The sequence below is a fragment of the Arthrobacter echini genome (assembly GCF_004803505.1).
Classification (GTDB): domain Bacteria; phylum Actinomycetota; class Actinomycetes; order Actinomycetales; family Micrococcaceae; genus Arthrobacter_D; species Arthrobacter_D echini.
The window spans coordinates 56,069-112,936 of sequence record NZ_SSWH01000009.1; the positions used below are offsets into that span (position 1 = coordinate 56,069).

General features: G+C 67.7%; 49 protein-coding genes, 4 tRNA genes and 1 riboswitch (2 of these 54 only partly in view). Of the genes, 23 read left to right on the forward strand and 30 right to left on the reverse strand.

The annotated features are described in order from the left end of the window. Both E8P82_RS10970 and recR read left to right on the forward strand, forming a co-directional pair. Positions 1–861 carry the 3' end of a DNA polymerase III subunit gamma and tau gene (locus tag E8P82_RS10970; RefSeq protein WP_136454869.1) on the forward strand. Its footprint begins 2,433 nt before the window's first position, so only the last 861 of its 3,294 coding nucleotides appear in the window; its start codon lies off the left edge, out of view; the stop codon is at positions 859–861. Between the two features lie 194 nt (positions 862–1,055). Next, positions 1,056–1,652, forward strand: a complete 597-nt coding sequence (gene recR / locus E8P82_RS10975; RefSeq protein WP_136454871.1) for a recombination mediator RecR — start codon at positions 1,056–1,058, stop codon at positions 1,650–1,652. A gap of 40 nt (positions 1,653–1,692) precedes the next feature. Here recR and E8P82_RS10980 read toward each other — a convergent pair whose 3' ends face one another. Together E8P82_RS10980 and E8P82_RS10985 are read right to left on the reverse strand one after the other, a co-directional pair. After that, positions 1,693–2,832 carry an ABC transporter permease gene (locus E8P82_RS10980; protein ID WP_136454873.1) on the reverse strand — a complete coding sequence of 380 codons (1,140 nt, stop codon included), beginning with the start codon at positions 2,830–2,832 and terminating at the stop codon, positions 1,693–1,695. After that, complete coding sequence (locus tag E8P82_RS10985; RefSeq protein ID WP_136454874.1) at positions 2,829–3,761, reverse strand: ABC transporter ATP-binding protein; 933 nt, start codon at positions 3,759–3,761, stop codon at positions 2,829–2,831. Before E8P82_RS10985 ends, E8P82_RS10980 begins: the two co-directional genes overlap by 4 nt. A gap of 204 nt (positions 3,762–3,965) precedes the next feature. On the opposite strand from E8P82_RS10985, the gene E8P82_RS10990 reads away from it, so the two are divergent. Continuing rightward, on the forward strand, positions 3,966–5,255 hold the full coding sequence (locus E8P82_RS10990) for an aspartate kinase (RefSeq protein ID WP_136454876.1): 1,290 nt from the start codon (positions 3,966–3,968) through the stop codon (positions 5,253–5,255). Between the two features lie 413 nt (positions 5,256–5,668). Here E8P82_RS10990 and E8P82_RS15410 read toward each other — a convergent pair whose 3' ends face one another. Next, positions 5,669–8,830 (reverse strand): S8 family peptidase, encoded by a 3,162-nt coding sequence (locus E8P82_RS15410; protein WP_136454878.1) that lies wholly within the window; start codon positions 8,828–8,830, stop codon positions 5,669–5,671. Positions 8,831–9,050: 220 nt separating this feature from the next. Here E8P82_RS15410 and E8P82_RS11000 point away from each other — a divergent pair, with 220 nt between their 5' ends. The 5 genes from E8P82_RS11000 (at position 9,051) to purL (ending at position 14,171) form a co-directional block, all read left to right on the forward strand. Further along, complete coding sequence (locus E8P82_RS11000) at positions 9,051–9,956, forward strand: 3-methyladenine DNA glycosylase (RefSeq protein WP_136454880.1); 906 nt, start codon at positions 9,051–9,053, stop codon at positions 9,954–9,956. Between the two features lie 60 nt (positions 9,957–10,016). Further along, a complete protein-coding gene (locus tag E8P82_RS11005) occupies positions 10,017–10,655 on the forward strand; it encodes an SSI family serine proteinase inhibitor (RefSeq protein ID WP_136454881.1) in 639 nt (212 codons plus the stop codon). Between the two features lie 172 nt (positions 10,656–10,827). Next, positions 10,828–11,088 (forward strand): phosphoribosylformylglycinamidine synthase subunit PurS, encoded by a 261-nt coding sequence (purS, locus tag E8P82_RS11010; protein ID WP_136454883.1) that lies wholly within the window; start codon positions 10,828–10,830, stop codon positions 11,086–11,088. Continuing rightward, positions 11,085–11,882 (forward strand): phosphoribosylformylglycinamidine synthase subunit PurQ, encoded by a 798-nt coding sequence (gene purQ / locus E8P82_RS11015; protein WP_136454885.1) that lies wholly within the window; start codon positions 11,085–11,087, stop codon positions 11,880–11,882. Before purS ends, purQ begins: the two co-directional genes overlap by 4 nt. 15 nt (positions 11,883–11,897) lie before the next feature. Beyond that, positions 11,898–14,171: a phosphoribosylformylglycinamidine synthase subunit PurL gene (gene purL / locus E8P82_RS11020; protein WP_425456026.1), complete on the forward strand. Its 2,274-nt coding sequence runs from the start codon at positions 11,898–11,900 to the stop codon at positions 14,169–14,171. 40 nt (positions 14,172–14,211) lie between these two features. On the opposite strand, the gene E8P82_RS11025 is transcribed toward purL, so the two are convergent. The 4 genes from E8P82_RS11025 to E8P82_RS11040 all read right to left on the reverse strand — a co-directional run bounded on the left by E8P82_RS11025 (position 14,212) and on the right by E8P82_RS11040 (position 17,459). After that, a complete protein-coding gene (locus E8P82_RS11025; protein WP_246021273.1) occupies positions 14,212–15,039 on the reverse strand; it encodes a class F sortase in 828 nt (275 codons plus the stop codon). Positions 15,040–15,149: 110 nt separating this feature from the next. Further along, positions 15,150–16,127, reverse strand: coding sequence for a hypothetical protein (locus E8P82_RS11030; protein ID WP_136454888.1), 978 nt, complete (start codon positions 16,125–16,127; stop codon positions 15,150–15,152). Positions 16,128–16,417: 290 nt separating this feature from the next. After that, positions 16,418–16,981: a DUF1990 domain-containing protein gene (locus tag E8P82_RS11035; RefSeq protein ID WP_136454889.1), complete on the reverse strand. Its 564-nt coding sequence runs from the start codon at positions 16,979–16,981 to the stop codon at positions 16,418–16,420. Between the two features lie 61 nt (positions 16,982–17,042). Beyond that, a complete protein-coding gene (locus E8P82_RS11040; protein WP_136454891.1) occupies positions 17,043–17,459 on the reverse strand; it encodes a CoA-binding protein in 417 nt (138 codons plus the stop codon). 265 nt (positions 17,460–17,724) lie between these two features. Here E8P82_RS11040 and E8P82_RS11045 point away from each other — a divergent pair, with 265 nt between their 5' ends. The 3 genes from E8P82_RS11045 (at position 17,725) to E8P82_RS11055 (ending at position 20,574) form a co-directional block, all read left to right on the forward strand. Beyond that, the gene (locus E8P82_RS11045) at positions 17,725–18,543 is read left to right on the forward strand and encodes an ABC transporter ATP-binding protein (RefSeq protein ID WP_246021274.1); all 819 of its coding nucleotides are present in this window, start codon (positions 17,725–17,727) and stop codon (positions 18,541–18,543) included. Positions 18,544–18,655: 112 nt separating this feature from the next. Then, the gene (locus E8P82_RS11050; RefSeq protein ID WP_136454894.1) at positions 18,656–19,690 is read left to right on the forward strand and encodes an aliphatic sulfonate ABC transporter substrate-binding protein; all 1,035 of its coding nucleotides are present in this window, start codon (positions 18,656–18,658) and stop codon (positions 19,688–19,690) included. Between the two features lie 20 nt (positions 19,691–19,710). Next, positions 19,711–20,574, forward strand: coding sequence for an ABC transporter permease (locus tag E8P82_RS11055; protein WP_425456029.1), 864 nt, complete (start codon positions 19,711–19,713; stop codon positions 20,572–20,574). Positions 20,575–20,661: 87 nt separating this feature from the next. Here E8P82_RS11055 and E8P82_RS11060 read toward each other — a convergent pair whose 3' ends face one another. From E8P82_RS11060 to E8P82_RS11075, 4 genes are all read right to left on the reverse strand, one after another. Continuing rightward, positions 20,662–21,678, reverse strand: coding sequence for a LysM peptidoglycan-binding domain-containing protein (locus E8P82_RS11060; RefSeq protein WP_136454897.1), 1,017 nt, complete (start codon positions 21,676–21,678; stop codon positions 20,662–20,664). Positions 21,679–21,681: 3 nt separating this feature from the next. Beyond that, a riboswitch (cyclic di-AMP (ydaO/yuaA leader) is annotated at positions 21,682–21,862 on the reverse strand. Between the two features lie 327 nt (positions 21,863–22,189). After that, entirely contained in the window at positions 22,190–23,914 is a 1,725-nt protein-coding gene (locus E8P82_RS11065) for a hypothetical protein (RefSeq protein ID WP_136454899.1), read from the reverse strand. After that, positions 23,911–24,465: an RNA polymerase sigma factor gene (locus E8P82_RS11070; RefSeq protein WP_136454901.1), complete on the reverse strand. Its 555-nt coding sequence runs from the start codon at positions 24,463–24,465 to the stop codon at positions 23,911–23,913. The genes E8P82_RS11065 and E8P82_RS11070 overlap by 4 nt, the downstream gene beginning before the upstream one ends. 250 nt (positions 24,466–24,715) lie before the next feature. Next, a complete protein-coding gene (locus E8P82_RS11075; RefSeq protein WP_136454902.1) occupies positions 24,716–25,522 on the reverse strand; it encodes a carbon-nitrogen hydrolase family protein in 807 nt (268 codons plus the stop codon). A gap of 74 nt (positions 25,523–25,596) precedes the next feature. Here E8P82_RS11075 and E8P82_RS11080 point away from each other — a divergent pair, with 74 nt between their 5' ends. Together E8P82_RS11080 and E8P82_RS11085 are read left to right on the forward strand one after the other, a co-directional pair. Continuing rightward, positions 25,597–26,103, forward strand: a complete 507-nt coding sequence (locus E8P82_RS11080; protein ID WP_136454904.1) for a DUF427 domain-containing protein — start codon at positions 25,597–25,599, stop codon at positions 26,101–26,103. A 107-nt stretch (positions 26,104–26,210) separates the two neighbouring features. Then, complete coding sequence (locus E8P82_RS11085; RefSeq protein ID WP_136454906.1) at positions 26,211–26,996, forward strand: SurA N-terminal domain-containing protein; 786 nt, start codon at positions 26,211–26,213, stop codon at positions 26,994–26,996. A gap of 74 nt (positions 26,997–27,070) precedes the next feature. Here E8P82_RS11085 and E8P82_RS11090 read toward each other — a convergent pair whose 3' ends face one another. Next, positions 27,071–28,357 (reverse strand): adenylosuccinate synthase, encoded by a 1,287-nt coding sequence (locus E8P82_RS11090; RefSeq protein WP_136454908.1) that lies wholly within the window; start codon positions 28,355–28,357, stop codon positions 27,071–27,073. 198 nt (positions 28,358–28,555) lie between these two features. Between E8P82_RS11090 and E8P82_RS11095 the strand changes: the two genes are divergently transcribed. Then, a complete protein-coding gene (locus tag E8P82_RS11095; RefSeq protein ID WP_136454909.1) occupies positions 28,556–29,158 on the forward strand; it encodes a hypothetical protein in 603 nt (200 codons plus the stop codon). Between the two features lie 64 nt (positions 29,159–29,222). On the opposite strand, the gene selB is transcribed toward E8P82_RS11095, so the two are convergent. The 3 genes from selB to E8P82_RS11110 form a co-directional block, all read right to left on the reverse strand. Beyond that, the gene (gene selB / locus E8P82_RS11100; protein ID WP_136454911.1) at positions 29,223–31,007 is read right to left on the reverse strand and encodes a selenocysteine-specific translation elongation factor; all 1,785 of its coding nucleotides are present in this window, start codon (positions 31,005–31,007) and stop codon (positions 29,223–29,225) included. 2 nt (positions 31,008–31,009) lie between these two features. Then, a complete protein-coding gene (gene selA, locus E8P82_RS11105) occupies positions 31,010–32,341 on the reverse strand; it encodes an L-seryl-tRNA(Sec) selenium transferase (protein ID WP_136454913.1) in 1,332 nt (443 codons plus the stop codon). Between the two features lie 29 nt (positions 32,342–32,370). Then, a tRNA-Sec gene (locus E8P82_RS11110) sits at positions 32,371–32,465 on the reverse strand. A 42-nt stretch (positions 32,466–32,507) separates the two neighbouring features. On the opposite strand from E8P82_RS11110, the gene selD reads away from it, so the two are divergent. Beyond that, positions 32,508–33,524, forward strand: coding sequence for a selenide, water dikinase SelD (selD, locus tag E8P82_RS11115; protein WP_136454914.1), 1,017 nt, complete (start codon positions 32,508–32,510; stop codon positions 33,522–33,524). A gap of 10 nt (positions 33,525–33,534) precedes the next feature. Here the strand turns inward: selD and nrfD are convergent, their stop codons facing one another. From nrfD to E8P82_RS11145, 5 genes are all read right to left on the reverse strand, one after another. Next, positions 33,535–34,617, reverse strand: coding sequence for an NrfD/PsrC family molybdoenzyme membrane anchor subunit (nrfD, locus tag E8P82_RS11120; RefSeq protein WP_136454916.1), 1,083 nt, complete (start codon positions 34,615–34,617; stop codon positions 33,535–33,537). Further along, positions 34,614–35,609, reverse strand: a complete 996-nt coding sequence (locus tag E8P82_RS11125; protein ID WP_136454917.1) for a 4Fe-4S dicluster domain-containing protein — start codon at positions 35,607–35,609, stop codon at positions 34,614–34,616. Before E8P82_RS11125 ends, nrfD begins: the two co-directional genes overlap by 4 nt. Next, positions 35,610–38,909 (reverse strand): formate dehydrogenase, encoded by a 3,300-nt coding sequence (fdh, locus tag E8P82_RS11130; protein WP_168796554.1) that lies wholly within the window; start codon positions 38,907–38,909, stop codon positions 35,610–35,612. It abuts the gene before it with no gap. A gap of 189 nt (positions 38,910–39,098) precedes the next feature. After that, positions 39,099–39,971, reverse strand: a complete 873-nt coding sequence (locus E8P82_RS11140) for an oxygenase MpaB family protein (protein WP_136454922.1) — start codon at positions 39,969–39,971, stop codon at positions 39,099–39,101. Positions 39,972–39,975: 4 nt separating this feature from the next. Continuing rightward, positions 39,976–42,609 (reverse strand): beta-glucosidase family protein, encoded by a 2,634-nt coding sequence (locus tag E8P82_RS11145; RefSeq protein ID WP_136454924.1) that lies wholly within the window; start codon positions 42,607–42,609, stop codon positions 39,976–39,978. 292 nt (positions 42,610–42,901) lie between these two features. On the opposite strand from E8P82_RS11145, the gene E8P82_RS11150 reads away from it, so the two are divergent. Beyond that, on the forward strand, positions 42,902–44,452 hold the full coding sequence (locus E8P82_RS11150; RefSeq protein ID WP_136454926.1) for a peptidoglycan-binding protein: 1,551 nt from the start codon (positions 42,902–42,904) through the stop codon (positions 44,450–44,452). Positions 44,453–44,498: 46 nt separating this feature from the next. On the opposite strand, the gene E8P82_RS11155 is transcribed toward E8P82_RS11150, so the two are convergent. The 3 genes from E8P82_RS11155 to E8P82_RS11165 all read right to left on the reverse strand — a co-directional run bounded on the left by E8P82_RS11155 (position 44,499) and on the right by E8P82_RS11165 (position 46,669). Further along, positions 44,499–44,915 carry a DUF3151 domain-containing protein gene (locus E8P82_RS11155; protein ID WP_136454927.1) on the reverse strand — a complete coding sequence of 139 codons (417 nt, stop codon included), beginning with the start codon at positions 44,913–44,915 and terminating at the stop codon, positions 44,499–44,501. 3 nt (positions 44,916–44,918) lie between these two features. Beyond that, positions 44,919–45,938, reverse strand: a complete 1,020-nt coding sequence (fbaA, locus tag E8P82_RS11160) for a class II fructose-bisphosphate aldolase (protein ID WP_136454929.1) — start codon at positions 45,936–45,938, stop codon at positions 44,919–44,921. Positions 45,939–46,009: 71 nt separating this feature from the next. Then, positions 46,010–46,669: an RNA methyltransferase gene (locus tag E8P82_RS11165; protein ID WP_136454931.1), complete on the reverse strand. Its 660-nt coding sequence runs from the start codon at positions 46,667–46,669 to the stop codon at positions 46,010–46,012. Between the two features lie 78 nt (positions 46,670–46,747). Between E8P82_RS11165 and E8P82_RS11170 the strand changes: the two genes are divergently transcribed. Then, positions 46,748–47,527: an HAD-IIA family hydrolase gene (locus E8P82_RS11170; protein WP_136454932.1), complete on the forward strand. Its 780-nt coding sequence runs from the start codon at positions 46,748–46,750 to the stop codon at positions 47,525–47,527. Positions 47,528–47,546: 19 nt separating this feature from the next. Here E8P82_RS11170 and E8P82_RS11175 read toward each other — a convergent pair whose 3' ends face one another. Continuing rightward, positions 47,547–48,545 carry an alpha/beta hydrolase gene (locus E8P82_RS11175; RefSeq protein ID WP_136454934.1) on the reverse strand — a complete coding sequence of 333 codons (999 nt, stop codon included), beginning with the start codon at positions 48,543–48,545 and terminating at the stop codon, positions 47,547–47,549. Between the two features lie 28 nt (positions 48,546–48,573). Next, positions 48,574–49,149 carry an orotate phosphoribosyltransferase gene (locus tag E8P82_RS11180; protein ID WP_136454936.1) on the reverse strand — a complete coding sequence of 192 codons (576 nt, stop codon included), beginning with the start codon at positions 49,147–49,149 and terminating at the stop codon, positions 48,574–48,576. A gap of 271 nt (positions 49,150–49,420) precedes the next feature. On the opposite strand from E8P82_RS11180, the gene E8P82_RS11185 reads away from it, so the two are divergent. The 5 genes from E8P82_RS11185 to E8P82_RS11205 all read left to right on the forward strand — a co-directional run bounded on the left by E8P82_RS11185 (position 49,421) and on the right by E8P82_RS11205 (position 54,640). Further along, positions 49,421–50,248: a DUF559 domain-containing protein gene (locus E8P82_RS11185; protein WP_136454938.1), complete on the forward strand. Its 828-nt coding sequence runs from the start codon at positions 49,421–49,423 to the stop codon at positions 50,246–50,248. Positions 50,249–50,511: 263 nt separating this feature from the next. Further along, positions 50,512–51,939 (forward strand): GH1 family beta-glucosidase, encoded by a 1,428-nt coding sequence (locus E8P82_RS11190; RefSeq protein ID WP_136454939.1) that lies wholly within the window; start codon positions 50,512–50,514, stop codon positions 51,937–51,939. Between the two features lie 198 nt (positions 51,940–52,137). Continuing rightward, complete coding sequence (nadE, locus tag E8P82_RS11195; protein ID WP_136454941.1) at positions 52,138–52,965, forward strand: ammonia-dependent NAD(+) synthetase; 828 nt, start codon at positions 52,138–52,140, stop codon at positions 52,963–52,965. A gap of 23 nt (positions 52,966–52,988) precedes the next feature. Beyond that, a complete protein-coding gene (locus E8P82_RS11200) occupies positions 52,989–53,798 on the forward strand; it encodes an exodeoxyribonuclease III (RefSeq protein WP_136454942.1) in 810 nt (269 codons plus the stop codon). Continuing rightward, complete coding sequence (locus E8P82_RS11205; protein ID WP_136454944.1) at positions 53,792–54,640, forward strand: DUF8083 family protein; 849 nt, start codon at positions 53,792–53,794, stop codon at positions 54,638–54,640. Before E8P82_RS11200 ends, E8P82_RS11205 begins: the two co-directional genes overlap by 7 nt. A gap of 31 nt (positions 54,641–54,671) precedes the next feature. Here the strand turns inward: E8P82_RS11205 and E8P82_RS11210 are convergent, their stop codons facing one another. From E8P82_RS11210 to E8P82_RS11225, 4 genes are all read right to left on the reverse strand, one after another. After that, complete coding sequence (locus E8P82_RS11210) at positions 54,672–55,163, reverse strand: hypothetical protein (RefSeq protein WP_136454946.1); 492 nt, start codon at positions 55,161–55,163, stop codon at positions 54,672–54,674. Between the two features lie 224 nt (positions 55,164–55,387). Next, positions 55,388–55,463: transfer RNA gene (locus E8P82_RS11215), tRNA-Phe, on the reverse strand. A 70-nt stretch (positions 55,464–55,533) separates the two neighbouring features. Beyond that, positions 55,534–55,607, reverse strand: a tRNA-Asp gene (locus E8P82_RS11220). A gap of 88 nt (positions 55,608–55,695) precedes the next feature. Beyond that, positions 55,696–55,768, reverse strand: a tRNA-Glu gene (locus E8P82_RS11225). Positions 55,769–55,918: 150 nt separating this feature from the next. Between E8P82_RS11225 and E8P82_RS11230 the strand changes: the two genes are divergently transcribed. After that, on the forward strand, positions 55,919–56,278 hold the full coding sequence (locus E8P82_RS11230) for a metallopeptidase family protein (RefSeq protein WP_136455004.1): 360 nt from the start codon (positions 55,919–55,921) through the stop codon (positions 56,276–56,278). A 7-nt stretch (positions 56,279–56,285) separates the two neighbouring features. Here E8P82_RS11230 and E8P82_RS11235 read toward each other — a convergent pair whose 3' ends face one another. Continuing rightward, positions 56,286–56,868 carry the 3' portion of a universal stress protein gene (locus E8P82_RS11235; RefSeq protein ID WP_246021275.1) on the reverse strand. The gene runs 437 nt beyond the window's last position, so only the last 583 of its 1,020 coding nucleotides appear in the window; its start codon lies beyond the right edge, outside the window; it ends in the stop codon at positions 56,286–56,288.

Genomic DNA, 56,868 nt, shown 5'->3' on the forward strand with positions numbered 1-56,868 from the left:
GACGACGCCGGCGCTGCCGAGGGTGCGCAGCGTCAACAACCACTCCGTCCGGACGTTTCCTCGACGGACGAATCGGCGCAGCGCCGGCAGCCCTCCCCTCCGGGTCCTGCCCCGACGACCGGACCTTCCCACCGCCGGCAGCCCTCCCCTCCTGAACCGGTCGGGCGCGCGAATCAGTCTGCTGACCCGCGCCCCAGGTCTTCCGAGGGCAGCGGGTCTTCCGAGGGCAGCAGCTCGGAGGAGCTCAGAACCCCGTCCTCACAGAGCTCGGATGATGGCCCCCGCGGCGTTGGCGATGCAGGAGCGCGCAAAGCGACAGGATCAGTCGAGCAACCGGTCAGTGCATGGGATCCGACCACGGCCGATGACTCATGGGCGCTCGTCGAGCCCCCCGAGGAGGCCTTCGATCCCGGGGCCGAATGGGGTTCCGTACCGGATGATCCGTTCGAGGGCCGCCCCGGCGCGCCCGGTGGCGAGCGGCGGACCGGGCGTGAAGCGCCAGCCTTGGCACCCGGTGATCAACCGGTGTCCGCGGGCCATGACTCCCGCTCCGTCGTGTGGAGTCCGCCGGTGTCTCCTGCGCCGGAGCGACACGTGTCGAACGGTGCGGCCCAGCAGGAGCGCCCTGGCTCCGTTGGTCATAAACCGGTCAGCCGCTATCAGCAGTTGCTCGACCAGGCCCAGCGCAACGTGGCAGAGGACACGGCCGCGACGGGAAGCGCCGTCGGCCCCCGCTTCGTCGAGGACGAACCCAGCGCCGACGATGAGACCCTCGAGGAGTCCGGATTGGTAGGACGTGCTGCGATCGAGCGGATCCTGAACGGGCGTCTGATCGAGGAGCGGGCGCACGACAACCAGTAGAAACGTATGCTCCATCCCGCCGTCCGACGCTCGTGGCATAACCGCGCCGCTCCGGACCAGCGGTGTCCCCAGCAGGGCGGACAATGGAGGCGGGGCATCATTCACGTAGCTGTTCGTGCGCGGGGCGACCAGGCAGCAGGCCGGGAACCGGCACAGGACCAGGACACCTACACCACCGTAGAAGAGGGAGCACCGTGTACGAAGGCGCAGTCCAGGAGCTGATCGACGAGCTCGGACGCCTGCCAGGGGTGGGGCCGAAGTCTGCCCAGCGCCTCGCATTCCACATCCTCGAGGCGGACGGCGAGGACATGGCCAGGCTCGTCACCGCCATCACCACGGTGAAGGATCGGGTGAAGTTCTGCATCGTCTGCGGCAATGTCGCGGAGCAGGAACGCTGCGCCATCTGCAGGGACCCTCGCCGCGACCCGAGCATGATCTGCGTCGTCGAGGAGTCCAAGGACGTGATCGCCGTCGAACGCACCCGCTCCTTCCGCGGTAGATACCACGTGCTCGGCGGAGCCATCAATCCGATCGCCGGAGTGGGACCGGATCAACTGCGTATCCGCGAACTACTCGCACGCCTCTCGGACGAGCAGGTCCAGGAGATCATCATCGCCACCGATCCCAATCTCGAGGGTGAAGCGACGGCGACCTACCTCGTGCGCATGCTCAAGACCATCGGGATCCCGGTGACCCGACTCGCCTCCGGGCTACCGGTGGGCGGGGACCTCGAATACGCGGACGAGGTGACCCTCGGGCGCGCTTTCGAGGGCCGTCGGGCGATGACGTGACAACCGGCTGGCAGGCGGTCATGCCCGGTACCACCGGACGCTAGGCGATCCGCGTGCCCCTGGCCAGGCGCCTCGCCGGCATGGTGAGCCGGCGTCGCCCGACCAGCAGGAGCACACCGGCGAGGACTACCTGGATGCCGAGCCCCAACGGCCAGATGGGGGTCTGCTGGGAAATCGGCATGAAGGCTGCCTCGGCTTCCTCGCACGTGACGTCCAGGTCCGGTCCTTCCTGCGCAGCACGCACGAGCTGGCTCGCCATCTCCATGACGCCGGGTGAGTAGTAGTTCCCCACGTACCCGAAGGAGTCCGGTTCGTCGTCGAACGTTGAGGGGTCCGGCAGGTCGTACGGCACAGCATCGGCCACCACCACGAAAGGGTTCGCCGCGAGGAGCCAGGCAATGTACTCCGTGTGGACCACCGGTGCCACGTAGGTCTGGGTGGTGCACTCGCGTTCTGCGTCCGGGTCGATCATCCCGTCGTCCTGGAAGGCGGACTGGGGATAGTCGTAGTACGACGTCGTCGTCGTCTCCTCCTCCGTCACCAGCGCACTGCTCAGACCGAAGACGATCAGCGTCCCGACCGTGAGCAGCGCCACCACCATGTAGGTGCTGACGATCGAGAACAGTGGCCTGTCAGCGAGTGCGGAGATGCCGACGCCGATGGCGCAGAGAACTCCGAGCTCGACGGCGAGCATGAGCAGGGAGACGAGGGCTTCGGACACGTCCACTCCGCCGAGGGTCAGGGCCCAGAAGATGAACGGGGCGCTGAGGACGAGGAATGCGAGGGATCCCACCCAGGACGCCAGCCATTTGCCCAGGAGCAGTTGGCCCGGACTCAGGAGTGTCACCTGCAGGATGGCCAGTGTTCCACCGGCACGGTCTCCGTTGACGGCGTTGGCCGAGAGGCCGGGAGCTACGAGCAACCCGAAGAACAGGACGAAACCGACGATGAGATCGAACAGGATCCCGCCCTCGTTGCCCGCAGGGTCGAGCGTCCCGAGCCCGAGCACGAAGATGACACCGATGACGACGAACCAGATACCGAGCATCCAGTACCAGGCCCTGCCTCGCAGGCGCTGCCTCATCTCGAGCGAGAAGACGCTTCGGACCGCCGCCCCGTGGGACAGCCGGGTGGCTGCCCGGACCGGCTGCGGCGTCGATGGTTCGGTCACCGTGCTCATAGTCTGTCCGTATCCAGGCTCATGTAGGTTTCCTCGAGTGCGCCTCCCGCGGGGGCGAAAGCCGTGATGACCACCTCGCCGAGCACCAGCGTGCGCAGGAGCCACGCTGCCTCTGCCGTGCTTCCGAGCTGGATGAGGAACTCCTCGCGTCGGGAATCCCCGCGCGTCTCGAAGCTCACCCCGTAGCTGCCCAGCGCCGCTGCGAGCGCGGACATCGGCTCCGCGCGGACGTAGTAACGCCTGGTCTGGGTTCCGGCCTCGTCGAGGGTCTGATTCTTCACCGACCGCCCACGGTTGACGAACACGGCGCGGTCCGCGATCTCGTCGAGCTCGGAGAGAACATGGCTCGAGACGACGACGGTCTTGCCCTGGGCTGCCAGCGAACGCAGGAGCGACCTCAGTTCCACACGTGACCCCGGGTCCAGGCCCGACGCCGGTTCGTCCAGCAACAGCACCGCCGGGTCGTGGATCAGTGCACGGGCGAGGCTGAGCCGCTGCTGCTGACCCCGCGAGAGGACACGGGCCGGCTGCCGCCCGTACTCGGTGAGACTGACGGCGACGAGCAGCTCCTCCGCACGGGAGGTACGTGCCGCCTCGCTCATCCCGTACAGGGCACCCAGTGTCTTCAGCACCTCGAGTGCCGTCAGTGATTCCCAGACGCCGAGCGTGTCCGGCATCCATCCCACCCGACTGCGGACCTCGGACGGTTGGGCCGCGGGATCGAACCCCGCTACACGGACGGTTCCCTTGTCGGCGGCCAGCAGGCTTGCCAGGATGAGCATCAGGGTGGTCTTACCGGAGCCGTTGGGTCCGATCAGCGCGGTCACTTCTCCGGGCGGAGCCTGGAAATCGACATCGCGGACGGCCTGTACGGAGCCGAAACTCCGTGCAACTCCCTCGACAACGATTCCCCCGTTTTCGTCGGTCATGGTATGAGGGTATGCGATGCCGGCGTTCCTGAACCCTGATCGCCCGCATCATTTTCAGCGGCATGGCCCGTACACAATCCGACGCGAACTTCCGGTGCGTGTCGACGCCGCCGTACACTGGCACGGGCGCCGGACCGGAGCGGCCCCTGCTGTCCGTGGCGGCCGCGAAGGTCCCGCCGTCGTTCCCTATCAGTGAGTCAGTGCATGAGCCTCATAGTCCAGAAGTTCGGTGGGTCCTCGGTCTCCGACGCCGAGGGGATCAAGCGTGTTGCACGGCGCATCGTGGACACGCAGGCCGCCGGTCACGAAGTGGTGGTGGTGGTATCCGCCATGGGTGACAGCACGGACGAGCTCCTCGATCTGGCGGCCCAGGTGGGAACCGAGTCGTCGAGCGGGCGCGAGATGGACATGCTCCTCAGCGCCGGGGAGCGGATCTCGATGGCGTTGCTGGCCATGGCGATCAACGGCGTCGGCGCTTCGGCGCAGTCCTTCACGGGCTCCCAGGCCGGCATGATCACCGATGCCATCCACGGCAAGGCACGCATCATCGCCGTCTCCCCGCACCGGATCCGGACGGCGATAGAGAAGGGCGACGTCGCCATCGTCGCCGGGTTCCAGGGGATGAGCAGGGACAGCAACGACATCACGACCCTCGGTCGCGGCGGGTCCGACACCACCGCCGTGGCCCTTGCTGCGGCGCTCGGAGCCGATGTCTGCGAGATCTACACCGATGTGGACGGCGTCTACACGGCGGACCCGCGCGTGGTCGCCTCCGCACAGAAGATCGACACCATTTCGAGCCAGGAGATGCTCGAGATGGCGGCCTCGGGAGCGAAGATCCTGCATCTGCGCTGTGTCGAGTACGCTCGACGCTTCGGCGTTCCCGTCCATGTCCGCTCCTCCTACTCCCTCAACGAGGGCACCTGGGTTCTTCCGGGGCCGGACGACCAGATCACGATCGACGAGGGAGAACCCTTGGAACAGCCCATCATTTCCGGCGTTGCACACGACCGCTCCGAAGCGAAGGTCACCGTCGTCGGAGTTCCCGACATCCCCGGCAAGGCCGCGGAGATCTTCGGTATCGTCGCGGGCGCCAATACGAACATCGACATGATCGTCCAGAACATCTCGACGCACGGGTCCGGCCGCACCGACATCTCCTTCACCCTGCCCATGATCGACGGGTCCGCCGCTCTTGCCGCTCTGGCTTCGGCACAGGAACGCGTCGGTTTCGAGTCGGTGGACTACGACGAGAGGATCGGCAAGCTCTCTCTCATCGGTGCCGGTATGCGCTCGAACCCCGGGGTCTCCTACCGGTTCTTCCAGGCACTGTCCGACGCCGGGGTGAACGTCGACATGATCTCGACCTCGGAGATCCGCATCTCCGTGGTCACCGAGGCGGAGGCTCTCGACACCGCTGTGCGGGCAGTCCACTCCGCCTTCGAGCTCGACGGCGACGCGCCCGCCGTCGTACACGCCGGCACAGGGCGCTGACCCTGCCCTGACCCGGGCGCATGCGGGGTTGCGCCTCCTGCACCTCTTGCACCGCTCGCACCCAGCTCGATCCCACTCACGGGGCCCCAGCAGTGGGAGCGAGAGCTCAATCCCACCCCCGCAAGCCCACCAGTGGGATCGACGCCGACGCCACGACCGATCCCACGCCCGCAGCCCCAGCAGTGGGAGCGAGAGCCCTATCCCACCGCTCGAGAGCCACCAGGAGGATCGACGCCGACGCCACGACCGGATCCCACGCCCGCAGCCCTAGCAGTGGGATCGACCGAACGCATGCAGCCGAACGCGATACAGCAGGACTCGCAGCGCCGCGGACGCAAGAAGGCCGACGGATCGATGATCCGTCGGCCTTCTCATGCTGCTCAGTGAGCTGGTACTACCGGCTCACTGAGGTGTTACTTGTCGCCGGTCGGGGTGGTCGACTCCCGGGGACCCGTCAGCAGCTTGTCGGCCGGGTTGACGGAGGGAAGCTGGACCGAGGCCTCGCCGCTTCCGTCCACCACGACCGAGACGTAGGTGATTGCCGACGATCCCGCGTAGCTGACGCGGCCCACGTAGGAACCCTCCTCGAGTCCGGTCCAGCTGAGCGTCACCGTTCCCGTCCTGCCGTTGGCCAGCCGAAGCGGATTCGGCGTCAGCTTCGCGTTGTTCTCGTCGCCACCGAGGATCGCCGCATCGATGGTGCCGGTGACCGGCTTGCTGTCGACGCTGGAGTAGAGATTGGCGATGATGCGGTAGTCGCCCGGAGCCGGGTTCTCGAGTGTGATCGTCTCACTGGCGTTCGACGTGGCCACCTGGGTGACGGTACCGGCCGGCGTGACGAGGAACATGTCGAAGTCCGCACTCGGATCATCGGAGAGCACCGAGAACTTCGCCACCGGGGTGCCCTCGGGGACGGTGACGTCCTTGACGGCGTTGGAGGCGTTGTTCCCGTTGACCAGACCACCCGGTACGAGGCTGATGTCGGAGGTGTCGGCCTTCGACAGACCCTCGAGCGTCATCTTGATCGGGGCGTTGGTGCCCGAGGTGACGTCGAAGGTTCCGCTGCCATTGGCACCCTCCGAGGTGAAACCGACCTCGGCGGGGGCGTTGATGGCCTGGGGACGGACGGCCACAGGAGAGGTGACCTTCTTGCCCTGGCCTTCCCAGGTGAGCGAGCCCTTGGCGAACTCACCCGACGCCGCGCCCTGGTTCTCGAAGGAGACCTTGAACGTCCTGCTCTCCCCGGCTGCACTGAAGTTCAGGATCGACGGCGTGACCGTGACCTTCACTCCGGGCACGTTCGAGGTGGCGCGGTAGATGCCGGGCGTCACGGCGGTGACCGTACGGGTCACTTCGGTGCGTCCGGTCAGGTTACCGAGGGCGAAGGACGGCACGTTGGTGTCCTTCGCGGCGACGCCTTCGAGGCCCTCGATCCCGAGGTCGAGCCCGGTGCCCTGGATGAAGCGGAGGTAGTCCTCGGCATCCTGGTCGTAGATCAGACCCGGGCTGAGAACACTTGCCGGGTTGATGTGACCGGCGCCCACGGCCAGGACGTCGGTCTCGACGCCACCGGAGGCGGTCTTCAGCGGGTAGGCCGTGGTCATCATCGCGGACTTGACGGCGGCAGGCGACCAGTTCGGCTTCTGCCCGAGGACCAGGGCACCGAGACCCGCGACGTGCGGCGATGCCATGGAGGTTCCGGACAGGAACCCGAACTGCTCCCCGTCGGAACCGACGGTGGAGACGCCTGCGAGGACGGCGACGCCGGGAGCGGTGATGTCGGGCTTCAGGAGATCGGAGTCGGTGGCCAGCAAAGGACCGCGCGAGGAGAAGCCGGCGATCTGCGGGGTCGGAGGCAGCGGCTTCCCGGTGGTGTCCGTGGGCTTCAGGGCGACCTTGATCGACGGGTTCGCCGCGACCTTCGCCTTGAGCTCGAGGGATTCGGGGGCATTCACATGCACCGTGGGGATTGCATGCACATCGGTGTCCGTCGACGAATCGACCAGGTTCACCAGGATCATGCCGACGCCGCCCGCGCGAGCCACTTCGTCGCTCTTGTCGGTACGGGCGATGACTCCGCGGTCACACACGACGATCTTGCCGGCCACCTTCGCCCTGTCGAGGGTGTTGGGACCGCAGAGATTCGGGTTGGCTGCTCCCGCTGCGGCGACGTTGGCTGCGATGACGACCGGGCTGGCCGGCACGCCGCTGCGCATGATGGACGCGCCGCGGTACTTGGTGCCGTCGGAGAACTCCGCCGTGCCCTGGAGCTCGTAGCTGAACGTGCTGGCGGCGACAGTGGTCATCCACGGACCGCCGTGATTGACGGTGCTCGCGGTCGGGCCCGAGTTGCCGGCCGACGCCGCGACGAAGACGCCTGCGGAGGTCGCGGACAGGAAGGCGAGCGACACCGGGTCCGTCGTCGTCGTCGTGCTGCCCGAGATCGAGTAGTTCAGGACATCCACGCCGTCGAGGATGGCCTGGTTGATCGCGGCGATGGACGCGGAGGAGTAGCAACCGCCGGTATCAGGATTGGTGTCCTCCCAGCAGACCTTGTAGACGGAGATCTTCGCCTCGGGAGCCACGCCCGAGGACTTGCCGAAGCTGCGCCCCGCTGCCCGCTGCTCCACACCGGAGTTGCCGGCGGCGGTGCTCGCCGTGTGCGTGCCGTGATTGTCGATGTCGACCGGGGAGATGACCTCCTCGGGTGCGCGCTCCGCCGGCGGGACGTTGTCGAGGAAGGTGTCGGCGAAGTACCGGGCGGAGACGACCTTCGAGTTGCACAGGCTGCCGTCGAAGTCCTCACCGACCTGGCACTCGCCCTCGAAGGTGGTTCCGTCGCTCTTGAGCATGGCGATCGTGCCGTCCTCCGTGAGGTACGGCTCACCCACCGTCGGCTGCGTGTTGCCCTTGAGCGGCTTGACCTTCTTGCCCGCGAAGAAGGGGTTGTCCGGGGCGTAGCCGGTGTCGATTACGCCGACGACGGTTCCCTTGCCGGCGTTCTTCTTGCCGCCGAACTGGGTCTTCCATGCCCCGTTCTTGCCGTCGAGGCCGAGGAAGTCGATGCTCGAGTAGTCCGGTGCGTTCTCGACGTCGGGTGCCACGAGGAGCACGTCGTCGCTCTTGGCCAGCTGGACCGCCTGACTCGTGCTGAGATCAGCGGCGAAGCCGTTGATCGCCGCCGTGTAGGTGCGGGCGATCTCCACGTTCTCCTCGGCGGCGACGTCCTGCTGCTTCGCCTCGAGGAACTCCGAGTACTGCTGTACGTTCTCGGCTGTGGCGTCGACCTTCTCGCCCTCCTCCGGCTTGGTCGGGGCGATGCCCTCGACGCCGCCCTCGTAGGTGGCGATCGGCTTGTCGACGAGTACGACGATGTACTTGCCGTCGGGGTACTGCGCGGGGTCCAGTTCCTTGGCCGGTGCCTTCTGGGGCGTGACCGAGGTGGACGGAGTGGGCGCTGCGAGTGCAGCAGGTGCCACGGCGGTCGAGGTGACCAGTAGCGGCAGACCCAGAACGATCGCCGTAGCAGCACGCAGCGTGCCGCTGCCCTGCCCGGCTTTTCTCCGTTGTGTCATAAGAAGGTTGTGCCTCTCGTAAATGTGCGGGCCGGCCTGTGCCGTTCCCCCCGATGCCGCGGTCTCCTGGATAGGACCCCCTACCTGTGATGACGCTCACAGACGCCGCAGCGAGGACAAACTTACCCGAGGCAACACACCTTGACCAGACACCTCCGAAAGCAATTTCCAGATTCTTCCGAGGCTCTGTACGGGTGGCCTTGCGGGTGATAATGAGAAAATGCCCGATCACGAGGTCCGCCTGTCCGACGCCGAATGGCAGGACCGGAGGGATCGGCACAGCGAGCGCGTGAATCTTGTCGCTGCTCCGTACCTGGAAAGACGGTCGCGCGGGGCGAAGCATCCGGTGCAGGATTTCCTCTTCACCTACTACAGCCAGAAACCCGGCCAGCTCCTGCGATGGCACCCGGGCGCTGGAGTCGTCCTGCCGCACACTGCAGCGGCGGAGCGCGCCGACTGGAAGTACTACCGGGCGGACGACGACGGCGTCCGGGTCGATTCCCGGCGCTTCGTGCACGAGCGGCGTGAGGCCGTCGATTTCGCCCGGCTGATTCTCTCGCGCACAGCAGCACGCCCGGCGCAGTTCGGCTGCTTCGGACTCCACGAGTGGGCCATGGCGTACCGGTCCGCCGTCAACGGGGTACGCCACGAATATCTCCGGCTGCGCCTGGGGGCGACCGGAACCGACGACGTCGTCGATGGTGCCCGCCTGCGCTGTACCCACTTCGACGCATTCCGCTTCTACGCCCCCGAGGCGGAAGCCCTCAACGAGTACACGCCGACGCGGCAGACCCAGCGCGAGCTGGAACAGCCGGGCTGCCTGCACGCCAACATGGACCTGTACAAATGGGCGTACAAACTCACGCCGCTGCTGGCCAGCGAGCTCGTCATGGACTGCTTCGAGCTCTCCTGGCGCATCCGGGAGATGGACATGCGTGCATCTCCCTACGATCTCAGCGCCTGGGGATACCCGCCCATCAGGATCGAGACCGCCGCCGGCAAGGCCGAGTACGTGCGGCTGCAGCGTGGCTTCGCGGAGGAGTCGCAGCTACTGAGAATGCGCCTGCTCCATGATCTCGAGCAGGCTCTCGCCCCGGTCCGAGCCCGGCGCCGGCACGTGTGGTAGCTCTTGCCCGTTGTCCGGGTACCAGCCGCTAGGCTGGGAGCCCAGTCGAAGGGGACATCCATGACGAGTACCTCCAGGGTCACCGCAGCACCGCGGCCCCGCCGCGCGACGCGTGGTCTCGCGCTTTCGTTCCTCGCCCTGTCCCTCGTGCTCCCGGCGTGCACGCCGGGAGAGCCGACCACCGAACCGACAGAGACGGAGATCTCCGTGCAGCCATCCGCCGGCACCACTGACGAACCCGGAGCATCCGCATCACCGACGACAGGAGCGACCGCAGGCCCGACCCCGGGAGCGAGCACACCACCGACGGCCGGCGGCACCCCGCCGTCGTCCCCTACGGCGTCCGCCTCCGATGGAGCGGACCATGCCCTCCTGACCATCTCCATCAAACAGGACGCCTCCGCCGATCCGGTGCAGTACGTCCTCGAATGCGTCGACGGCGTGCCCGGTCCGGCGTCGACTCTTCCCGGCGCGCAGGCTGCCTGCGCGCGGATCGCCGCGCTCGGGCCGGACTTCTTCACCGCCCGGCCGGACAAGGACATCATCTGCACCCAGCAGTACGCCGGCCCGCAGACTGCCAGCATCACCGGGGACTTCAACGGCACCTCGGTGCTGGCCTCCTTCGCCCTGACGGACGGGTGCGAGATCTCACGCTGGAAGCAGGTCCAGGAACTCCTCGGGGCACCCGGAGCGCAGTAGTTCTCCGACGGGCCGGACCCTGACCGCCCGACCGGGCCCGCATCCGATTCCCGGTAGACTTGGGACGCAGGCTCGCACGGCGCCAGGGCCCACCGGCTTCGGCGCATCAGCGCTCCTGCATCGAGCGCTGGAGATACCCCAGCGCTTGCCGCTCACGCACAGGAGTTGCCGGATGCCCCGGATCGTCGTCGACGTCATGCCCAAGCCCGAGATCCTCGACCCGCAGGGCAAGGCCATAGCAGGGGCACTCCCCCGGATCGGCCTGACCGGGTTCGCCTCGGTGCGCCAGGGCAAGCGGTTCGAACTGTCGGTGGACGGTGAGGTCACCGAGCAGATCCTGGAGCAGGCCCACCAGGCCGCCGCAACGCTGCTGTCCAATCCCGTCATCGAGGACGTCACCCGCGTGGAGGTCATCGAGGAGGACGCGTCGTGACCAGCACGAGCATCGAGACACCGCTGATCGGCGATGTGCAGCCGAGCACCAGCGGCGACGCGGACGGTCCGCTCAGCGAGGTGAGGGTCGGCGTCGTGACGTTCCCCGGATCACTCGACGATCGCGACGCGATGCGCGCGGTCACGCTCGCCGGCGGCAGTGCGGTCCGGCTGTGGCACGGTGACCATGATCTGCAGGACGTGGACGCCGTCATCATCCCGGGTGGCTTCTCCTACGGGGACTACCTGCGCGCCGGCGCCATCTCCAGGTTCGCACCGCTCATGGAGCAGATCACGGCGGCGGCCTCGGGCGGTACGGATGCCCTACCCGTGCTGGGCATCTGCAACGGCTTCCAGGTCCTCACCGAGGCGCACCTGCTGCCCGGCTCCATGATCAAGAACAACCACCTCCATTTCCTCTGCCGCGACCAGCGGCTGCGCGTGGAGAACGCCGACACGCACTGGACCGGCGAGTACTGGGCCGGTGAGGAAGTGGTGATCCCGCTCAAGAACCAGGACGGGCAGTTCGTGGCCGACAACCGGACGCTCGACGAGCTCGAGGGTGAGGGTCGCGTGGTCTTCCGCTACGTCGACGAAAATCCCAACGGTTCGCGCCGCAACATCGCGGGAATCTCGAACACGGCCGGCAACGTCGTAGGCCTGATGCCCCACCCCGAGCACGCGGTGGAGGCCGGCTTCGGCCCCGACTCCTCGGCGCGCGAGGACGTAGGACTCAGGGGCGGTACGGACGGACTCGGTGTCTTCACGTCGGTCCTCAGGAAGCTGGTGGGCTAGATGACGGCAGAGGCGATGGCAAGGAAGTTCAACATCGACTCCGTGGCGAACGCTGCGGCGACACCGGGCCAGGAGCTGCCCTGGGCCGAACTGGGTCTCACGGAGGACGAGTACCGGCGCATCGAGGAGATCCTCGGCCGCCGGCCCACGGGCGCCGAACTCGCCATGTACTCGGTGATGTGGAGCGAGCACTGCTCCTACAAGTCCTCCAAGGTGCACCTGCGCCAGTTCGGGGACAAGGTCACCGACGCCATGAAGAAGCACCTGCTCGTGGGGATCGGCGAGAACGCCGGCGTCGTGGACATCGGTGACGGCTGGGCCGTGACGTTCAAGGTGGAGAGCCACAACCACCCCTCCTTCGTGGAGCCGTACCAGGGCGCCGCGACCGGCGTCGGCGGCATTGTCCGCGACATCATCTCCATGGGCGCCCGCCCGGTGGCGATCATGGACCCGCTGCGCTTCGGCGCGATCGACCACCCCGACACCGCGCGACTGGTCCACGGGATCGTCGCCGGGATCGGCGGCTACGGCAACTCGCTGGGCCTGCCGAACATCGGCGGCGAAGTGGTCTTCGACTCCGTGTACCAGGGCAATCCGCTGGTCAACGCGCTCGCTGTCGGAGTGCTCCGCCACGAGGACATCAGGCTCGCCAATGCCTCCGGGGAGGGCAACAGGGTGGTCCTCTTCGGCGCGCGCACCGGCGGAGACGGGATCGGCGGCGCGTCGGTGCTCGCCTCGGAGTCCTTCGACTCCTCGAAGCCGTCCAAGCGCCCTGCCGTCCAGGTGGGCGATCCGTTCGCCGAGAAGGTGCTCATCGAGTGCTGCCTGGAGCTGTTCAAGGCCTCCGTGGTGGAGGGCATCCAGGACCTCGGTGCGGCAGGCATCTCCTGCGCGACGTCGGAGCTCGCCTCCAACGGCGACGGCGGCATGCACGTGGAACTGACCAATGTGCTGCTGCGGGACCCGTCCCTGACCCCCGGCGAGATCCTGATGTCGGAGTCGCAGGAACGCATGATGGCCGTCGTGACCCCGGAGAACGTCGAGGCATTCGAGACGATCATGGATCGGTGGGCCGTCGAGTACTCCTGGCTGGGCGAGGTCACCGGGACCGGGCGCCTGGTCATCGAGTGGGACGGCGAGACGATCGTGGACGTGGATCCACGCACCGTCGCGCACCACGGTCCGGTGTACGAGCGCCCCTACCACCGCCCCGCGTGGCTCGACGGAGTCCAGGCGGACGCCTTCGACGCCGAGCGGGCGGGTGATCTGCGCGCTGCGGTGCTCGAGCTCATGGCGTCCCCCAACATGTGCTCGAAGGACTGGGTGACCGACCAGTTCGACCGCTACGTGCAGGGCAACACGGCACTGGCCATGCCCGACGACGCCGGCGTCATCCGGGTCGACGAGGAGACCGGTCTCGGCGTCGCGGTCTCCACCGATGCCAATGGCCGCTATTCCTACCTGGACCCCTACGAGGGCGCACGCCTGGCCCTCGCCGAGGCCTACCGCAATGTGGCGACGTCGGGCGCCGAGCCCCTCGCCGTCTCCGACTGCCTGAACTTCGGCTCGCCCGAGGATCCCGAGGTCATGTGGCAGTTCGCGGAGACCGTCCGCGGGCTCGCCGACGCCTGCCAGGAGCTCGGCGTGCCGGTGACCGGTGGGAACGTCTCGCTGTACAACCAGACCGGCGGCGTGGCCGTGCATCCCACACCGGTGGTCGGAGTGCTGGGCGTGTTCGACGACGTCGCACGGCGGACGCCGTCGGGCTGGCGTGAGGACGGTCAGGCCGTCTACCTGCTCGGCACGACGGCGGACGAGCTGGACGGGTCGGAGTGGGCGAACCTGCGCGGGCATCTCGGCGGGCGCCCTCCGGCGCTGGATCTCGCGACGGAGAAGACCCTCGCGGCGATCCTCGTGAACTGCTCACGCGACGGCATGATCGACGCCGCCCACGATCTCTCCGAGGGTGGCCTCGCGGCGGCCCTGAGCGAGATGGCGCTGCGCTTCGGCGTCGGTGCACGGATCGGCCTCGACGAGCTGTGTGAGCGCGATCGGATCGACGCCTTCACCGCCCTGTTCAGCGAGACCCAGAGTCGTGCTGTCGTCGCCGTGCCCCGGTCCGAGGAGGTGCGCTACAACGACATGTGCACCGCGCGGAACTTCCCCACCCTGCGGATCGGCGTGGTGGACACGGAGAACCAGGCGCTCGATGTGCAGGGGTACTTCAACCTGCCGCTGGATCAGCTCCGCGAGGCACACCAGGGAACGCTGCCGAGGCACTTCGGCTGATCACGGGCACCAGTGGGGAATGCGCCCGACAGGCACCTGATCAGCCGGTCTTCGGCAACGCGGTGACCACGACGTTCCTGCCCCAGGGATCCTCCGTGTAGCAGCTGATGAGCACCACGCGGTTGGGTGCGACGGTCCAGATGTCGCTGTCCTTCAGGGTGTTCTTGTCGTGCGTGGTGACGGAATCGACGACGTAGGTCATGGTGCCCGTTGCCGTCGTGAGGACGAACTCCGTCCCCACGAGGGTTTCGTCGCTCAGACGGTTGAAGGGGGCCTCTCTGCCGTCCCAGCTGTGACCGGCGATGTAGGTGGTGTTCACCGAGCCGTCGCCCGGGACGCCGTACGAGGTCAGCCAGTACGCGTCGACGGTGAGCGGCGGGACAAGCTCCTGCGAGGCGAGGTCTGCCTCACTCGGGGTGAGCGGCAGGACTGCCATGTCGATCCCCGCGGCGGGGAAGCTGAACCCGGTGGGTGCGGAGGCCGCCGGGCCGCGGTCCGGTACCGATGTAGCGGACGCGGACGCGGGTACAGGTGCCGTCGTCGGGCTCGCCGCATGCGTGGTCGGTGACGGCGTCGCGGTGACCGAGGGTGCGGACGCAGCCGGCGGGGCTTCCGCTGACTCCAACGGTAGTACCGACGCCGCGAGGGCCACGGCAGCCGCGGCGACGAGGGGTAGTGCCAGCCAACGTCTGCGCGGTGACTTCCCCGAAGACTCTCCCGCAAGTTGCGCCGAGGGCCCGTTCGGCGCCTCGTCGACGGACGCCGGACTGCCGTGACCCGGTTCGGAACCGGTGCCGTCGGACGCTGCGCTGTCGGGGTCCTCGTTGGCGGAGGGGATGGAGGTGCCCCCCGTCGGCTGATCCGGCATGCTCTGCTCCTTCGTCCCTGCGGTGTCCTGACTCGTGTCCTGACTGGGCGCAGTCCGGTCCGGACTTCGCGATCCTTCGATCACGAGTCCGGACCGAGCCTGCGCCGGTGCTAGCGCTGTGCGCGCTCGAGGCGACGCATGCGCGCGGCGGTGGCCACCGGAACCGCGACGCCGACGGCGAGCAGCCCCGCGATGAGCGCGAGCGCCGGGGCAGTGCTCTCCTCGGGCGCAGCGGCGGTCTGGACGTTGAGTCCCCTGTTGGTCGCTACCGGCGCCGGAGCCATCGGGGCAACCGGAGTCGCAGCGGGAACCAGCGCCGGGGCCACGGGAGCCCCGGGCGGCACGACCGGCGCACCCGGCGCCGGGATCACCTCAGGCGTTACGGGAACCGGGACGGGGACGACGACCGGCGGGACCGGGTCCGTGCCGATGGCGCTCGCGTCACAAGCCGCGAGGAACGCCTCGAACAGGCCGAGGAGCTGATCGGCGACGGCCTCATCCACGTTCACCTGCTCGAGGAGACCCTGCACTGCCAAGGCGGCATCTTCCAGCTCCTGCTCGGCGGCGATTACTGCGGGATCGGCGAGGGCCGCATCGACGGCAGCTGCAGCCTCATCAGCGGCTCGCACGGCGCCCGTCTCCTGTTGTTGAGCAGCAGCCAGAACGGCGCGAGCGTCGATGACCCGCTGATCGTTCTCCGGGTCGCCATCGCCATCGCCGTCTTCCTGGTTCGCCAGGTCCACCGCTTCATCGACACCATCCTGTGCCGCAGCAACAGCTTCCTGCGCCTCCTCGGCCACCTGATAGGTGCGCTCTGCCTCTGCGATCAACGCATCGAGACCGAGCGGTGCCACAGCGGCCTCGACCTTCGCGTCGGCGACGGCAACCGCTTCGGTCGCCCGTTCCAGCTGATTCACGAAGTCGGCATTGATCCCGGCTGTGGCCAGCGCCGCATCGAACTGCGTGGACGCCTCCAGACAGGCGGCGTCGCCCGGTGCGGCATGAGCCGGTGGTATGCCGAGGAGCAGTCCTCCGGCCAGAAGGGTAGCCGTCGACCCAGCAGCGACCCACTTCTTAGAAACGATCATTGTTCGCGTCTCCTGAAAACACGTAGTATCCCCCCGAGCCATCCCCGGCGGCGCAGCTGCGGGATCCACGGGGAAGCGGCGACCTCCCGAGGAGGTCGCCGCTGGTGGCTGTGATACCGCTGATCGTGAGACCAAGACCTGTGCACACTCGCTGGACATGCCCTGTGACATCGCTGTACGACTCAACATAGGGCTACCGCCGCACGACGGCAAGAGACACGACACGCCGGCGCCGGTCACAGTTCGGTATCGGACTGAGATGCTGCGCTCGGTGCGACGGAACTCCGTTCTCAGCCGGCAGCGAGGGTCCCGGCAGCTTCCATGTACCGCCCCAGTATGTAGCGCTGACCCAATCGGGTCACGGGAGCGGCGAGCCGGAACAGCGCATTGGCCGGCACGCTGTAGGCCGAACAGCTGAAGAGAACGCGATTGTCAGCAGTCAGTTCCGCGTAGAAGCCCTCCTCGCCCTTGACCGGATGCCCGCGCAGAGTGCCATACCCGAATCCGCCGCGCTGGCCAGGCACCGCCCGGCCTGCGCCGTCGAGCTGTGGATCCCGGGCCCACAGCACGCGGCAGGGTGCCTTGAGCCGCACCGGACCCACACCGAGACCCGAGGTGACCTTCACTCCCGGAGCTGCACGATCGGCATCGGACTGCATGGTCAGACCCGCACCACGGTGCAGCTCCCACGCCAGGATCCCTTCGGTCAGTGCGATGAAAGCCGCCGAGGGATCCTCTGCGGGGATCTCCCGGGTCTTCACCATGACGGTGAAGCCGGAGGGCCAGCCGCCCTCGAGCGTCTCGGGGTAGGGGCGGTCGGTGGCACCCTGTTCCGTATAGGTGAACTGCTCCATACCTGCTCCTTCTACGGGGTGGAACCGCCTGCCGGTCCCGTGCTGGGCCGTGACGCCGAATTCAGAGACCCAGGGCGGGCGCCTCTATGGCGGGGCATGCGTTCATGACGACGTCGAGCCCGGCGTCCGCGGCCCGCTGCGCCGCGGCCTCGTCGATCACGCCCAGCTGCAGCCATACGGCGCGCGCCCCGACCTCGATGGCCTGATCCACCACAGCACCCACTCTCCCGGAGTTCACGAAGCAGTCGACGACGTCGATGCGCCCCGGCACATCGGAGAGGCTGGTGTAGCCCTGCTGTCCGTGGACGTCGTCGCCCTTGAGGCTCACCGGGATGATCTCCATCCCGAGCCCGTCCATGATGAAACGCGATACGCCGACGGCCACGCGGCGCGGGTTGTCGGACAACCCCACGATCGCCCAGCGGCCGTGCTCGGTCAGGAGCCTTTCGATCACCGCGGGATCGTTCTGGTGTGCCATGGTGCCTCCTGTGCGTCCGTCCGAATTGTTACATCATCTATTACACGCCACGACGGCCCCGATTTTGTCCGCGGGTGCTTCCGGGCGTTTGATGGGAGCGACCATCCCGAGCGGCTGAGAGACCTGGATCGATGACGCCGCAGCAACCCTGGTTGTCCGCTTCCCCCTGAGGCCGGGCAATATCGAGGTTCGAGCCGTGGGACCACCGTTCACGGTGGCAAGGCTCGATCCGTAGGGTGCTACCGCCAGGATCGATGGAGATACCGTGACAGCACTTCTGACGCCGGGCGGCACACACGCCCCGCACCACAACCAGGCCCTCGGCCTTCGCTTCTCCCGACTCGGACGCAGCTTCGGGTCGCCGGAGGGAAAGCGCATCGTCCTCCAGGATGTGAGCCTCGACGTTCGAGCGGGCGAGATCCTCGCCATCCTGGGCACCAGCGGCTGCGGGAAGTCCACTCTGCTCCGGACGGCCGCCGGACTCGATGCGCCGGACAGCGGTCAGGTACTGATCGACGGCGATCCTGTGCGCGGTATCGACGAACGATGCGCCGTCGCATTCCAGGAGCCACGCCTGCTGCCCTGGCACACGTTGAGGGCGAACGTCGCGATAGGACTTCCCAGGTCCGCCAGCGCCAGCACGGGCAAGGCGAAGGTGCTCGAGTTGCTGGAACTCGTAGGCCTTGACCCGTTCGCCGCCCTGCGTCCACGGGAGGTGTCCGGCGGTATGGCGCAGCGGGCTTCCCTGGCGCGGGCCCTCGCTCGGGATCCGGGGGTGCTCCTGCTGGATGAGCCGTTCGGCGCGCTCGATGCACTGACGCGCATCAGGATGCAGGACCTCCTCCTGGACATCCACCGCGTCCGGCCGACCACCGTTCTGCTCGTGACGCACGACGTCGACGAGGCACTGCTGCTCGCTGATCGCATCCTTGTCCTCGGACGCGGCAGCGCTGACACGCAGGAGGGCTCGAGCATCCTCGAACTCATTGCCGTCCCCGGCGTCCGCCCGCATGATCGCAACTCCGCTGATCTCGGCGCACTGCGCAGCACCCTGCTGTCGATGCTCGGTGTCACCGGCCGCTAGGCCCCGACCCGTCTCCCCCGTCCTGCACGCCGCATCCTCGCGTGCACACATCCTGCCCTGCCTACCTACGCCCTGCACTGACTCAGCACCGCCTATCCGCCGAAGGAATCCCATGAAGCGCACCTCCCTGTTCCCATCCCTCGCACTCGTCACCGCCCTGTCGATCAGCCTGACCGGCTGCCTCGCCGGGGAAGACGCCTCCGTCACCTCGCCGGCCGGCGAGGACCAGAGCGCCACGGAGCTGACCATCGACTTCGCCACCTACAATCCGCTGAGCCTGGTCATCAAGGACCAGGCTTGGCTCGAGGAGGAGCTGACCGACGACGGCGTCGACGTCACGTGGGTGCAGTCCGCCGGCTCGAACAAGGCGAACGAGGCGCTGAGGGCAGGTGCCGTCGACGTCGGCTCGACCGCGGGCTCCGCAGCACTTCTGGCCCGCTCGAACGGCTCACCCATCAGAACCATCGACATCTACTCCCAGCCCGAGTGGTCGGCGCTGGTCACCGTCGATGGCACGGGAATCGACAGTATCGAGGACCTCCGCGGCGCCTCGATCGCGGCCACGAAGGGCACCGACCCGTACTTCTTCCTGATCCAGGCTCTCGAGTCCGCCGGGGTGGACCCCTCCGAGGTGACAGTGGAGAATCTGCAGCATGCCGACGGCTGGGCTGCGCTGAACAACGGATCGGTTGACGCCTGGGCCGGGCTGGACCCGATCATGGCGTCGGCGGAGCAGGAGGGGGCCGAGCTCTTCTACCGCAACATCGACTTCAACACCTACGGCTTCCTCAATGCCACCGAGGACTTCCTGACCAGTAGTCCAGAACTCGCCCAGACGGTGGTGAACGCCTACGAGAAGGCGCGTCAGTGGGCCGGCGAGAATCCCGAGGAGACCGCCCGGATCCTCGCCGAGGAAGCCGGTATCGACGTCGGGCTCGCCCGGACGGTGATCATCGAACGGACGAATCTCGACGTCGACCCCGTGCCGGGAGAAGCCCAGCGCCTGGTCCTCGAGAAAGTCGGCCCGAACTTCGTCGAGACCGGTGACGTCTCCTCCCAGGAATCCATCGACGAGGCCCTCGAGACGCTCTTCGACGACTCCTTCGCGACGAATGCCGAACCGGATGCCATCGAGGCCTCCTCGTGAGGGAGCACGCGGGGACCGCGCTGGGTGACGGGGCGGCACCTGTTCGGCAGGCTGGGCGCACGTCCGGTGGTGATCCCGCTCCCGAGCTTCCGCCCGTTTCCCGGGTCTCCAGCACATCTCCACGCGTACTCGACCGACGTCCCATGCGACTGCTGCTGTCTCTGGTGGTACCCGGGCTGCTCCTGGGTGCGTGGCAGCTGAACTCGGTGGTCGGCGTCTTCAGTCCGATCCAGCTCCCCCCGCCGTCGGCCGTCCTGGCGGCCGCCACCGAACTGGTGGAACGCGGGGAACTGTGGCTGCACGTCGCCATCTCCACCCAACGCGTTCTCATCGGTTTCACGCTCGGCGCTGCGCTGGGTCTTGCGTTCGGAGCTCTGCTGGGTCTCTCCCGGCTGGCCGATGCCCTGCTCATGACGACGATCGGCGCGCTGCGGGCCGTACCCTCGCTCGCCTGGGTGCCGCTGCTCATCCTGTGGATGAAGATCGGTGAGGACTCGAAGGTGACGCTGATCGTGATCGGCGCCTTCTTCCCGGTCTTCACGACGCTCTTCCTGGCCCTGCGGCATGTGGATCGTCAGCTCGTCGAGGCCGGGCGGGCCTTCGGCCTCCGCGGTGTCCGGCTCCTCACCACCGTTCTGCTCCCGGCGGTGGTGCCGGCCATCTTCTCGGGGCTCCGCCTGGGACTGGCTCAGGCCTGGCTCTTCCTCGTGGCAGCGGAACTGATCGCGTCGTCGCTGGGGCTGGGTTTCCTGCTGGTCGACTCGTCGAGCAACGGACGGACCGATCGGATCTTCCTGGCGATCATCCTCCTCGCCGTCCTCGGCAAGACGACCGATGCCCTCCTCGGTGTGACCGAGCGGTGGGCGGTGCGACGCTGGACCTGAACCGCTGCCGGCACTGAGCACGTTAAAAGGAAACGGCAGGTGCCCCGTCCAAGCACCTGCCGTTTCCTGCGTGTGATCGCTCCTGGTCTAGCGCGAAACCCGAACGAACTGTGCACCCGGAAGATCCGAGAGCGGGTGCTGCATCGTGAGCTGCGCACCGTTCATGCCGCTGCTGATGACCTGTCCGCCACCGGCGTAGATGGCGACGTGGCCGCCGGTGACGACGAGGTCGCCCGGAGCAGGGGAAGACACGATCGAGCCGTAGCTCAGGAACTGCGAGGGGCCGAGATCCCCGACCGGGATGCCTGCTGCACGCAGGGCGACCTCGGCGAGCACGGTGCAGTCCTGGATGGCGCCGGCGGCCAGCTGGGCCTGGGCCGAACCGAGGATGATGCCGCCGAGGTTGCCCGCAGGAGCAGCTACCACTGCCTTGGACCCGTTGCTCTGAACGTTGATGCCGGTCGAGCTGAGCTGGAAATCGGCTGCGACAGCGGCTGCGCCGTACGAACCGGTGGCAGGAGCGGCGTACGAGGCGGCTGCGGCCACCGAGACCTGCTCGACGACGGGAGCCGGGGCAGCGACAGCGACCTGCTCCACGACGGCAGCCGGAGCCATGACAGCGACCTGCTCCACGACGGCAGCCGGAGCAGCGACAGCGACCTGCTCCACGACGGCAGCCGGGGCAGCGACAGGAACGGATACGGTCTGGACCGGAGCCGCTACGACACCTGCGGTGGGCAGGACGATGTTCTGACCCGGCACGATGATGGAGTTGACCGAGAGACCGTTGACGCTGAGCACGGCGTTCAGGTCGACGCCGTAACGCGCGGAGATGGCGCCGAGGGTGTCTCCGGCAACCACGGTGTGCGCGGTGGCTCCGTTCGAGGTCACGACAGCTGCAGGAGCCGTGGTGCCCTCGTCGGTGTAGGAGCCTGCGTGTGCGGTGCCCATGGCGCTGAGCGCGATGCCGGAGGTGACAGCAGCGACGGCGACGGGGCGGCCGAGGGCGGCGGCGTGTGCACGGGCGGCGCGGGACAGGCCCTGCAGCGCGATGTTTCCGTCGACGGCCGCGCGGTGGCGTGCCGGTGAAGTGTTTCGTGACATGTGTGTACCTCTCCCATGCCTGCGGGGTGAGCTGTCGGGTTCGGATGGGAGACACCCGGCCGCGGGCAGCGCCGGTGGGCGATGCGGTGCGACTTAACCCCGAGGACGCGAGCAGGAAGCCTGTGCGCCCGGTGGAACCGTGGTTCCCCCGTCTCTACCTTCGTGTGTGCGGACGTGTCCCAGTCGGCGGCAGAGCTCGGCAATCCGTCCGGAAGAGCCTCACGTGGACGGAGGCACTCGAAGAGAATAACCACCAGTCCCGGCGTTTGTCACATTCCGGTAACAGTCGCCTACTCTCCGGGCAGATCGGAGCACCGTGATCGCCGGCTGCGGTGGGCGAGGGCAGTTGCGGTCGAGCCATTCAAGTGTTGCCGTTACCGATGACGCGTGCCTCGTCGTCGGCACGCCTTGCCTGGTCGAAACCACAGAAATCACCGCAGCTCGACGTCGGGAACGGGCGTTTCTGCCATCTCGACGGCGGCCGAGGGAACTCCGCGCTGCGGTGAGCGGATTAGTCCCCGCCCACCGTCGGCTCGGCTCCCGGTGCTCGCGGTTCCTCGGACGGAGCGTCGACCGGCCGCGAGTCGCGATCCTGTGGCTCCTCGAGCGTCGGAGCAACCTCGAGCGTCGCGGCCGGCGACGTGTCTTCCGCGGTGGGCCGGGGCGGATCGAGTGGAGGACCGGGGTCCACCTGGATCGGTCCGGGCTCCATCGGTCCGGGCTCCATCGGTCCGGGCTCCATCGGTCCGGGCTCCATCGGTCCGGGCTCCGTCGGTCCGGGCTCCATCGGTCCGGGCTCCGTCAGACCGGGCTCCGTCGGTTCGGGCGTGCCGGTACCCGGTTCGCTCACGCCGGGTGATTCCTCGACGAATGCGGTAGTCGCACCGGGCGCCCCCTCGACCGGCATCGGAGTCACCCGGGCGGCGTCGGGGGGAAGGTCAGCAATCGCCCCGGCCCCATGAGGGGTCGGGGACCCGGAACCAGGAGCGTCGGACGCCTGCTCAGGAGCCGCAGACGCCGGCTCGACGTCGAACCGGGCATCGAACTCGGCACCGGAGAACTCGACGTCGAAGTCGACCGAGAGGAACACCGACCAGGGGACATCCTCAGGACCGTGAGCGGTGAACAGCAGCATGCCGTCGGGTACGTCGCTCCCGACACGATCGTAAAGTTCGGCGAGCATCCAGCTGGAGAACATCTCGTCCTGACCCAAAGCCGTCTTGCTCTGCCAGCTGGCGATTCCGGCCGACGCAGCACCAAATGAGCCGCGTGCGACCTGGATTTCAGACTCGGCCGGATCGGCAGAGCTGGAACTCGCGGCAGCGGTGGCGGACCCACTCCGCGCAGCCGGATCGAGGGAACCGGGGCTCGCGGGGGCTCTGCCTGCTGCACGGCGCACACCGTGAACTCGATCAGCGCTCGCGGAACCATCGGCTGCAGCCGCAGTCCCACCGGGCGGGGTGATCTCGCTCCTGTCGACAGGCGCAGGGATGGGTGGGGGCCCGGAGGCGACGACGACACCCGTGTCGTGCGCCTGGACCCCCGCATCGAGGGCGGACCCCGGTCCCGGAGGAACCGTCCCGCTAGAGCCGGTGCCCCCGTCGCGCTCCGGTGGCGCTGCCGGGAGGGACCAGGGCGTCGAGCTGGGGGCCGTTGACGGCACCATAGGTGTCTGCGGCCGCGCGAGCGGAGCACGCTGCTGCTCGGTCGCACCGATCTCCGCGTCCACGGGTGGAGACTTCTCCACATCGGCATCGGCGGAACGAGTCGCGGAGCGAGCAGTACCTCCGGGAACCTGGCCGGCGCGATCGACGAGTGCGTCGCGCGAGGGCCCGGCCAGGGTTCCAGGGGCGCGAGCAGCGTGGTCCTGATCGAGGGAATCGGCGCGAGCACGATCGACGCGGGCACCCGCGGCGGGCAGTGCCACGGAGTCGATGCCGCTGCCTCCACCGGCGGAGAGATGGAAGGTGTCCGCCGCGACCGCGGACATACCCACGCCCATGGACACGGCTAGCGCCCCGCCGAGGAAGGTGATCCGACGCTTGCCCCACCGGCCCGGGGCCGCGGCATCGGCAGAGAGCACCGCTGAAAGGTCGTCGGAGGCTTCCGGAGCGGATCCGGTACCCAACGCGCTGATTTCCCCGAGTACGCGGAGGAGCCCCGGGTCGGAGGTGACCCCCACCTCGTCGAGGAGGTCTTGCAGGCGATCCGGCGATGGGCTGTCCTGATCAGTCATAGCGCTTCCGATTCAGTGGTTTGCACGAGTTCCTTCAACTTCAGCAGTCCCCGCCGCTGCAACTGCTTCACAGATCCCGCCGAGCGGCCCAGGATCTCCGCGACCTGGTCGATGGGCAGTTCCGCAACGATCCGCAGCAGGAGCACCTCACGCTGCTCGTCCTTGAGCTGCGCGAGCATGCCCTGCGCGGCCGAGGTGTCGAGATTCCCCAGAGCGACCGTTTCCGCGGAAGCAGCGACGCGGGTGTCACCACTGGCGTCATAGCCCACGAGAACCGGGGCCCGTGTCCTTCTGCGCAATTCGTCCACATAACGGGCATGAGCCACCGAGAAGGCGAAGGAGCGAAGTCCCGGCATCCCTCCGGTGATCGAGGCCAGCTTGGCGAACACCGTGAGGAAGACCTCCTGGGTCAGGGCCTCCGGATCCTCCGAACCCCGACCGGCCAGATACCCCTGCACCGCAGGGCTCAGCGACCGATAGATGAGGGAGAGTGCCGCCGGTTCGCCGCCCTGAGCGCGAGCAAGCGCATCATCAGGCAACGGAGTGCTCACGGCTGTTCCTTGTTCGAGCGGGAGGGCGAGACCATCGTAGCCCTTGCCCCCGGCGCCCGGGAGTCGCCCGGCGGCGAGTCGTCAGGAATGAAGAAGGCCGCACCGAGACCCGTTGGGGGATAAGTCTCGATGCGGCGCTTACACAGGGGTAATCGCTCGTCGATCCGAAAAGGTTACGCGCGTGCGGATTCTTCTTCCTGACCGGACGAAGTACTGTCAGGGCGTTCCCGCCCCGGCTCTGCCGTCCGGGTCAGTGGGCGTCGACAATGGTCTCGTTCCGGCTGAATCGACGGTTCTGCAGTACCGGCAGGAACTCGCGTACGTCGTCGACCCTCCGGCGGGTGACCTCCGTGGTGACGACACCGCGCTCCTCGTTCTCCAGGTGTGCCAGCGGGATGCCCATGGGGTCGATGATGGCGGAGTGACCGATGGTATGGCCGCCCGAGGTCCCCGCCGCTGCGACCCACACCGTGTTCTCGATGGCGCGTGCCTTCAGCAGTGTCTCCCAGTGCTCGATCTTGTGCTCGCCCTCGAACCAGGCGGCCGGCACGCAGAGCAGATCGGCGCCCACATCGGTCAGAGCCCGTGACAGTTCGGGGAAGCGGAGGTCGTAGCAGGTCATGAGCCCCACGCGGAGATCACCGATCTGGGCAACCTTGATGCCGCCGTCGCCGGGCTTGATGCGTGAGGACTCCTGGTAGCTGAAGGCGTCGTACAGGTGCAGCTTGCGGTAGGTGTCGACGATGCGGCCGGTCGAATCGATGAGGACCAGTGTGTTGAAGGGCCGCGCCTCACCGCTGGGCTCGTACCCACCGGCGACGACGGCGATCGAGTTCTCGGCCGCGATGAAGGAGAGCTGCTGGACGAAGGAGGTCCAGTTGGCTTCCACGGCGTCCTGCAGGGAGCCCTGCACCGCGCCGATCGAGAACATCGACTCCTCGGGGAAGACGATCAGCGCAGACCCTTGCACACCGGCTGTCGCCGCGAGCTCACGCATGACGGCGAGGTTCGCCGGGGTGTCCCCACCGGGCCTGAACTGACCAACGCTGACCTTCATGCCTGCCCCTTGTCCGTGTGTCGTCCATCCAGCCTACAGAACCGCTACCGGCTGCCGGGAGTAGCTTTGAGTCCATGACGACCCCGGGGAGTGGAAAGCGTGTCCAGCCCGGCCCTGGACAGGAATCGGTGTGGGACTACCCGAGACCACCCAGGGTCGAACGCTCCTCAGCGAGGATCGAGGTGCGCTTCGGCGGGCAGCTCATCGCCGCCACCAGCTCCGCCGTGCGGGTGCTGGAGACCAGCCACCCACCGGTCCATTACCTGCCGATCGAGGATTTCCTGCCCGGCGTGCTGAAACCCGTGGACGGCTCCACGCACTGCGAGTTCAAGGGCGCTGCCGCGTACTTCGACGTCGTCGCGGGCACTGCACGCAGCCCGCGCGGCGCCTGGACGTACCCGAGGCCGGTGCGCGGTTACGAGGACCTCTCCACTCGTGCCGCGATTTACCCCGCGCAAATGGACTCCTGCACCGTGGACGGAGAACGGGTCCAGGCGCAGGAGGGTGGCTTCTACGGTGGCTGGATCACCTCGATGATCGCGGGCCCATTCAAGGGCGGCGCCGGGACCTGGGGTTGGTAGCAGGATTTACGCAGGGTCGACGTTCAGCGTCCATGGGGCTTCCGTCCATCGGATGGTCATCAGCGTTTGCTAGTGTTCCACGCTGACCCACGACGCAAGGACTCATCATGCCCAACAGGACACCAGCACGGAAGCGGTTGCTGCTCGCTGCCGCCTTCATCGGATCGACGGCGCTCCTGGGCGCCTGCAGTGACACGGACGACGCCGACGGCGCAGCGGCCTCCGCTCCCGCGGAGTCGACAGCAGAAGCCACCCCGAGCACGACTGCGGAAGCACCGCCCGAACCCGATCTCGAGGACATTCCCGACGTGGTCGCCACGGTCAACGGCACCGAGATCGACCGTGAGGAGTTCACCAGCGCGTACGAGATCCAGTTCGCCCAGGCCTCCACCGCAGCGCAGCTCGACGGCCAGATACTCGATCAGGAGCAGTTGAGGACGAGCGTCGCGGACAACCTCGTGAGCACCGAACTGCTGCGGCAGGAGGCGGAGGAACGAGGAATCGACGCGAGCCCCGAGGCCCTGGATGCCGCCGTCGACGACCTCCTGGAATCCAGTCAGCTCGAGACGGAGGAAGACCTCCGGGCAGCCTTCGCGGAGCAGGGCCTCGAGGACGAGGAGTTCGACACGCAGCTCGCGGACCAGGTCAAGCTCGACGCGCTGCTCGCGGAGGAGGCCGGCGATATCGCACCCACCGATCAGGAGATCCAGGACACCTACGACGCCGCGAAGGCGCAGCAGGAGGAAGCGGGCGACACGACGACGCCCATCCCGCCGCTCGAGGACGTACGCGATGGGATAGAGGAGCAGCTGGAGGGCGAGAAGCTCTCGGAGGCGGCGCAGGACCTCCTCGCCGAGCTGCGGGAGGACGCCGACATCACTGTCAACCTCTAGCTCGCCTGTCGCTCCGGCGCCTGACGTCGGTGCTCCTGCGGGCGCACCGGTCAGTTACGGGCACGCCGCTGCGGTCAGCCGATCAGATCGTTGATCACGATGGTCTGGTCGCGGTCCGGACCGACGCCGATCGCCGAGAACCGGGTGCCCGAGAGCTTCTCGAGTGCACGCACGTAGGCCTGCGCATTCTCCGGCAGGTCCTGCAGGGTGCGCGCCCCCGTGATGTCCTCGGTCCAGCCGTCGAAGTACTCGAAGACCGGCTCCGCGTGGTGGAAGTCGGTCTGCGTCATGGGCATCTCGTCGTGGCGCACGCCGTCGACGTCGTATGCCACGCACACGGGGATACTCTCGATGCCCGTCAGGACATCGAGCTTGGTCACGAAGTAGTCCGTGAAGCCGTTGACGCGTGAGGCATGCCGCGCGAGTACGGCGTCGTACCAGCCGCACCTGCGCGGGCGGCCCGTGTTCACACCGAACTCGCCTCCCTTGGTCTGCAGGTAGAGGCCCATGTCGTCGAAGAGTTCCGTGGGGAAGGGGCCCGCGCCGACGCGCGTGGTGTACGCCTTGATGATGCCCACGGCGCGGCTGATCCTGGTGGGTCCGATCCCCGAGCCGACGGACGCGCCCCCCGCTGTGGGATTCGACGACGTCACGAACGGGTAGGTGCCGTGGTCGACATCGAGGAAGGTGGCCTGTCCCCCCTCCATCAGCACCACCTTGCCGGCATCGAGGGCCTCGTTGAGCACGAAGGTGGAGTCGATGACGAGGGGACGCAGTCGCTCGGCGAAGGAGAGGAAGTACTCGAGAACCTCCTCCACCTCGACATCACGGCGGTTGTATACCTTGACCAGCAGTTCGTTCTTCTGCTTGAGCGATCCCTCGACCTTCTGGCGCAGAATCGATTCGTCGAAGACGTCCTGGACGCGCAGACCGAGCCGGGCCACCTTGTCCATGTAGGCCGGGCCGATGCCGCGTCCCGTGGTGCCGATGGCCCGCTTTCCGAGGAAGCGCTCCGTGACCTTGTCCAGTACCTGGTGGTAGGGGGCCACGAGGTGGGCGTTGGCGGACACCCGGAGCCGGGAGGTGTCGGCCCCGCGAGCCTCCAGTCCGTCGATCTCCTCGAACAACGCCTCGAGATTGATCACGCAGCCGTTGCCGATGATCGGGACGGCGTTGGGGCTCAGGATTCCGGCGGGAAGGAGTTTGAGCTCGTACTTCTCGCCATTGACCACCACGGTGTGCCCGGCGTTGTTCCCGCCATTGGGCTTCACGACATAGTCGACGCGCCCGCCGAGCAGATCGGTGGCCTTGCCCTTGCCCTCATCGCCCCACTGGGCTCCGACGATGACGATTGCTGGCATGGGATACTCCCCCATTCGGTACGGCGTCGTCCGTATACGGCAGATACGACGCCGTGCATGAGAACGCCCCAACCGGCTGCGGATCTGCCGCAGCCACTGGGGCTCTTACCGTCCGAGTTTAGCCGAGGCACTCGACGAGCGTCGAACAGGAGGATGCGGAACGACGGCGGATCCCGACGCTCCGTGGACAATGGGGGCATGGACCGCTTCGTTGGACACATTGCCGGTGTCGGCACCACCTCCGGGACACGTCTGGTGATCGGGCGGTGGGAGTCCTCGCCCTTCGGCGCCTTCACCGACGTCATGCTGGAGGATTCGGCCGGGCAGCGAACGCTGCTCGCCCCGACGCAGGAGGTGGCGGACTACGTGGGGGCAACCTACTCGTTCGACGACGTCGTCGTCTCCCCCGTCAGCTCCACTCTCGCGTCGGACCGGCTCGTGGTCGACGCGGACGAGTTGCAGGTCTTCGTCGAGATCGGCGGGCTCACCCTTCTCGGGCGACTGCTCGGCGTGCTCCCCCAGCGTCTGGCCACCCATCCGACCTGGCTCGCCCTGATCAATCCGGTGGCGTCGCGGCTGATCACCGGCGTTGCGACAGCAGGTTCTGCCGGTCATGGGCGCAAGGAGTACTACGGGGTCACCTCTGCCCGTGCCATCCTGGGAGCGACGGCGGCGTGGAAGGACTCGGATCTCGGTCAGTTGGCCCCTGTGAGCCCACCGGTACGCTTCGGCTTCAGCTCAGCACCACCGCGGCCGCAGCTGGTGTCGGTCACCACGACGATCCGCCGGCCGGAGGAATGAACCGCGCAGAAAGCCCGGGACGACTACTACCGGCGCAGATGACGTAGGTTCCCCGCCTCCGGGCTCAGGTGATGGAACGCCGGTTCGCATCGAGCCGCCGGGTCCAGCCGCGTCCGTCGAGGTACTCGAGCAGCGGGATCACGACCCTGCGCGTGGTGTCCAGCGCTTTCCGTGCCTCGCTGGTCGTGAACGGCTGCGGCAGGGCCGCGAGCTCGCGCATTGCAAGGGCCGGTGCCCGCGGTAGCAGGACGACACCGTCGCCGATCCTCAACAGGCGCCCGCTGCGCTCAGCTGCTGCCAGCTCCCGGCTACCCAGCCCGAGCCCCTTCAGGTCATGGGCCTCCGGAGCAGCGAAGGGACCCGCGGTCAGGCGCTTCTCGAGTACGGCGATCCCCGCTTCGGCCGCACCGAGGTCCGGACGCCGACCGGGCAGGGTGATGAAACCAGCACGGTATTCGAGGCCGGCTTCCCGGACGACCGCTTCCAGCAGCGCGCCGGCCGGCCCCAGGAGATCCCGGGCCGCTCCGTGCGACAGTCCGGCCGCCAACGGGTCCTGCTTCGCCAGGTGCTCCACGGCGCTGCGCACTCGCCGCCGCCACCCCTCGAGCGCGGCCTCGTGCACCCACCAGTCACCGAAGGTCCTCACGCCGTCGGGCACCTCGTCCAGGTGGGAGACACCCATCCTGCGCAACTGTTCGACCCGGACCGCCCCGCGACGAGCGATCTCCGTCAGCGCATCCCCGCCGGGCGACATGTCCGCGAGGACTGCGGCCCGCCGGGCTGCGTCACCGCGCCGGTCCAGCGCTGGTGGATCGACGTCGAGGATCTGCGCTCCCGCGAGGACCCCCCGCCCGCCGGCCGCGCGCAGTACCAGGCGGTCACCGAGTTCGAGTGGGAAGCGCCGGTCGAGAGTGAGGCGTGCGTGGTCCTCCCCGAGGGGGCGGACCCGGCACGGCACGACGGCAGTACCCACATGAACGAACAGCTGTGCGGGAATGTCGGTGAAAGAGGTACCCGTGGTGCGCCGGACGTCGACCGTATCCACCTCCAGCCAGCTGTCCTCCGTGAGCAGAACGTCCCCGCGGTGGATCGCTTCCGCAGAAAGTCCGGCCCTGAGATTGACCGCGACGCGGCTGGTGGGACCGATGGAGTCAGCAGCCTCGTTGCGGCTGTGCAGAGCCCGTACCGACACGACGTCGGTTCCCGCGCTGCCTGCGAGCACCAGCCGGTCACCCCGCGAGAGAGTGCCGGAGCTCAGCGTGCCCGTCACCACCGTTCCGGCGCCGCTGATCGTGAAGGACCGGTCTATCCACAACCGGACGCGGGTGTCCGGGTCCGGTGGGGGCAGGGTCGACAGCATGGCGTCCAGCGCGCGGCGCAGCTCCTCGAGCCCGGTGCCGTCCACCGCGGACACGGCGACGGCCGGTGCGTCCTTCAACCCGGTGCCCTCGAGTTCCGCCCGAACGCGCGCCAGTACCTGGCCCGAACCGCCGGGCGCCCGGTCGCTCCGCGTCAGCACCACGATTCCATGACTGATGCCGAGGGCGGCGATCGCATCGCGGTGATCACTGGACTGCGCCTGCCACCCTTCGTCGGCGGCGACGACGAAACACACCGCCGGCGCAGGTCCCAGCCCGGCCAGCATGTTGCCGAGGAACCGCTCGTGTCCGGGTACATCCACGAACGCCACATCCCGGCCCGACGAGAGCCGGGTCCAGGCGAACCCCAGGTCGATGGTCAGCCCACGGCGGCGCTCCTCCGCCCAGCGGTCCGGTTCCATCCCGGTGAGGGCACGTACCAGTGTGCTCTTGCCGTGGTCGACATGCCCTGCGGTCGCAACGACGAACATCCTCAGCTGCCTTCCAGTCCCGGCACGTCGCCGGGCCGCTCCAGAGCCGCCAGCACAGCCGTGGTCACCTGTTCGTCGTCGTCCTCCGGGATGCACCGCAGATCCACCAGGCAGGCACCATCATGGACCCGCGGCAGCACGGGCGGGTCCCCTGTGCGCAGCGGCAGGGCAGCACGTTCAGGAAGCCGGGCCGCCCAGCCAGGCAGCGGCACGTCGGGGCCTCCGCCGCCGCCGACCCTGCCGTCGTGTTCGACCACGGCACAACCCACGGCCCTCGCGAGCGCCTCCGTGCGTTCGCGAAGCCGCACCGGATCAGCGTGCAGCGCTGCGACCACCGGGGTCACCGGACCGGAGACCGTGGCCTCCAGCGCGGCCAGCGTCAGCTTGTCCGTCCGCAGCGCCCGGGCCAGCGGATGTCGCGCCAGCGTGTCGATCACCTCGGCGCGGCCGAGCAGGAGTCCCGCCTGCGGGCCGCCGAGGAGTTTGTCCCCGCTGACGATGACGACGTCGGCGCCGGCGTCCAACGCACTCGCGACGTCGGGTTCGTCGGGTAGGACGTGATCGGGCTCGAGCAGGCCGCTCCCCAGATCCACCACGAGCGGGACGTGGTATCGATCGGCCAGCGTCCGGAGTCGATGCACCTCGACCCCGGAGGTGAATCCGCTGATCCGGAAGTTGCTCGGGTGGACCTTGAGCAGGCAGCCGGTCCGGTCTCCCAGCGCTGCTTCGTAGTCACGCAGGTGCGTCCGGTTGGTGGTGCCCACCTCACGCAGACGCGCGCCGGTCGATTCGATCAGCTCGGGAAGCCTGAAGCCTGCGCCGATCTCGACCAGTTCCCCGCGGCTGATCACCACCTCGCCCGGACCCGCCAGCACCGTGGTGGCCAGCAGCAGGGCGGCTGCGCCGTTGTTGACCACAAGCGCACTCTCCGCTGCCGGGCAGGCGCGCAACAACGCCTGCCGTGCGCCGATCCCGCGTCCGGACCGGGTCCCGGTGGCCAGATCCAGTTCCACGTCGACGTAGCCGGCCGCGGTGAGCAGAGCCTCCCGGGAGACCTGCGACAAAGGGGCACGGCCGAGATTCGTATGGACGATGACGCCCGTGGCGTTCAGCACCGTCCTCAGGGACGTGGCCCGCCGGGAGGACACAGCGGCCAGGATCTGCGGTTCGACATCCTCCGGCGCGATCTCACCCGAGCGCGCCCGGTCCTGGACCTGCTGGACGAGGGAGCTGATGACGTCGCTGCCAAGACGGGCCCGGGCGAGTCGGAGCTCCGGGTGGGAGAGCAGCCTGTCGGTCCGCGGAATGAGTCGACGCGGATCGTGTGTGCCCACAGCCCTCCTTCGGGGATACCAACGGCAAGTGGCGGAGGCGGACGGGAATCGAACCCGCCAGACCGAGCTACTCGGTCTCACCGGTTTTGAAGACCGGGGGGCACACCAGGACCCAGACGCCTCCAGGATGATGCTAACACCGCTGAGCATGCCTAGACTGGCTGCCATGGAAGCACGGGCCCCTGGTGTGGATCAGCAACAACTCGCAGCAGTACGACTCACCGGCTTCGCCCACGGCGGAGGATGCGCCTGCAAGATCCCTCCCGGCGAACTCGAGGACGTTGTCAGCGGGTTGACCGGGCAGAGGCACCCCAGCGTTCTGGTAGGGCTCGACGGCGGCGACGACGCCGGCGCTGTCCTGGTCCGTGACGATCTCGCGGTGCTGTCGACCGCGGACTTCTTCACCCCGGTCGTCGACGACGCCTATGACTGGGGCCGGATCGCGGCAGCGAACGCCCTGTCCGACATCTACGCCATGGGTGGAAGTCCCGTCACCGCCATCAACCTCGTGGGCTGGCCACGGGGCGTGCTGCCCATGGAGCTACTGGCCGAGGTTCTACGCGGCGGACTCGACGTGGCCGCGGAGGCCGGCTGCCCGGTGACCGGAGGGCATTCGGTCGATGACCCGGAGCCGAAGTACGGAATGGCGGTCACGGGGATCGGCGACCCCACCAAGCTGCTCCGCAACGATGCCGCCCGTCCCGGTCTCCCCCTGACACTCACCAAGCCGATCGGGCTGGGCCTGCTGAACAACCGGCACAAGACCACCGGGGAAATCTTTCCCGAGGCCATCGCGACCATGGTGGAACTGAACCGCGACGCATCCGAAGCAGCGGTACAGCACGGGGTGCGGGCCGCGACGGATGTCACCGGTTTCGGTCTCCTGGGGCATCTCCACAAGATGTGCCGGGCCTCCGGAGTGGGCGCGGTCATCGATCACGACGCGGTGCCGTTGGTCACCGGGGCCCGAGAAGCACTGCGCGACGGCTTCATCTCGGGTGGGACCCGACGCAACCTGGACTGGGTCCGCCCCCATCTGCGGACCGCGGCGGGAGTCTCGGAGGAGGACCTGTTGTTGCTCGCCGACGCCCAGACCTCCGGGGGATTGCTCGTGGTGGGCGAGCTGCCGGGCCATCCCGTCGTGGGACACACCACCGAGATACCGGGCATCGACATACGCTGACGGAAGGGCTTCAGTCGCTCGTCGTGATCGAATCGTGGACGATGCCTGCCCGCCGTCGTGCAGCGAGCCGGTTCTTCTGCGGTTCGATGGTGTACCGCGGATCTTCGGTGGATCTCAGGCCCGCGCGCAGGATCCCGAAGCGTGTCAGGACCGAGGCGCCCAGGAGCGCTACTCCCGACAGGGCCGCGGTGAGCCGGTGCCTCCCGCCCAGCAGCACACCGACGCCCCCGATCACAGCCAGCCGCTCACTCCAGGCGAGCATCCGTCCCGGTGCGTCCTGATGCAGGGTCTCTGCGACGACCGGATCCATGTTCCGCTCCATCACCCTGGTGGCGATCAGTTCTCCGGCAACCCCCAGCAACGCCATCGTCCGCGCCGGCCCGGCCTCCTTCACGGGAGTGGTGATCATGGCAAGGCCCGCGGCGGCGAGGCTGGCCGACCCGACGAAGACCAGAGGCAGATCCTCCCGCGCGGCGTTCCAGGTCGGATTCGCGGTGTCCGAGAGAAGGACCGCGGTGTAGACCGACAGGGGGGCCGCGAACACGGCCGCTTCTACTCCCGCCGGACCCTCGAGGCCCCGCAATACTCGGCGGAGCGGCCCGAGCGGGAGCCTGGAACCGGTCATCCGGTCGATCTCCGATGCAGCACATACTCCAGCACCCGTGCCGAACGCCGCCAGGATCCACGAGCCGACGCTCATGGGAGAGGTGAGCTTGATGGTACGGAGCATGTTCAAGAACCGCTCGGGACGGCCGAGATCCACCACCAGCGCCGCCGCTCCGGCCCCGGTTGCTGCCAGCGCAGCCAGCCTACTGTTGCGGCGCAGGATCAGGCGCCCGGTCATCTGACCACCGAGGCCGAGGAGCGCAGAACCGCCTGCTACCCCGCCGAGGAAGAGATAGACGGCGATGGGGTTCCCCCATGGCGGAGGTTTGACCACTGAACGGCCGTAGTAGGACGTGAAAGCGACGTCGGGGACCACCGATGGTTCCACACGCCCCTGACCCGAACCACCCCGACGGCGCTTGCCGTCCCGCTTCCGGCTGTGGGGCGGTTCAGGCGGCCTGTAGTCGTCGAAGTCGGAGACCGTCAATTCCGGCCCCCTACCAGGAAGGCTGCGGCGGCGCCCACCAGCATGCCGGCGGCGGCGACACCGGCCCGCTTGTACATGCGCGGCAGGTCCTTCGTAGGAACCTGGGGATCCGGCGGCAACCCGTACACCTCCGGTTCGTCCAGCAGCAGGAACACCGAGCCGGTGCCTCCCACGCCGTCGGAATCATTGGCTCCGTAGAGCCGCGCTTCCGTCAACCCCTGCGCATGCAGTTCCGCCACCCGCTCCTTCGCAGCAGTGACCATGTTCTCGCGTTCGCCGTACTTGATCGACGTCGTCGGGCAGGCCTGCGCGCAGGCCGGGGTCTGATCGTCGACCATCCGGTCGTAGCACAGCGTGCACTTCTGGGCGACGCCGCCGTTGCGCGTGGGTGCCTGTTCTCCGGGGGTGAAGTCGCGGTCGGTCTTCGGTCCTGCCGTGCCGTTGCTCCGCCGCTCGATCACACCGAAGGGGCAGCCAGCCACGCAGGTTCCACAGCCGTTGCAGACGTCGTCCTGCACTACCACGGTGCCATGTTCCGTCCGGAACAGCGCTCCGGTGGGGCAGACATCGAGGCACCCCGCATTGGTGCAGTGCTTGCACACGTCCGACGACATCAACCACCGGAACTCATCGGTGTCCGGCGGGGCTGTATCCGCATTCGACAGGTCCGGCGCCCTGTCCTGCCCGGGCGGGCCGATCCTGGGTATGCCGAGGCTGACGAGAGCCTTACCCGACTCACGGGCACGATCGATCTGCTCACGGCCCTGCTCGACGAACGCGACGTGGCGCCAGGTGTCCGCGCCGAGCTCGCCGGTGTTGTCATAGGAGGACTCGAGCAACTGATAGTCCGAGTCCACAGGATTGCGGTTCCATTCCTTGCACGCGACTTCGCACGCCTTGCACCCGATGCAGATCGACGTGTCGGTGAAGAAACCCTTCCGGGGGTGCCCGCTGTGCCTGAGGTGATCCGGGGATTCGGTCAATGGGTCCATTCAGTTCTCCTCCTTGGTGCCCTCGCCCGACACCGGATCTGATCCGGTGAGCTTCTGATTGCCCGTTTCCGGTGTCAGCCCCGCGCGGGACTGGTAATCGGAGACCAGGGTGAGGAGCTCAGCGCCCTGCGGCCGACGACCCGGGACGATGGTGCACGAACCCACCTTGGACTCCTGGATCTGTACGTTGGGATCCAGCGTCACGCCGACCAGGTCGTTGACGGCGTCGCCGGAGACCACAGCGTCCTGTCCCACGCCCCAGTGGTACGGCAAGCCGATCTGGTGAACGGTGTGCCCACCCACCTTCAACGGTTTCACCCGATCGGTCACCAGTACCTTCGCCTCGATCGCCGAACGCGGCGAGATGATGGTGGCCCATCCGTAGGGCTCCAACCCTCGTTCGGCCGCCAGCTCCGGAGAGACCTCGCAGAACATCTCCGGCTGCAACTCGGAGAGATACGGTAACCACCGGCTCATCCCACCGGCCGTGTGATGCTCGGTCAGGCGGTACGTGGTGAACACGTAGGGGTAGACATCCGAACCTCGGGTACCCGCACTGGGCGCGCTGAGATTGTCCTCGCGCGGGAACACCACCCGGGTGGGATTCTGCTGCTGCCCGTAGAGCGGATTGGAGACCGGGGACTCCTGAGGCTCGTAGTGTGTCGGCAGCGGGCCGTCGACCATACCCTTCGGGACGTAGAGCCATCCTTTGCCGTCGGACTGCATGATGAACGGGTCGTCGCCGGCGAGCGCAGCAACTCCTCTGGCGTCACGATCCGGGACAGTACCGGGAGCGAGGTCCACGGGGAAGTCGGGCACGTCGTCCCCGGTCCACCGCTTCTGCTCCTCGTCCCACCAGACGTACTTCTTGCGTTCACTCCACGGCTTGCCCTCGAGGTCCGCCGAAGCCCGGTTGTACAGGATGCGCCGGTTGGCCGGCCAGGACCAACCCCACTCGGAGGCGACGGGACCCTGTTCCTGGCCGGGTCTGCGATCGGCGGCGTGATTGACACCGTCGGCATAGACACCGGTGTAGATCCAGCATCCGCCGGCGGTGGAGCCGTCGGCGCGCATCTGCGTATACGAGGACAGTGGAGTTCCTGCCTCGGGCCCCGTCAGATGGCACCCGTTGATCTCGGCGAGGACCGCTTCGGGGTCGGGTTCATCGTGCTCGTCGAGTGGATAGTCCCAGGTCAGATCCTGCAACGGGCGGTCCCGCTCGTCCGTCGAATCGGCCAGTTTCGCTCGGATCCGCTTGCCCAGCTCGAAGAAGAACTTCAACTCGCTCTGGCAGTCGCCCGGCGGCCGCACAGCCTGGTGCCGCCACTGCAGCAGCCGCTGGGTCTGTGTGAACGAGCCTGCCTTCTCCACGTGGGTGGCTCCCGGTAGGAAGAAGACCTCGGTACCGATATCCTCCGTCTTCAGTTCACCCGTGGCGATCTCCGGCCCGTCCTTCCACCAGGTAGCGGTTTCGATCAGGTTGAAGTCCCGCACCACGAGCCACTTCAGGTGCGACATCCCCAGCCGCTGCAGCTTGCCGTGAGCAGATCCGATGGCCGGATTCTGGCCGAAGACGAAGTAACCCTCGACCTCGTCGTCGAGCATGCGCATGACCGTCTGGTAGGTCCCGTGGGGACCGTTGATGCGGGGCATGTACTGGTACGCCCACTCGGAGTCCTCTGTGGCGGCATCACCCCACCAGGCCTTGAGCAGGCTGACCGTATAGGCGTCCGCGTTCGCCCAGAACCCCTTTCCGTCCGGGGAGAAGACCTCCTTCAGGTACTCGTCGAGGCTTCCCATCTCGGCCTTCGGCATCGGCAGGTAGCCCGGCAGCAGATTGAACAGCGTCGGGATGTCCGTCGAGCCCTGGATGCTGGCATGACCGCGCAGGGCCATGATTCCTCCACCCGGCCTGCCCACATTACCCAGCAGAAGCTGCAGGATCGCCGCGGTACGGATGTACTGCGCGCCCACGGTGTGATGGGTCCAGCCCACGGCATACGCGAAACACGTGGTGCGCTCCCGACCGGAATTCTCGGTGATGGCCCGCGCCACATAGTCGAAATCCTCGACCGGTATGCCGCACGCCTCGTGGACCATTTCCGGGGTGTAGCGGGAATAGTGGCGTTTGAGGATCTGGAACACCGTCCTCGGATGCTCCAGGGTGAGGTCCTGTACGAACTCGCCGTCCATCGCCGGCCCGCCACTGCCGTACTGGTCGCCGGCCGCGCGGGACGACGTGTCGGAGCCGTGTTCGGAGCCGCCGTCGCCACCCTTCCCGGCTGATTTGTCCTCGTACGCCCAGGAGGACAGATCATACTGGCCGGTCTCGGGATCGTAGCCGGAGAACAACCCGTCCAGGTCCTCGGTGTCACGGAAATCCTCTCCCACCACGGTTGCCGCATTCGTGTAGGCGAGCACGTAGTCCTTGAACCACAGGTCCTTGCTGAGGACGTAGTTGATCAGGGCGCCGAGCAGGACGATGTCGGATCCGGCGCGGATGGGGACGTGCTTACTGGCAACGGCACTGGTGCGCGTGAATCGGGGATCCACGTGGATGACCTTCGCGCCCCTGGCTTTGGCCTCAGCGACCCACTGGTATCCCACCGGGTGGCATTCGGCCATGTTGGAACCCTGGATGACGATGCAGTCGGCGTTCGCCATGTCCTCGAGCGTCTGTGTGGCTCCGCCCCGACCAAATGAGGTTCCCAGACTGGGAACCGTGGCGGAGTGTCAAATACGCGCCTGGTTCTCCAACTGCACGGCTCCGGCTGCCGTGAAGAGCTTCTTGATCAGATAGTTCTCCTCGTTGTCCAGCGTCGCCCCACCCAGGCCGGCAATGCCCATGGTGCGCCGCAGGGCGCGACCCTGCTCGTCGGTGTCCTCCCAGGTGTTGCGACGCGCCTCGATGAACCGGTCGGCCACCATGTCAGTGGCGGTCTCCAGATCCAGGTGCTGCCAATCCTTGGCGTAGGGCGCCCGATAGAGGACGGACATCTGCCTGCTGGGTGCATTGACCAGTTGCTCGCTGGCCGACCCCTTCGGGCAGAGCCTGCCCCTGGAGATCGGTGAATCGTAGTCGCCCTCGATCTGGACGACTTTCTCGTCCTTGACGAAGACACGCTGCCCGCACCCCACAGCACAGTAGGGGCAGACGCTCTGCACCACGCGGTCCGCGGTGGACGTTCGTGCTGTGATGTCGCGGGTCTTCTGCGACGTCACAGCTTCGCCGCGACCGAGTGGATCGCCGGAGCGAAGCTGCCGAACAACTGGCCATTCCAAGAAGCTGAACCTCGACATACCGTGACCCTAGCGCACCGCGTGGGGCAAGAACAGACAGAACCAGGTGGATGAGCAGATTGACGAATACCTCCCGCGGTGCAATGCATTCCGCGGTGGCGGACGCGATCGCCTCACAGTCGATCCACCACGGGTGGTTCGACCTCTCAGGATCTGCAAGTCCTCCGGTGTGCGAGGCGGTGTAGTGGGTCAGCCGGCCGTGCCGGCTACCCGCTCGCGGGCGACTGTGTAGTGCGGCCAGTAGCGCCAACGCGCGGGGAGCATCGGTATCGCGAGGCGCACCACACGGCGGACGACGGCGAAGGCCACCTGCTCCCGCCGCCGCCAGGGCAGGGCGTAGGCATCCCGGAGCGCCGGTGGCAGGAGGCCTGCCGCCAGGAGCGCGGGCACTCTCCGTAACGGGAGCGCAACGAGCGGTGGATCGGGCGCCAGGAGCTGTCCGCCGATGAGCCGCGCGGTCGCACCGACGTCGAGCACTGTGCGGATCTGCTCAGCGACATACCGCTCGAGGGCTGCGTGGTTCGCGGGCAGGATCTCCTCGGTCACCCCGAACAGCCGGGCGAACTGCCTCATGTCGCGGTAGTAGGCATCGCGCTCGTCGGAGCTGATCGGCCGGAGGAAGATCTCCGTCGCCTCCAGTGCCGTCCGGACCAGGGTTGCGAAGACCCACAGGGACAACGCCGGATCGCTCGCACTGTAGGGCGTTCCCGCTCTGACCGACCCGCTGGAATCCGGAAGAGTCCCCTGGACCGGGCGGTGCCTGAGCGCTACGTTCCCTGATGCGGCACGGACCTGCGCCCGGTCCCCGAAAGTGACCGTCAGGACGGCGTCGAGCGTTCCACGCAGGCGCCTCAGCGGGTCGGCCGCGAAACCGCTGTGGGAGCGAACACCTTCTCCCACGAGCGGATGAGCCACCTGGAGCAACAGCGCAGCAGGGCCACCGGCGAGGATGACGCGCTCGCGAGCGATCCGCCAGGCCGCGGAATCCGGACCGAAGAGACCGGCATCGCCGGCCTCACCCGGTCCCGGGCGGGGCGGGAAGAACTGCCCCAATCGCTTCAAGCGCTCAGCCGACCCTGTTCGTGCTGCGTCGTGGGAGCCAGATGATCAGGGCCACGATCGCGGCGAGGAGCAGCAGGCCGCCGACGACGATCGCGGTGATCGCTCCGGCGCTGAGTGCGCCGTCGTTGGAGGATGCTGCCTCACTCGAGTCGTCCGAGCTGCTGTCCCCGTCGGCATTCGAGGCTGCGGCGCCGCCGGCCAGGGCGATGCAGGTACCGGTAGCGTCCTGCTGTTCACAGGTGAAGTTGACCGTCTCGGTCAGGGGCACGCTGTTGGAGGCACCACCGACGTGGACGGTGTAATCGCCCTCGGCCTGCTTCCAGTCGCCCTCGTCCCATTCCTGCAGCTGGTCGGATTCGGACTTGAAGTAGCTGAAGGGGTGGTTGGAGGCGTTGGAGTCGAGCACGACACTCACGTCCCTGCTCTCGCCTGGCTCGAGCACGTCCTTGCTGAACCCGACCAGGCGCTTGCTCGGCTCCTGCGCCTCCTCCGGCAGGGTGAGGTAGACCTGTGAGGCCTCCGCGCCGGCGACGTCACCGGTGTTGGTCACCCGGTACTGCACGGTCATCACCGTCTGGTCCGGGCTCGGGTGCTCGATCTGGTCGACCCGCAGCTGGTCGTACTCGAAGTCCGTGTAGGACAGCCCGTGGCCGAAGGCGAACGCCGGCTCGACGTCGTTCTTCTCGTACCACCGGTACCCCATCGCCAGGTCCTCCTCGTAGTAGGTGACCAGCTGGGGCGGGCACTCCTGCGCATCGGCATCGGCGTCGTCGCCGACCCCGAAGCCGCTCGGAACGCCCTGCCCGCCACAGGTGCCGGTCTCCTGGCGGATGCCGGGGTACTGCCGCTCGGTCTCCCAGGCGGCCTCCCTTTCGCTGGTCGGCCAGGTGACCGGGGACTTCCCGGACGGGTTGAGCCTGCCGAAGAGGATCCCGGCGACCACATCGCCGTCGTCCTGCCCGGGGAACCAAGCCGCCACGATGGCCCTGGTCTTGTCGGACCAGTCGGTGAGCACGGAGGTGCCGGTCTTGAGCACGACGACGTTGTTCGCGTTCGCGTCGGCGACCGCGTTGAGCAGCTCCAGCTGCTGGACCCCGTTGACCTCCGACAGGGCGAAGGTTTCCAGGTCCTGCGACTCGCGAGGAGTGGTACCGAGCATCATGATGACGAGGTCGGATTCCTCGGCCAGCTCCACCGCCGAGGCGATGTCGGCGCCGTCGTTGTAGGTCACGGTCGCCTCCGAACCGAGTCGTTCCAGTTCGTTCCTGATGCCCTCCTCCGGGGTGACCGTCTCCTGCGTCGCGGTCATCACGAGCTCGCTCGGGCTACCGTTCCTCGGTGGCATGGACGCCTGGCCTGCGAACCAGTCCGGCCCGATGAGCGCGACCGAACCGATGTCCCCGCTCTCCACACTGCCGCCCAGCGGAAGGGTGTCCTCGGTGTTCTGCAGCAGGACCACCCCGCCCTCGGCGAGTGTGCGTGCCGTGTCCCGGTGCGCCTCCAGATCGTCCTCCCCGAAGGAGTCCAACGGATCATCGAAATTGCCGAACGTGAACATCTGCACATAGCGCGGGCGCAGGACCCGGTCGATGTCCGCGGGGACGATATGGCCTTCGCGGATATGCTCCTTCAAAGCATCCGCCGTGTAGTAGATCGGCTCGAAGTCCAGCTCCCAGCCCACACCGGCATTCAGGGAATTCAGCGTGTTGTGCATCGCCCGACGGTCCGCCTCGATCCACCCGGTGAAACCCCACGTGTCCAGGGTCTGCCTCAGGAGTGTCTCGTTACCGCAGGCCCAGCGACCATTGACCATGGGGAACGAGCACATCACCGCGGCGACCTCGGCGTCCTTGACCGCCATCTCGAACGGCAGCAGATACAACTCATGCATCGCCCGCGCCGGAACATGCACCGCCGAGGTCCAACGCTCCACGTCGTACTCGTTGTCGTTGAGGGCATAATGCTTCATCATCGCCTGGGTACCCTCGGACTGGGTGCCACGGATCTGCGCGCTCTGGATCGTACCGGCGAGGAAGGGATCCTCACTGGGATACTCCTGCGCGCGCCCGGCGAACGGGTTCCGCAGCAGATTCAGCCCAGGCCCCAGCAGCACCGGATGCGCGAAGGACTTCGCCTCCGCCCCCAGGACCGCACCCCACCCCTCGACGGCGGTCGTGTCGAAACTCGCCGCATTCAGCGGAGCCGACGGACCACCGGTCTTGATCGGCTCCGGAGAACAATCACCGCCCCTGATCCCGGTACCCTGATTGACCTCCCGCATCGTGGGAATCCCCAGGGACTCGATACCCTCGATATGCCGCCCGATGCGCGTGAAGCCGCACTCGGCCTGCTCCCCGCCCTCGGCGAGATACGTGCCCTCGATGTCGTTCTCCTCGGGCAGATTCTGCATCTGCTGGATCTTCTGGTCCAGCGTCATCGCCGACAGCAGCTCATCCGCCCGCTCCTGCGGTGTCAGCTCCGAATCCATCCACGGCTGATCCGACGGATCACTCTGCCGCACCGGACTGATCAACGCCCCAGGCGCGGCCAGCGCAGCGCTCATCGACCCGCCCACGAGCCCGACGCTGAGGACCGCAGCACCCACCACCGCCGCATATCTGTTCCCGAAGTAACGCATTGAAGACTTCCTTAGCATTCAGGTGCACCGGAACAAGCCGACCGACATCCGATGACAGCCCTCCGTCCCGTCTTGTCGCTTCAACCTACAGCCGCGAACAACACCCACGGGACCCAACGCCCGACTTTCCCGGCATCGGTATGATCCGGGCATCATGTGGTACACGGCCCACGCGCTCCGTCACCGGCCTGCAGGGTCCCATCGTTTGCGACCCTAGACTGGGACAGGTCGTACGGTCGGGGCACCGTGGTGCACCACCCCTCTGCCTGGCCCCTGGAAGGAATGGAGCCTGATGCCGGTCTCTCGGCGCGCTTTCCTCACCGGTGCCGCTGTCCTGGGGATCGGCGCTGTCAGCGCCTGCGAGAGTGCCCCCTCCACCTGGCAGTCGCGGCTGCTCGGCGTCGCGAAGGACGGCACGCTGACCTATCACGAGCCGAACGGCTACCGGCTTCCGGACTTCGGCGCCGTCGGCTATCGCGGTGGCCAACAGCTCCCGACGGTCGAGACCGTCCGGACCGTCGGCCCGATCGAGGGGGACAACACCGCGCACCTGCAGTCGGCGATCGACGAGGTGGCCGGTATGCCCCTGGGCCCCCAGGGATTCAGAGGAGCCCTGGAACTGCGTCCGGGAACGTACAGGATCAAAGGCACGCTCAGGGTTGCCGGGAACGGCGTCGTCCTGCGGGGCGCGGGAGACGGTGAGGACCCGGAGACGAACACCGTCCTGCGGGCCGTCGGGAACTCACCCTCGGCGCGTGACGTCATCGTGGTCGGCACCAGGGGCTCATGGAACGGCCAGGACCCGGATACCCGCACGAAGGTGACCGATGAGCTCGTGCCGCTCGGGTCCACCTCGCTCACCGTGGCCGATCCCGGCTCCCTGGGAGAGGGTGACCTGGTCGTCATCGTTCATCCGGACGACCCCACCTGGCTGAAAGCCATCGACCGTGGGGGCACCGAGGATGATCCGTCATGGAAGCCGGACGACGTGCCGATCATGTACCTGCGGCGCGTCGTCGAGGTGTCCGGAGACCGCATCACCATCGATGCCCCGCTCTACCAGGCTCTCGACCGGTCCCTCACCCGCTGCTACCTGTACCGGTGGGACGAGGCAGGGCTGAGCACGGACATCGGTGTGGAGAAGCTGCGGATAGACATCAAGGCCAGCGGCACGAAGGACAGGAAGCACGCCGCCAACGGCATCAGGCTGATGAATCTGCGCGATGCGTGGGTCCGCGACTGCACCGTCCTGCGCTTCGCCAAAGCAGGCATCTACACCACCTACACGACGCAGGCCACCGTAGCTGGTTGCCATGCCCTCGAGCCCGCATCACCGATTCGCCCCGGCTACCGGTACAACTTCGACGCCGAACAGGGCTCGCAGCAGATCCTGTTCACCGACTGCCATGCCACCCAGGGGCGTCATTCCTTCGTGGCGAACGGTGGCAGCAGCACGTCGGGCATCGTGTTCCACCGCACGACCGCAACCGGTAGCCGGGCATCGTCCGAGGGTCATCGGCGCTGGTCACAGGGCCTGCTGTTCGACAACCACGAGGAGATCCGCCCCCGCGTGGACACGACGATCCTGCTGGGCAGCAGGGGTGACTACGGCAGCGGCCATGGCTGGTCGGCGGTCAATTCCGTTGCCTGGAACACCAGGGCCTCCGCCCGGTTGGTGGTCCAGCGACCTCCCACGGCCCAGAACTTCGCCATCGGCTGCGGCGGCCGGGTCACCGGCAACGGACCGGTCGACGCCCCCACCGGCTACCGCGAGGGCACCGGCCGTCCCGGCCTGGAGCCCGCATCCCTCTACGAGGCCCAGCACGCGGCATCGACCCGCTGAGGACCGGCGCAGGCCGGCACCTGCCCGGCAGCACCACACGATCCGGCTAGGAGAGCTGGGCGCTGGCCTCCGGATCGGAGTCGCGCAGCAGAGCCGCTACCCGCTCCGCCTCGTCCATCTCGCCGATGGACGCTGCTGCCCGGCCCAGGGCGTAGAGCGCGCGCAGGAAGCCACGATTCGGCTCGTGCGAATAGGGCACCGGACCCGTCCCACGCCAGCCACTGCGCCGGAGCGCATCGAGACCGCGATGGTAGCCGGTGCGGGCGAACGCGTAGGACTCGATGGTCCGGCCCTCGGCGTAGGCCTCGTCGGCCAGGACGGCCCAGACGAGCGACGACGTCGGATGGGCCGCTGCGAGATCGAGCGCCTCGTCCCCGGCGGCCAGGCGCTCCACGACCTCGGGCTCCTCGGGCAGCAGGGTCGGGTCGGGACCCAGCAGATTCTTCCTGAACTCGTCGGACACGGCTCAGAGCTTCTTGCCGGCGGAACCGAGGGAGGTGGCGGCGCTGACCACACGGGCTGCCATCCCGGCTTCGGCCGCAGCGCCCCAGACGCGCGGGTCATAGGTCTTCTTGTTGCCGACCTCGCCGTCGATCTTCAGGACGCCGTCGTAGTTCTTCAGCATGTGGTCGGCCACCGGACGCGTGAACGAGTACTGCGTGTCGGTGTCGATGTTCATCTTGACGACGCCGTAGGAGACGGCGTCGGCGATCTCCTGTTCCGAGGAACCGGAGCCGCCGTGGAACACGAGGTCGAACGGCTTGTCCTTGCCGATCTTCTGACCCACCTTCTGCTGGATCTCCTCGAGGATCTCCGGCCGCAGCTTGACCCCGCCGGGCTTGTACACCCCGTGGACATTGCCGAACGTCAGGGCGGTGATGTACCGGCCGTGCTCACCGGCGCCGAGTGCGTCGATGGTGGCCAGCGCGTCGTCGACCGTGGTGTAGAGCTTGTCGTTGATGGCGTTCTCGACGCCGTCCTCCTCGCCACCGACCGTGCCGATCTCGACCTCGAGGATCATCTTGGCCGCGGTCATGCGGGGCAGGATCTCGCGGGCGATGCGCAGATTCTCCTCGAGGGTCTCCGCCGAGCCGTCCCACATGTGCGAGTTGAAGATGGGATCGCGGCCGTTCTTCACGGCGTCCTCGGAGGCCGCGAGCAGGGGTAGCACCAGGTCGTCGAGCTTGTCCTTGGGGCAGTGGTCGGTGTGCAGGGCGATGTTGACGTCGTACTTCCTCGCCACCTCCTTGGCGAAGGCCGCGAAGCCGAGCGCGCCGGTCGCCATGTGTTTCACGCTCGCGCCGGACCAGTAGGCGGCGCCGCCCGTGGAGACCTGCACGATGCCGTCGGACTCCGCCTCGGCGAAGCCGCGCATCGCCGCGTTGAGGGTCTGGGAGGAGGTCACGTTCACAGCGGGGAAGGCGAAGCCGTCCGCCTTCGCGCGGTCGAGCATCTCGGCGTAGACATCAGGGGTGGCAATAGGCATGCTGTGAACTCCTTCTGGGTAGGTGCTTGCTTCATCCTAGCGAGCGGACCTGCACGGCGCAGTCGGCCCCGTCAGGGGTGCTGGTCGAAGACATGCTGGCGCACCCAGCCGTGCATGGCGATCGCCGCCGCCGCCGAGGCATTGATAGAACGGGTCGAACCGAACTGCGCGATGGACAGCGTCGCCTGGGCCGCCTCGTGCATCTCCGGCGTCAGACCCGGACCCTCCTGCCCGAACACGAGCACGCAGCGCGTGGGCAGCTCGTACGTCTCCAGCGGCACCGAGTCGGGGAAGTTGTCGATCCCTATCACCGCCAGCCCCGCCGCTGCGGCCCACGCGGTGAAGTCGGCCACGCTCGGGTGGTGGCGCACGTGCTGGTAGCGGTCGGTGACCATGGCGCCGCGCCTGTTCCACCGGCGTCGCCCGATGATGTGGACCTCTCCGGCCAGAAAGGCGTTGGCCGTGCGCACCACCGAACCGATGTTCAGATCGTGCTGCCAGTTCTCGATGGCGACATGGAAGCCGTGCCGGCGTTCGTCGAGATCCGCCACGATCGCCTCGTGCCTCCAGTAGCGGTACCCGTCGACGACGTTGCGGGTGTCCCCGGCAGCCAGCAGCGCGCGGTCCCAGTGCTCGCCGTCGGGCCAGGGTCCCTCCCACGGGCCGACGCCCACCGGCTGCGGCGCGGCCTCGTCGGCGGTGGCGCCGGGCGCGGTCAGGGATTCGTTCACCGTCCAAGGGTACGGCTCTGAGGGTGGAAGACTGGACGTTGCGGTTGCCGCAGGTCCCACCCCCTCGAAAGGAAGCTCATGCGCGAGAACGAACACATCGAGTGCTGGCTCACCGACATGGACGGCGTGCTGGTGCACGAGGACCATGCGATCCCCGGCGCCGCCGAACTGATCGAGCGCTGGGTGTCCACCTCGAAGCGCTTCCTCGTCCTGACCAACAACTCCATCTACACTCCCCGTGATCTCGCGGCACGCCTGAAGGCTTCCGGGCTGGAGATCCCGGAGGAGAACCTCTGGACCTCGGCGCTCGCCACTGCGCAGTTCCTGTCCGAGCAACTGCCGGGCGGCAGGGCGTTCGTGATCGGCGAGGCAGGGCTCACGACGGCGCTGCACGAGGCCGGTTTCGTCCTCACCGACACCGATCCCGACTACGTGGTGCTCGGGGAGACCCGGACGTACTCCTTCGAGGCGATCACCAAGGCCGTGCGCCTGATCCTCGACGGCGCACGGTTCATCGTCACGAATCCCGATGTCACGGGTCCTTCCAAGGAGGGACCCATGCCGGCGACCGGTGCCGTGGCGGCAATGATCACCGCAGCCACCAGCCGTGACCCCTATATCGTGGGCAAACCCAATCCGATGATGTTCCGCTCGGCCATGAACCGGATCGAGGCCCACTCGGAGACGACGGCGATGATCGGGGACCGTATGGACACCGACATCGTCGCGGGGATGGAGGCTGGACTGCACACGGTCCTCGTGCTCAGCGGGATCACTCAGCAGAAGGACATCGACACCTTCCCGTTCCGGCCCGGCCAGGTCTGCACGTCGGTCGCGGACCTGGTCGAGCAGGTCTGAGTCCGGGCTGCCGGGGGTGCTAGAACGCACTCTTCCACGCACCACCGGTGGGCAGCGGCGCGTACTCCCTCTCCACAGCGGTGATGATCGGCTGATAGATCGCCGAGTTCCACTGGGGACTCGCGTGGGCGGGTAGCGCCCCCTCGGTCACGTAGTCGGTGGCCGCCACGTTGTCGGGCAGTGCCCGCGCCCACCCGGTCGGTGCCGTCGAGTAGTCCACCACCTCGTCGTCCGGGTTGCCCGCGAAGACGATCCTGGTGTCCCCGAGGGACAACCGGAATCTCGACACGTCGAAGTGGTAGATGTAGGACGATTGCGACTGGACCAGCTCCGTGCTGGGGGCCAGGGGCGAGAGCTGTTCGAGGGACTGCTGGAGGATCTGGCCCCAGGTGCGCTCGTTCTTGTGGGCGATCCGCTCGCCCAGCTCGTAGGTTCCGCGAAGGCTGATCGGGACTCTCACGCCGGCCTCGTAGAGCCGGACGACGCCGTTGAACATCCGCTGGTCCCGAACGTCGAAGCGACTGGACGGGGAGGAGTCGAGGAAGATCAGTTCCACCGGGATACCGCGGTCCTGCAGGCGGGCTGCCACCTCGACCGCCACCATGCCACCGAAACTGTGACCGTAGAAGTACAGCTTCTCGAGCTGGAAGTTCGCGACGAAACGGTTCATGGTCGCGACGATGGCATTGATGTCCAGACCGCGGTTCGAGTACCCCATGGCGGCGAGCTGTCCGCGGCGGGAGAGCGCCGGGCGCAACGAATCCAGGATCCAGAGCCCTTCCTCCCAGCTGGTCTTGAACCCGGGGAAGAGAACCCAGCGGGCCCTGGGGAAACGCCGGCGCGCGCGGTCGTCGTCGAGTGACAGGATCCGGTTCTGCTGGCGCTGATTCTGGATCACTCGCGTGATCACGAGGTCCGTACCGATGACTGCCGCGGCCGCCGAACCGATGAGGAAGGACCTGCGCGAGGAGGCATGGAGATCCCTCGCCTGCTGCAGCGCCCCGTCGTCGTCGATCATGTACCGTTCCGCTTCACGCTGCCCCTCGTCAGGGAAGACCCAGCTCCTCCTTGCCGAATGCGAAGAGATACGGCACGGCGGCCTCGGACTCGATGCGCTCCCTGGAGCCGGTGTCCCTATCGACGATCACCGCGACCGCCCGGACGTCACCGCCCGCACGCCGCACGCCGTCGACCGCCGTCAGTGCGGAACCGCCTGTCGTGGACGTGTCCTCGAGGACGACCACGGCGCGACCGGCCACGTCGGGTCCTTCGACCTGGCGCACCATACCGTGCGTCTTCTGGGTCTTGCGCACCACGAAGGCGTCGACCGGGCGCCCGGCACGCGCTGCCGCATGCATCACGGCCGTCGCCACCGGGTCGGCGCCCATCGTGAGTCCGCCGGCAGCCTCGAAGGCGATGCCGGCGTCGTCCAGCATCTGCAGCATGACCCGCCCCACGAGGACTGATGCCTCGTGGTGGAGCGTGATACGGCGGAGGTCTATGTAGTAGTCGGCTTCGAGACCGCTGGAGAGCGTGACGCGCTCATGCACGACGGCGAGTTCCCTGATCAGCTCGAGGAGCCGGGCACGGTCGGCGCTCTGGGCGGAGATCTCGGCGGTCATCCGGTCAGTCTAGCGAGCGGGCAGGTGCTCCGGCGCTCCCTGCCAGCACCGTCGGCGGTGCTGACCTGGAATCCGGCCGGGCCTTCGCCGTCAGGCCTCGGCGTCGGTCGGCAATCCGGGGGCTTTGAGCCCGCAGTGGGCCGATCCAGCGGCGTGTCGCCGTCCGACACGCGTCTGACTGGTTCGACGTCCCCGGATCAGCACCGCTGCAGTTGTCCACGTATGAGCCCGTTCTCACCCGGAACCGTCCTGTGGGCGGTGGAATCGACGCATGGACGCCGTCACTGCCCTTAGACTCGCGGGTGCGGTGGCCAGGACGGGCCGGCTCCTCGAACGAGGGGTCACGAGCCGGGAGATCTCGCGCCAGATCCGGTCCGGGGCAATCCTCCGGCTGCGGCAGGGCGTTCTCGCTCTCCCGGACGCACCGCCCGATCTCGTCACCGCGACCCTGCACCATGCCCGCCTCACGTGCGCCTCGGCGGCACAGTACTACGATCTGTGGCTCCTCCATCGGCCGACGATCCACCATCTGTACTGCCATGCCCGCGCGCAGGAGGACTGGACGAACCACCACCGACCCCTGTCCGTACCCGTGCACGCTTCCCTGCCGCTGGTGGGCAGGGTCGACGCCCTCATCCACGCCCTCCACTGCCTCCCTCCGCTCGATGCCGCTGTCATGGTCGAAAGCGCCCTGCGCCGCAGCGACACCGTGCGGTCCTTCATTCTCGATCGGCTGCAGGGAAATCGCAATGGTCCGGCCCGGGCGGCTCTCGACCTCGTGACCGGAACAGCGGAATCGGCACTGGAGGTCGTCGCCCGCGTTCTCTTCTCGCGCGCGGGACTCCATGTGGAAGCCCAGGTGCAGCTCGACGGCGTGGGCCGGGTGGACTTCGTGCTGGAGGGTTTCCTCGTGGTGGAGGTCGACGGCGACGCGTACCACTCCGACCGCGCGTCACGCAGGCGGGACAGACGGCGGGACAACATGAGCATCGTCGGCGGCTACCTCGTGCTGCGCTACGGCTACGAGGACGTCATGTTCCATCCGGGAGAGGTCCTGGCGCAGGTGCTCGCAGTCCTCTCGGGCCGGCCGCTCCGCTGAACCGATCGTCCTCGCGCAGTCCGTACACTGCCCGTTCGGGATCCTGCCCGTTCGGGATCCGAGGTCTTCGAAGCCACACCGGCCTGTTCGGACAGCGTGTCGCGGACCGACACGCCGTCCAGGGTCGGCAGAACCCCCACAATCCGAACGGTCACACGGAGCTTCCGAGGCACCGAGCTGCCCCGGCCATTGCCGGGTACCAGCGCTCGTCGCGGCGGGTCGTAAGCTCGTAGCCCACCTCCTGGAAGGACCAGTGACGACCGATGCCGCAGCACCCATCCCGTACCGACGACACCAGCTACGCGAGGACGTGGCCCGAGGGCTTCCTGTGGGGCTCGGCCACCGCTGCGGCGCAGGTCGAGGGCGCCGGCCACAGCGGCGGCAAGGAGGACTCCATCTGGGATGCCTTCGCCCGCCTGCCCGGCGCCACCGCCGACGGTGAAACCCCGGAGGACGCCGTGCAGCACTACCAGCGCATGCCGGAGGACGTGGCGATCATGAGGCAGTTGGGACTGAATTCCTACCGATTCTCGACGAGCTGGTCCCGTGTGCGTCCGGGCGACCGGGCTCCGAACGCCGTAGGCCTCGATTTCTACTCGCGCCTCGTGGACGAGTTGCTCGATGCGGGGATCCTCCCCTGGTTGACGCTCTATCACTGGGACCTCCCGCAGGCGCTCGAGGAGAAGGGCGGCTGGGCCAACCGCGACACCGCCTACCGCTTCGTCGAGTACGCCGATGATGTCTACTCAGCACTCGGGGACCGCGTTCAGCACTGGACCACCTTCAACGAACCGTTCTGCTCGTCGCTGCTCGGTTACGCCGCCGGCGTTCACGCTCCCGGCCGTCAGGAGCCATGCGCAGCCGTCGCAGCCATACACCATCAGCATCTCGCCCACGGCCTGGCGGTCGATGGGCTGCGTTCCCGTGGCGCCCGGCATCTCGGGATCACCCTCAATCTCAGCAACTCGATCCCGCGCGACGCCGCGGACCCCATCGACCTCGACGCCGCGCGCCGTTTCGACTCGCTGCAGAACCGGGTCTTCCTCGATCCGATCCTCCGGGGCGCCTACCCGGACGACACCCTCGCCGACCTCGAACAGTTCGGACTGCGGGAGCTCATCCGGCCCGGGGACCTGGACATCATCGGCACTCCGATCGACTTCCTCGGCGTGAACCACTACCACGACGACCTCGTCAGCGGTCACCCCACGGACGAGGACGGCGACTCTCACGCGGGCGGCGCGCCGCGCCCGACGTCGTCGCCCTGGATCGGTTCGGAGGACCTCGCCTTCCCCAGCCGGGGCCTGCCGCGCACCGCCATGAACTGGGAGGTCAATCCGGACGGTCTGCGGACGCTCCTCGTGCGCCTCGGCGAGGAGTACGAGGGCCTCCCGCCGCTCTACGTCACCGAGAACGGTGCGGCGTACGACGACGTCGTCGCTCCCGACGGAGCGGTCCACGATCCCGAGCGGACAGCGTTCATCCTGGACCACGTCGCAGCCGTCGGGGACGCGATCGACCAGGGCGCCGACGTGCGCGGCTACTTCGTCTGGTCCCTGCTCGACAACTTCGAGTGGTCCTGGGGCTACGGCAAGCGCTTCGGGGTGGTGCGCGTCGACTACGGGACCTGCGAGCGCACGGTCAAGGACAGCGGTCTGGCCTACGCACGGATGATCGCCGCGACGAGATGACCCTCACCGGACGCTGCCATGGCCTGCGTGGTACCGCATCCGGGGTCTTCGAAGGCGTGCCGGGCTGTTCGGGCGGCGTGTCGCGGACCGACACGCTGAAGGTGACGCCGAAGTCCCCGAGACCGGAACGCACGCCCCTCGGAATGGCTCCTGCGGGGTTGTAACGGCGAGGAAATCCGGCCCGAGTAGCCTAGGAGCATGCGTGAGACACAGGCACAGATCATCCGGGCCATGGGCGTCAAGCCGACCATCGACCCCTCGGCGGAGATCCGCCGCAGGGTCCGGTTCCTGAAGGACTACGTCGATGCCACGGGGACGCGCGGGTTCGTCCTGGGTATCAGTGGCGGCCTCGACTCCACGCTCGCCGGCAGACTCGCCCAGCTCGCCGTCGACGAATTGCGCGCCGAAGGAATGGACGCCGACTTCATCGCAGTACGGCTTCCCTACCAGGTGCAGCACGACGAGGACGACGCGCAGGCTGCCCTGGCCTTCATCCAGCCGCGGACGTCGCAGGTGTTCAATGTGGGACCAGCCGTCGACGGCATCCAGCAGGAGTACACCGCCGCGACGGGCGAGCCGATCTCCGACTTCACCAAGGGCAATGCGAAGGCGCGGGTGCGCATGGTGGCCCAGTACGCGATCGCGGGGCAGCAGAATCTCGTGGTCGTCGGGACGGATCACGGTGCCGAGTCCGTCACGGGCTTCTTCACGAAGTTCGGCGACGGCGGAGCCGACATCCTCCCGCTCCACGGCCTGAACAAGCGCCAGAACCGCGCGCTGCTCAGGGAACTCGGCGCACCTGCGGCGCTCGCCGACAAGGTCCCCACCGCCGATCTCCTGGACGTTTCTCCCGGGCGGAGCGACGAGCAGGAGCTCGGACTCGGCTACGACCAGATCGACGACTACCTCGAGGGACGCGAGGTGCCCGTGGAGGTCGCCGAGGCGATCGAGCACCGCTACCGCATCTCACGGCACAAGCGCACGCTACCCGTGACCGTCTCCGATTCCTGGTGGCGGGAGGAGTAACCGCCGTTGGTACCGTAGGAAGCGTGAAGATCGCGACCTGGAACGTCAACTCCCTCCGTGCCCGAGCAGACCGCGTCGAGGCCTGGCTCGGGCGCTCCGACGTCGACGTCCTGGCCATCCAGGAGACGAAGTGCAAGGACGAGAACTTCCCCTGGGACCTGTTCGAGAACAGCGGCTTCGAGGTGGCGCACTTCGGCTTCAGCCAGTGGAACGGCGTGGCCATCGCATCCCGCGTGGGGCTCGAGGACGTGATGCGCACCTTCCCCGACCAGCCCGCGTTCGGCAAGCCGGGCCAGGACGCCGTGCAGGAGGCCCGTGCCATCGGCGCCACCTGCGGGGGTGTGCGCGTATGGAGCCTCTACGTGCCGAACGGGCGGGCACTTGATGATCCGCACATGCCCTACAAGATCGAGTGGTTGAGCACCCTTCGCGCTCACGCGCAGCAGTGGGTCGCGGAGGAGCCTCGAGCCCAGATCGCTCTCATGGGTGACTGGAACGTCGCACCGCAGGACGAGGACGTGTGGGACATCGACCTCTTCGTCAACGGCGGGTACACCCATGTCAGCCCCCCGGAGCGGGAGGCCTTCCAGTCGTTCCTCGACTCCGGCTTCGCGGATCTGGCGCGCCCTTTCACGCCGGGACCGGGGCTCTACACATACTGGGACTACAAGCAGCTGCGATTCCCCAAGAAGGAGGGTATGCGCATCGACTTCGTACTGGGCTCCCCCGCCCTGGCCGAGCGCACCACGGGAGCCTTCGTGGACCGTGAGGAACGCAAGGGCAAGGGTGCATCGGACCACGCGCCCGTCGTCGTGGAACTCAGCGGGTGGTGACCATTTCCGGCAGCGCCCAGGTGTTCCCCTACGTCTCCCATCTTCGCGTCTACGAGCCGCTCGAGGCGTTCTCGGATGCGCAGCAGCTGGCGATCCTCGCCCAGCGCACGCGGGAACGCAGCGAGACGGATGCGATCGAGCACGAGCAGTCCCTGCGCCGCATCCTGCGGACCATCTCGGATCCGTTCCCCCACCACGAGCCGGACCTCATGCGCATCACCCATTTCCCCACGTCGAACGGCTCGACGACGCCCTATTACTGCCCCAACCAGCTCGCCGTCCGGACGGCACTGGCGGCGGAGTCGCTCGACCAGAGCCTGCGCGGCCCGCTGATCGACGTCCTGGTGCCGGAGGTCGCCCGCGAGGCACATCAGGCCCGGCTCGATCCGGAGACCTTCGCCGACTCCGTCGCCAAACTGCACACCCGGTCGGCCACCTGGGGGGTCCCCTTCGCCTGGTTCGCGCTGATCCACGAGGACGATCTCACCGAGGTGGTCGAGGACGAGGATCGCGTGACGACGGTGCGGATCACCGCGAGGATCGGCGACTGCATCGACCGCGGAAAGCGCTCGATCGCGCACCTCGCCGTTGCCGCACCCGAGATGGATCTGTTCGACGAGATCACCGAGCTCGTCGAGTGGCTCGGGATCTTCCGGCGGGACGCCGTGGTGGAGGTGGACTACGGCCCGGTGGCCGAGCGCGTGTTCCCTGACGACTCCCCCTCGGACGTCAGGCTGGGCATCGAGAGTCTCGCCGAGGCGGACATGCTGGGCGCTGCGGCCGCCTACCGCCGCCTGGCATCACGGTGGATCCCCATCCGCCAGCTCGCCCGCGCCTCCTGACGTCCTCGCCCACGAGGATTCCGGTCCAGTCTCAGTGACGGGTGCAGTGATGCTCGAGCCAGTCCTCCACCGGCTCCATGGCCTCCCGGAACGCCTTCTCGTCGAAAGTACCCGAGCCCGACGGCGGAGCCTCCGCTGAGTGCGCGAGCGTGGTGAAGTCGTCGTGCAGGTCGGCGGGGAGCTTGTCCCGGAGCTCGAGGAGCTGCTGCTCGAGCTCCATCAGCTGCTGCCGGTCCGCACCGGCACGCAGACTCAGCGGCGCCAGCGTGGCCGTGCTCAGCCCTCCTGCCACGAGCACGCAGTGTCCGGACGCCTCGGCGTCCCCGGTGCTCCGTATCCCATCCTGGTCGGCTCCTGCGGGGCGGTTCCGCTCTCCCCTCGGGGAACCGGTGGCTTCCGGCGATGGATGCACGTGCGCGGGCATCGTGAGCATCGTCTCCGCCGGCGTCGTCGATTCCCGGCTGCACCCCGTGAGAGACACGGCGACCACGCAGAGGCCGGCCACGGAATACAGGAGTCTCACTGGAACCCTCTCGTCTCGATGCAGCCGAACCATGCCTGACCCACGCGTCCTACTCCGGAGATGCTGCGGCACCGGGCGCCGGGTGCGGCCTCCGCTGCTGGAACACCACCCGCCGAGATCCTACGGGGCCAACCCCCGGGTTGGCTGGAAGGCGGAGGCGGTCGCGCTACCGGGGCCCGGCACGAAAAAACCCCGCGTTCCATGGGGAACAACGGGGTTTTCAGTGGTGGCTCCGACCGGCGTCGATCCGGTGACCTTTCGATTTTCAGTCGAACGCTCTACCAACTGAGCTACAGAGCCTTGCGACCATCATGCCGATGATCACCGTATCCAGCCCGACCGGCTCCCCGGGGGGACCCAGTCGCCTGAGCGACCCTGACGGGACTTGAACCCGCGACCTCCGCCGTGACAGGGCGGCGCGCTAACCAACTGCGCTACAGGGCCTTGCTAACTTCATGTGCCGTTTTGCACGAGCTTCAGCCTACCAGCACTTCGTCCTTCAGTTCGACCGCCCGCGAGGGCTGCTCGTGCGTACCCCCAACGGGATTCGAACCCGTGCCGCCGCCGTGAAAGGGCGGTGTCCTAGGCCGCTAGACGATGGGGGCCCGGACCTACAGAACTATAGGTCCACATGATGGCTTACACAAAATCACCACCCCTCACATCGTTCCGCACGCAACTTCGTAGGGCGACCCTGCCATGCCGAGGGCAGCAGCACGGCTGCACTCTGTACGATCAGGGGCGTGCCTTTCGAGATGAGCCTGCCCGAGTTCGAGGAGGCGGTCGACGACGCGATCGACCGTATTCCGGACGACCTCGCCCAGGCCATGGACAATGTGGGCATCTTCGTGGTGGAGGAGTACGAACCCGGACCGGGTGAGCCAGCGGACACGCAACTGCTCGGACTCTACGAGGGAACTCCGCTGACCGAACGTGACGGCTGGTGGGACGCCGGCTCGCTGCCGGATCGCATCAGCATCTTCCGAGGACCGCTGATGAGGCTGTGCGGCTCACGGGAAGAACTCGTGGAGGAGATCCTGGTGACCGTCGTCCACGAGATAGCCCATCACTTCGGCATATCCGACGAGCGCCTCCATGAGCTCGGGTGGGGCTGAGCATCCGCTAGCGGCCCGGAGCGATCATGGGCCCGAAGGAGTCACGGGTCTCGAGTCGGGGATCCGCCTTGTCCGGCACCACGAGCACCGGTCCGCGTGCGTGGTGCAGGACGCCCTGGCTGGTCGAGCCCAGGAGCATGCCGGTGAAGCCACCGCGTCCGCGCGTGCCGACGACGAGCAGTTCCGAGGTCGCGGATGCCTCGATGAGTACCTCTGCCGGAGCTCCGTCGACGAGGTTCACCTGGATGTCGACGTCCGGGAAGTGGCTCTTCAGCCATTCCTGGCCGGCCTTGAGCTGCACGGCGAGATCGGCGTGGAGTGCCTCCCTGTCCACCGGTGCGGGAACCCAGGAGAGTGATCCGCTGAATGGCGCCACCGAACAGATCACCCGCAGGGCCAGCCCTCTCGACCTGGCCTCCTCGGCGGCGACCAGGGACGCCATCCGTGCCTGCTCCGAGCCGTCCACGCCGACCACCACGATCGGCTCGACGGCGCCGGGGGCTGTCGGAGCGCCCTTGCCCGTATCCGCTCCGAGCTCCGGATGCCCGAGGCGGGCGCCGGAACAGATCGGGATGATCGCCGTCGGGCAT

What these genes read in the sequence shown, in the direction of transcription:
- E8P82_RS10980 (WP_136454873.1), bottom strand. Translation starts at nt 2,832, where the DNA reads ATGAGCACGGTGACCGAACCATCGACGCCGCAGCCGGTCCGGGCAGCC.
- E8P82_RS10985 (WP_136454874.1), bottom strand. Translation starts at nt 3,761, where the DNA reads ATGACCGACGAAAACGGGGGAATCGTTGTCGAGGGAGTTGCACGGAGT.
- E8P82_RS10990 (WP_136454876.1), top strand. Translation starts at nt 3,966, where the DNA reads ATGAGCCTCATAGTCCAGAAGTTCGGTGGGTCCTCGGTCTCCGACGCC.
- E8P82_RS15410 (WP_136454878.1), bottom strand. Translation starts at nt 8,830, where the DNA reads ATGACACAACGGAGAAAAGCCGGGCAGGGCAGCGGCACGCTGCGTGCT.
- E8P82_RS11000 (WP_136454880.1), top strand. Translation starts at nt 9,051, where the DNA reads ATGCCCGATCACGAGGTCCGCCTGTCCGACGCCGAATGGCAGGACCGG.
- E8P82_RS11005 (WP_136454881.1), top strand. Translation starts at nt 10,017, where the DNA reads ATGACGAGTACCTCCAGGGTCACCGCAGCACCGCGGCCCCGCCGCGCG.
- purS (WP_136454883.1), top strand. Translation starts at nt 10,828, where the DNA reads ATGCCCCGGATCGTCGTCGACGTCATGCCCAAGCCCGAGATCCTCGAC.
- purL (WP_425456026.1), top strand. Translation starts at nt 11,898, where the DNA reads ATGGCAAGGAAGTTCAACATCGACTCCGTGGCGAACGCTGCGGCGACA.
- E8P82_RS11025 (WP_246021273.1), bottom strand. Translation starts at nt 15,039, where the DNA reads ATGCCGGATCAGCCGACGGGGGGCACCTCCATCCCCTCCGCCAACGAG.
- E8P82_RS11030 (WP_136454888.1), bottom strand. Translation starts at nt 16,127, where the DNA reads ATGATCGTTTCTAAGAAGTGGGTCGCTGCTGGGTCGACGGCTACCCTT.
- E8P82_RS11035 (WP_136454889.1), bottom strand. Translation starts at nt 16,981, where the DNA reads ATGGAGCAGTTCACCTATACGGAACAGGGTGCCACCGACCGCCCCTAC.
- E8P82_RS11040 (WP_136454891.1), bottom strand. Translation starts at nt 17,459, where the DNA reads ATGGCACACCAGAACGATCCCGCGGTGATCGAAAGGCTCCTGACCGAG.
- E8P82_RS11050 (WP_136454894.1), top strand. Translation starts at nt 18,656, where the DNA reads ATGAAGCGCACCTCCCTGTTCCCATCCCTCGCACTCGTCACCGCCCTG.
- E8P82_RS11060 (WP_136454897.1), bottom strand. Translation starts at nt 21,678, where the DNA reads ATGTCACGAAACACTTCACCGGCACGCCACCGCGCGGCCGTCGACGGA.
- E8P82_RS11065 (WP_136454899.1), bottom strand. Translation starts at nt 23,914, where the DNA reads ATGACTGATCAGGACAGCCCATCGCCGGATCGCCTGCAAGACCTCCTC.
- E8P82_RS11075 (WP_136454902.1), bottom strand. Translation starts at nt 25,522, where the DNA reads ATGAAGGTCAGCGTTGGTCAGTTCAGGCCCGGTGGGGACACCCCGGCG.
- E8P82_RS11080 (WP_136454904.1), top strand. Translation starts at nt 25,597, where the DNA reads ATGACGACCCCGGGGAGTGGAAAGCGTGTCCAGCCCGGCCCTGGACAG.
- E8P82_RS11085 (WP_136454906.1), top strand. Translation starts at nt 26,211, where the DNA reads ATGCCCAACAGGACACCAGCACGGAAGCGGTTGCTGCTCGCTGCCGCC.
- E8P82_RS11090 (WP_136454908.1), bottom strand. Translation starts at nt 28,357, where the DNA reads ATGCCAGCAATCGTCATCGTCGGAGCCCAGTGGGGCGATGAGGGCAAG.
- E8P82_RS11095 (WP_136454909.1), top strand. Translation starts at nt 28,556, where the DNA reads ATGGACCGCTTCGTTGGACACATTGCCGGTGTCGGCACCACCTCCGGG.
- selB (WP_136454911.1), bottom strand. Translation starts at nt 31,007, where the DNA reads ATGTTCGTCGTTGCGACCGCAGGGCATGTCGACCACGGCAAGAGCACA.
- selD (WP_136454914.1), top strand. Translation starts at nt 32,508, where the DNA reads ATGGAAGCACGGGCCCCTGGTGTGGATCAGCAACAACTCGCAGCAGTA.
- E8P82_RS11125 (WP_136454917.1), bottom strand. Translation starts at nt 35,609, where the DNA reads ATGGACCCATTGACCGAATCCCCGGATCACCTCAGGCACAGCGGGCAC.
- E8P82_RS11145 (WP_136454924.1), bottom strand. Translation starts at nt 42,609, where the DNA reads ATGCGTTACTTCGGGAACAGATATGCGGCGGTGGTGGGTGCTGCGGTC.
- E8P82_RS11150 (WP_136454926.1), top strand. Translation starts at nt 42,902, where the DNA reads ATGCCGGTCTCTCGGCGCGCTTTCCTCACCGGTGCCGCTGTCCTGGGG.
- fbaA (WP_136454929.1), bottom strand. Translation starts at nt 45,938, where the DNA reads ATGCCTATTGCCACCCCTGATGTCTACGCCGAGATGCTCGACCGCGCG.
- E8P82_RS11170 (WP_136454932.1), top strand. Translation starts at nt 46,748, where the DNA reads ATGCGCGAGAACGAACACATCGAGTGCTGGCTCACCGACATGGACGGC.
- E8P82_RS11175 (WP_136454934.1), bottom strand. Translation starts at nt 48,545, where the DNA reads ATGATCGACGACGACGGGGCGCTGCAGCAGGCGAGGGATCTCCATGCC.
- E8P82_RS11180 (WP_136454936.1), bottom strand. Translation starts at nt 49,149, where the DNA reads ATGACCGCCGAGATCTCCGCCCAGAGCGCCGACCGTGCCCGGCTCCTC.
- E8P82_RS11185 (WP_136454938.1), top strand. Translation starts at nt 49,421, where the DNA reads ATGGACGCCGTCACTGCCCTTAGACTCGCGGGTGCGGTGGCCAGGACG.
- E8P82_RS11190 (WP_136454939.1), top strand. Translation starts at nt 50,512, where the DNA reads ATGCCGCAGCACCCATCCCGTACCGACGACACCAGCTACGCGAGGACG.
- nadE (WP_136454941.1), top strand. Translation starts at nt 52,138, where the DNA reads ATGCGTGAGACACAGGCACAGATCATCCGGGCCATGGGCGTCAAGCCG.
- E8P82_RS11230 (WP_136455004.1), top strand. Translation starts at nt 55,919, where the DNA reads ATGAGCCTGCCCGAGTTCGAGGAGGCGGTCGACGACGCGATCGACCGT.